Source organism: Streptomyces fuscichromogenes (assembly GCF_014645815.1).
In the GTDB taxonomy this organism is placed as follows: Bacteria; Actinomycetota; Actinomycetes; order Streptomycetales; family Streptomycetaceae; genus Streptomyces; species Streptomyces fuscichromogenes.
In genome coordinates this window covers 1-57,671 of sequence record NZ_BMML01000010.1, presented here as the reverse complement: position 1 = coordinate 57,671, position 57,671 = coordinate 1, and the positions used below count along the sequence as shown (strand labels likewise).

The 57,671-nt window shown below is 70.7% G+C and carries 53 protein-coding genes and 1 pseudogene; 46 read left to right on the top strand and 8 right to left on the bottom strand.

What is annotated here, in order from left to right; all coding sequences use genetic code 11:
• Positions 1-14: 14 nt before the first annotated feature.
• A complete protein-coding gene (locus tag IEZ11_RS22550) occupies positions 15-2,213 on the bottom strand; it encodes an elongation factor G-like protein EF-G2 (protein WP_189264658.1) in 2,199 nt (732 codons plus the stop codon).
• 222 nt (positions 2,214-2,435) lie between these two features.
• Here IEZ11_RS22550 and pgsA point away from each other — a divergent pair.
• The 14 genes and pseudogenes from pgsA to IEZ11_RS22480 all read left to right on the top strand — a co-directional run bounded on the left by pgsA (position 2,436) and on the right by IEZ11_RS22480 (position 15,365).
• Positions 2,436-3,171 (top strand): annotated as a pseudogene (gene pgsA, locus IEZ11_RS22545) (phosphatidylinositol phosphate synthase).
• Positions 3,168-4,076, top strand: a complete 909-nt coding sequence (locus IEZ11_RS22540) for a phosphatidylinositol mannoside acyltransferase (protein WP_189264656.1) — start codon at positions 3,168-3,170, stop codon at positions 4,074-4,076. The pseudogene pgsA and the gene IEZ11_RS22540 overlap by 4 nt, the downstream one beginning before the upstream one ends.
• A complete protein-coding gene (locus IEZ11_RS22535; protein ID WP_189264655.1) occupies positions 4,073-5,233 on the top strand; it encodes a glycosyltransferase family 4 protein in 1,161 nt (386 codons plus the stop codon). The genes IEZ11_RS22540 and IEZ11_RS22535 overlap by 4 nt, the downstream gene beginning before the upstream one ends.
• A 118-nt stretch (positions 5,234-5,351) precedes the next feature.
• On the top strand, positions 5,352-5,903 hold the full coding sequence (locus IEZ11_RS22530; protein WP_189264654.1) for a LemA family protein: 552 nt from the start codon (positions 5,352-5,354) through the stop codon (positions 5,901-5,903).
• Positions 5,904-6,007: 104 nt separating this feature from the next.
• Positions 6,008-6,913, top strand: coding sequence for a pyridoxal 5'-phosphate synthase lyase subunit PdxS (gene pdxS, locus IEZ11_RS22525; RefSeq protein ID WP_189264653.1), 906 nt, complete (start codon positions 6,008-6,010; stop codon positions 6,911-6,913).
• A gap of 7 nt (positions 6,914-6,920) precedes the next feature.
• Positions 6,921-7,526: a pyridoxal 5'-phosphate synthase glutaminase subunit PdxT gene (gene pdxT / locus IEZ11_RS22520; protein ID WP_189264652.1), complete on the top strand. Its 606-nt coding sequence runs from the start codon at positions 6,921-6,923 to the stop codon at positions 7,524-7,526.
• A 51-nt stretch (positions 7,527-7,577) separates the two neighbouring features.
• A complete protein-coding gene (locus tag IEZ11_RS22515; RefSeq protein ID WP_189264651.1) occupies positions 7,578-8,330 on the top strand; it encodes a YebC/PmpR family DNA-binding transcriptional regulator in 753 nt (250 codons plus the stop codon).
• Positions 8,331-8,533: 203 nt separating this feature from the next.
• The gene (ruvC, locus tag IEZ11_RS22510; protein WP_189264650.1) at positions 8,534-9,073 is read left to right on the top strand and encodes a crossover junction endodeoxyribonuclease RuvC; all 540 of its coding nucleotides are present in this window, start codon (positions 8,534-8,536) and stop codon (positions 9,071-9,073) included.
• Complete coding sequence (gene ruvA / locus IEZ11_RS22505) at positions 9,070-9,675, top strand: Holliday junction branch migration protein RuvA (protein WP_189264649.1); 606 nt, start codon at positions 9,070-9,072, stop codon at positions 9,673-9,675. The genes ruvC and ruvA overlap by 4 nt, the downstream gene beginning before the upstream one ends.
• Positions 9,676-9,702: 27 nt before the next feature.
• Positions 9,703-10,776: a Holliday junction branch migration DNA helicase RuvB gene (ruvB, locus tag IEZ11_RS22500; protein WP_189264648.1), complete on the top strand. Its 1,074-nt coding sequence runs from the start codon at positions 9,703-9,705 to the stop codon at positions 10,774-10,776.
• A gap of 456 nt (positions 10,777-11,232) precedes the next feature.
• Positions 11,233-11,760 (top strand): preprotein translocase subunit YajC, encoded by a 528-nt coding sequence (yajC, locus tag IEZ11_RS22495; protein WP_189264647.1) that lies wholly within the window; start codon positions 11,233-11,235, stop codon positions 11,758-11,760.
• 141 nt (positions 11,761-11,901) lie between these two features.
• On the top strand, positions 11,902-13,704 hold the full coding sequence (secD, locus tag IEZ11_RS22490; RefSeq protein WP_189264646.1) for a protein translocase subunit SecD: 1,803 nt from the start codon (positions 11,902-11,904) through the stop codon (positions 13,702-13,704).
• Between the two features lie 3 nt (positions 13,705-13,707).
• Positions 13,708-14,817, top strand: a complete 1,110-nt coding sequence (secF, locus tag IEZ11_RS22485) for a protein translocase subunit SecF (RefSeq protein WP_189264645.1) — start codon at positions 13,708-13,710, stop codon at positions 14,815-14,817.
• A complete protein-coding gene (locus tag IEZ11_RS22480) occupies positions 14,814-15,365 on the top strand; it encodes an adenine phosphoribosyltransferase (protein WP_189264644.1) in 552 nt (183 codons plus the stop codon). Before secF ends, IEZ11_RS22480 begins: the two co-directional genes overlap by 4 nt.
• A gap of 110 nt (positions 15,366-15,475) precedes the next feature.
• Here the strand turns inward: IEZ11_RS22480 and IEZ11_RS22475 are convergent, their stop codons facing one another.
• Positions 15,476-15,799: a hypothetical protein gene (locus tag IEZ11_RS22475; protein WP_189264643.1), complete on the bottom strand. Its 324-nt coding sequence runs from the start codon at positions 15,797-15,799 to the stop codon at positions 15,476-15,478.
• A 258-nt stretch (positions 15,800-16,057) separates the two neighbouring features.
• On the opposite strand from IEZ11_RS22475, the gene IEZ11_RS22470 reads away from it, so the two are divergent.
• On the top strand, positions 16,058-18,598 hold the full coding sequence (locus IEZ11_RS22470; protein ID WP_189264642.1) for a RelA/SpoT family protein: 2,541 nt from the start codon (positions 16,058-16,060) through the stop codon (positions 18,596-18,598).
• Positions 18,599-18,670: 72 nt separating this feature from the next.
• On the opposite strand, the gene IEZ11_RS22465 is transcribed toward IEZ11_RS22470, so the two are convergent.
• Positions 18,671-19,900: a DUF349 domain-containing protein gene (locus IEZ11_RS22465; RefSeq protein WP_189264641.1), complete on the bottom strand. Its 1,230-nt coding sequence runs from the start codon at positions 19,898-19,900 to the stop codon at positions 18,671-18,673.
• A 134-nt stretch (positions 19,901-20,034) separates the two neighbouring features.
• Positions 20,035-20,856 (bottom strand): peptidylprolyl isomerase, encoded by an 822-nt coding sequence (locus IEZ11_RS22460; protein WP_189264640.1) that lies wholly within the window; start codon positions 20,854-20,856, stop codon positions 20,035-20,037.
• A 180-nt stretch (positions 20,857-21,036) separates the two neighbouring features.
• Between IEZ11_RS22460 and IEZ11_RS22455 the strand changes: the two genes are divergently transcribed.
• Together IEZ11_RS22455 and hisS are read left to right on the top strand one after the other, a co-directional pair.
• The gene (locus IEZ11_RS22455; protein ID WP_189264639.1) at positions 21,037-21,747 is read left to right on the top strand and encodes an MBL fold metallo-hydrolase; all 711 of its coding nucleotides are present in this window, start codon (positions 21,037-21,039) and stop codon (positions 21,745-21,747) included.
• A 13-nt stretch (positions 21,748-21,760) separates the two neighbouring features.
• A complete protein-coding gene (hisS, locus tag IEZ11_RS22450) occupies positions 21,761-23,023 on the top strand; it encodes a histidine--tRNA ligase (protein ID WP_189264638.1) in 1,263 nt (420 codons plus the stop codon).
• 48 nt (positions 23,024-23,071) lie between these two features.
• Here hisS and IEZ11_RS22445 read toward each other — a convergent pair whose 3' ends face one another.
• Both IEZ11_RS22445 and IEZ11_RS22440 read right to left on the bottom strand, forming a co-directional pair.
• Positions 23,072-23,935, bottom strand: a complete 864-nt coding sequence (locus IEZ11_RS22445; protein ID WP_189264637.1) for an ABC transporter permease — start codon at positions 23,933-23,935, stop codon at positions 23,072-23,074.
• Entirely contained in the window at positions 23,932-24,798 is an 867-nt protein-coding gene (locus IEZ11_RS22440) for an ABC transporter ATP-binding protein (RefSeq protein ID WP_189264636.1), read from the bottom strand. The genes IEZ11_RS22445 and IEZ11_RS22440 overlap by 4 nt, the downstream gene beginning before the upstream one ends.
• Positions 24,799-24,944: 146 nt before the next feature.
• Between IEZ11_RS22440 and IEZ11_RS22435 the strand changes: the two genes are divergently transcribed.
• From IEZ11_RS22435 to rpsD, 3 genes are all read left to right on the top strand, one after another.
• Positions 24,945-25,601, top strand: a complete 657-nt coding sequence (locus IEZ11_RS22435; protein ID WP_189264635.1) for a vitamin K epoxide reductase family protein — start codon at positions 24,945-24,947, stop codon at positions 25,599-25,601.
• 59 nt (positions 25,602-25,660) lie between these two features.
• The gene (locus IEZ11_RS22430) at positions 25,661-27,016 is read left to right on the top strand and encodes a replication-associated recombination protein A (protein ID WP_189264634.1); all 1,356 of its coding nucleotides are present in this window, start codon (positions 25,661-25,663) and stop codon (positions 27,014-27,016) included.
• A gap of 303 nt (positions 27,017-27,319) precedes the next feature.
• Complete coding sequence (rpsD, locus tag IEZ11_RS22425) at positions 27,320-27,934, top strand: 30S ribosomal protein S4 (protein WP_089103239.1); 615 nt, start codon at positions 27,320-27,322, stop codon at positions 27,932-27,934.
• Between the two features lie 27 nt (positions 27,935-27,961).
• On the opposite strand, the gene IEZ11_RS22420 is transcribed toward rpsD, so the two are convergent.
• Positions 27,962-30,139 carry an ATP-binding protein gene (locus tag IEZ11_RS22420; RefSeq protein ID WP_189264633.1) on the bottom strand — a complete coding sequence of 726 codons (2,178 nt, stop codon included), beginning with the start codon at positions 30,137-30,139 and terminating at the stop codon, positions 27,962-27,964.
• A 151-nt stretch (positions 30,140-30,290) separates the two neighbouring features.
• Between IEZ11_RS22420 and IEZ11_RS22415 the strand changes: the two genes are divergently transcribed.
• From IEZ11_RS22415 to nusB, 13 genes are all read left to right on the top strand, one after another.
• The gene (locus tag IEZ11_RS22415; RefSeq protein WP_189264632.1) at positions 30,291-30,731 is read left to right on the top strand and encodes a DUF948 domain-containing protein; all 441 of its coding nucleotides are present in this window, start codon (positions 30,291-30,293) and stop codon (positions 30,729-30,731) included.
• Positions 30,732-30,743: 12 nt separating this feature from the next.
• The gene (locus IEZ11_RS22410; RefSeq protein WP_189264631.1) at positions 30,744-31,091 is read left to right on the top strand and encodes a hypothetical protein; all 348 of its coding nucleotides are present in this window, start codon (positions 30,744-30,746) and stop codon (positions 31,089-31,091) included.
• Positions 31,091-33,763, top strand: coding sequence for an alanine--tRNA ligase (gene alaS, locus IEZ11_RS22405; RefSeq protein WP_189264630.1), 2,673 nt, complete (start codon positions 31,091-31,093; stop codon positions 33,761-33,763). Before IEZ11_RS22410 ends, alaS begins: the two co-directional genes overlap by 1 nt.
• Before the next feature lie 14 nt (positions 33,764-33,777).
• Positions 33,778-34,242: a Holliday junction resolvase RuvX gene (ruvX, locus tag IEZ11_RS22400; protein ID WP_189264629.1), complete on the top strand. Its 465-nt coding sequence runs from the start codon at positions 33,778-33,780 to the stop codon at positions 34,240-34,242.
• Between the two features lie 123 nt (positions 34,243-34,365).
• The gene (gene mltG / locus IEZ11_RS22395) at positions 34,366-36,096 is read left to right on the top strand and encodes an endolytic transglycosylase MltG (protein WP_189264628.1); all 1,731 of its coding nucleotides are present in this window, start codon (positions 34,366-34,368) and stop codon (positions 36,094-36,096) included.
• A complete protein-coding gene (locus IEZ11_RS22390; protein WP_189264627.1) occupies positions 36,077-36,916 on the top strand; it encodes a shikimate dehydrogenase in 840 nt (279 codons plus the stop codon). The genes mltG and IEZ11_RS22390 overlap by 20 nt, the downstream gene beginning before the upstream one ends.
• A 255-nt stretch (positions 36,917-37,171) precedes the next feature.
• Positions 37,172-38,356, top strand: a complete 1,185-nt coding sequence (gene aroC / locus IEZ11_RS22385) for a chorismate synthase (protein ID WP_189264626.1) — start codon at positions 37,172-37,174, stop codon at positions 38,354-38,356.
• A 32-nt stretch (positions 38,357-38,388) separates the two neighbouring features.
• On the top strand, positions 38,389-38,871 hold the full coding sequence (locus IEZ11_RS22380) for a shikimate kinase (protein ID WP_189264905.1): 483 nt from the start codon (positions 38,389-38,391) through the stop codon (positions 38,869-38,871).
• On the top strand, positions 38,868-39,959 hold the full coding sequence (gene aroB, locus IEZ11_RS22375) for a 3-dehydroquinate synthase (protein ID WP_189264625.1): 1,092 nt from the start codon (positions 38,868-38,870) through the stop codon (positions 39,957-39,959). The genes IEZ11_RS22380 and aroB overlap by 4 nt, the downstream gene beginning before the upstream one ends.
• A gap of 142 nt (positions 39,960-40,101) precedes the next feature.
• Positions 40,102-40,920: a Pro-rich N-terminal domain-containing protein gene (locus tag IEZ11_RS22370; protein ID WP_189264624.1), complete on the top strand. Its 819-nt coding sequence runs from the start codon at positions 40,102-40,104 to the stop codon at positions 40,918-40,920.
• 290 nt (positions 40,921-41,210) lie between these two features.
• The gene (locus IEZ11_RS22365) at positions 41,211-42,317 is read left to right on the top strand and encodes an aminopeptidase P family protein (protein ID WP_189264623.1); all 1,107 of its coding nucleotides are present in this window, start codon (positions 41,211-41,213) and stop codon (positions 42,315-42,317) included.
• A gap of 52 nt (positions 42,318-42,369) precedes the next feature.
• Entirely contained in the window at positions 42,370-42,936 is a 567-nt protein-coding gene (gene efp, locus IEZ11_RS22360; RefSeq protein WP_189264622.1) for an elongation factor P, read from the top strand.
• Between the two features lie 2 nt (positions 42,937-42,938).
• Entirely contained in the window at positions 42,939-43,370 is a 432-nt protein-coding gene (nusB, locus tag IEZ11_RS22355; protein WP_189264621.1) for a transcription antitermination factor NusB, read from the top strand.
• Between the two features lie 250 nt (positions 43,371-43,620).
• On the opposite strand, the gene bldD is transcribed toward nusB, so the two are convergent.
• Positions 43,621-44,124 (bottom strand): transcriptional regulator BldD, encoded by a 504-nt coding sequence (gene bldD, locus IEZ11_RS22350; RefSeq protein ID WP_014671524.1) that lies wholly within the window; start codon positions 44,122-44,124, stop codon positions 43,621-43,623.
• 252 nt (positions 44,125-44,376) lie between these two features.
• On the opposite strand from bldD, the gene pyrR reads away from it, so the two are divergent.
• The 13 genes from pyrR to IEZ11_RS22285 all read left to right on the top strand — a co-directional run.
• The gene (gene pyrR, locus IEZ11_RS22345) at positions 44,377-44,967 is read left to right on the top strand and encodes a bifunctional pyr operon transcriptional regulator/uracil phosphoribosyltransferase PyrR (protein WP_189264620.1); all 591 of its coding nucleotides are present in this window, start codon (positions 44,377-44,379) and stop codon (positions 44,965-44,967) included.
• Between the two features lie 84 nt (positions 44,968-45,051).
• Complete coding sequence (locus tag IEZ11_RS22340) at positions 45,052-46,032, top strand: aspartate carbamoyltransferase catalytic subunit (RefSeq protein ID WP_189264619.1); 981 nt, start codon at positions 45,052-45,054, stop codon at positions 46,030-46,032.
• A 5-nt stretch (positions 46,033-46,037) separates the two neighbouring features.
• Positions 46,038-47,324, top strand: coding sequence for a dihydroorotase (locus IEZ11_RS22335; protein WP_189264618.1), 1,287 nt, complete (start codon positions 46,038-46,040; stop codon positions 47,322-47,324).
• A complete protein-coding gene (locus tag IEZ11_RS22330; RefSeq protein WP_189264617.1) occupies positions 47,321-47,890 on the top strand; it encodes a PH-like domain-containing protein in 570 nt (189 codons plus the stop codon). The genes IEZ11_RS22335 and IEZ11_RS22330 overlap by 4 nt, the downstream gene beginning before the upstream one ends.
• Positions 47,887-49,029: a glutamine-hydrolyzing carbamoyl-phosphate synthase small subunit gene (carA, locus tag IEZ11_RS22325; protein WP_189264616.1), complete on the top strand. Its 1,143-nt coding sequence runs from the start codon at positions 47,887-47,889 to the stop codon at positions 49,027-49,029. The genes IEZ11_RS22330 and carA overlap by 4 nt, the downstream gene beginning before the upstream one ends.
• A complete protein-coding gene (gene carB, locus IEZ11_RS22320; protein ID WP_189264615.1) occupies positions 49,022-52,333 on the top strand; it encodes a carbamoyl-phosphate synthase large subunit in 3,312 nt (1,103 codons plus the stop codon). The genes carA and carB overlap by 8 nt, the downstream gene beginning before the upstream one ends.
• 120 nt (positions 52,334-52,453) lie before the next feature.
• On the top strand, positions 52,454-53,560 hold the full coding sequence (locus tag IEZ11_RS22315; RefSeq protein WP_189264614.1) for a quinone-dependent dihydroorotate dehydrogenase: 1,107 nt from the start codon (positions 52,454-52,456) through the stop codon (positions 53,558-53,560).
• Positions 53,557-54,402 (top strand): orotidine-5'-phosphate decarboxylase, encoded by an 846-nt coding sequence (gene pyrF / locus IEZ11_RS22310; protein WP_189264613.1) that lies wholly within the window; start codon positions 53,557-53,559, stop codon positions 54,400-54,402. Before IEZ11_RS22315 ends, pyrF begins: the two co-directional genes overlap by 4 nt.
• A 267-nt stretch (positions 54,403-54,669) precedes the next feature.
• Positions 54,670-54,993, top strand: a complete 324-nt coding sequence (locus IEZ11_RS22305) for an integration host factor (protein WP_003977346.1) — start codon at positions 54,670-54,672, stop codon at positions 54,991-54,993.
• Positions 54,994-55,053: 60 nt separating this feature from the next.
• The gene (gmk, locus tag IEZ11_RS22300) at positions 55,054-55,647 is read left to right on the top strand and encodes a guanylate kinase (protein WP_189264612.1); all 594 of its coding nucleotides are present in this window, start codon (positions 55,054-55,056) and stop codon (positions 55,645-55,647) included.
• Between the two features lie 51 nt (positions 55,648-55,698).
• Positions 55,699-55,971 carry a DNA-directed RNA polymerase subunit omega gene (rpoZ, locus tag IEZ11_RS22295; protein ID WP_005319902.1) on the top strand — a complete coding sequence of 91 codons (273 nt, stop codon included), beginning with the start codon at positions 55,699-55,701 and terminating at the stop codon, positions 55,969-55,971.
• A 111-nt stretch (positions 55,972-56,082) separates the two neighbouring features.
• The gene (gene coaBC / locus IEZ11_RS22290; protein ID WP_189264611.1) at positions 56,083-57,288 is read left to right on the top strand and encodes a bifunctional phosphopantothenoylcysteine decarboxylase/phosphopantothenate--cysteine ligase CoaBC; all 1,206 of its coding nucleotides are present in this window, start codon (positions 56,083-56,085) and stop codon (positions 57,286-57,288) included.
• Between the two features lie 239 nt (positions 57,289-57,527).
• A partial coding sequence (locus IEZ11_RS22285; protein WP_308426488.1) for an S-adenosylmethionine synthetase N-terminal domain-containing protein occupies positions 57,528-57,671 on the top strand: 144 nt, incomplete at its 3' end.

Genomic DNA, 57,671 nt, shown 5'->3' with positions numbered 1-57,671 from the left:
TCAACCTGGATCAACTAGGAGGCTTCTTTGGCCTGTTCGCGAATCTTCTCGGCGATCTGCGGTGGCATCGGCTCGTGCCGCGCGTACGAGCGGCTGAACCGGGCCGTGCCGTGCGAGAGGGAGCGCAGGTCGACCGCGTACCGGCCGATCTCGAACTCCGGCACCTCGGCCTTGACCAGGGTGCGTCCGCCGCTGGTCTGCTCGGTGCCGAGCACCCGGCCGCGCCGCCCGGACAGGTCGCTCATCACCGCGCCCACGTAGTCGTCGCCGACCAGCACGGACACCTCGGCCACCGGTTCCAGGAGATGGATCTTCGCGTCCGCCGCGGCCTCCCGCAGGGCCAGCGCGCCCGCGGTCTGGAAGGCGGCGTCGGAGGAGTCCACGGAGTGCGCCTTGCCGTCGAGCAGGGTGACCCGCACGTCGACCAGCTGGTAGCCGGCCGCGACCCCCCTGACGGCCTGGGCCCGGATGCCCTTCTCGACGGACGGGATGAACTGCCGGGGCACCGCGCCGCCGACCACCTTGTCGACGAACTCGATGCCGGAGCCGCCCGGCAGCGGTTCCACCTCGATCTCGCAGATCGCGAACTGCCCGTGCCCGCCGGACTGCTTGACGTGCCGGCCGCGCCCGGCGGACCTGCCGGCGAACGTCTCCCGCAGGGACACCTTGTGCGGTACGACGTCGACCTGGACGCCGTAGCGGCTGCGCAGCCGCTCCAGGGCGACGTCCGCGTGCGCCTCGCCGAGGCACCACAGCACCACCTGGTGGGTGTCCGGGTTCTGTTCGAGCCGCATGGTCGGATCCTCGGCGACCAGGCGCGCCAGGCCCTGCGAGAGCTTGTCCTCGTCCGCCTTGCTGTGCGCCTCGATGGCGAGCGGCAGCAGCGGGTCGGGCATCTCCCACGGCTCCATGAGCAGCGGGTCGTCCCGGCCCGAGAGGGTGTCGCCGGTCTCCGCGCGGCCGAGCTTCGCCACGCACGCCAGGTCGCCGGCGATGACGTGGGTGACCGGCCGCTGCTGTTTGCCGAACGGCGTGGACAGCGCGCCGATCTTCTCGTCGACGTCGTGGTCCTCATGGCCGCGGTCGGCCAGGCCGTGCCCGGAGACATGGACCGTCTCGTCGGGGCGCAGGGTGCCGGAGAAGACCCGGACCAGCGAGACCCGGCCGACGTACGGGTCGGACGCGGTCTTCACGACCTCCGCGACCAGCGGGCCGCCCGTGTCGCACGGCTTGATCTCGCGCGGCCTGCCGTCGATGGTGGTGACCCCCGGCGTGGGGTGCTCGAACGGCGTCGGGAAGCCGCCGGTGACCAGCTCCAGGAGCTCGACCGTGCCGAGGCCCTGGCGGGCGCCGTCGGCGGCCGGGGCGGCGGCCAGGACGGGGAAGAAGGCCCCGCGTGCCACGGCCCGCTCCAGGTCCTCGATCAGCGTCTTGAGGTCGATCTGCTCGCCGCCCAGGTAGCGGTCCATGAGCGTCTCGTCCTCGCTCTCCGCGATGACCCCCTCGATGAGCCGGTTGCGGGCCTCCTCGATGTCCGGCAGCTGGTCGGGTTCCGGCTCGGACTCCTTGCGCTCCCCGGTGGAGTAGTCGAACAGCTTCTGCGTGAGCAGCCCGACCAGACCGGTCACGGGCGCGTGCCCGTCCGGACCCGGCGCGCCGTGCAGCGGCAGGTAGAGGGGGAGCACGGCGTCGGGGTCGTCGGCGCCGAACGCCTCGGCGCACACCCGGGTCATCTCCGTGAAGTCCGCGCGGGCGGCCTCCAGGTGCGTGATCACGATCGCCCGCGGCATCCCGACGGCGGCGCACTCCTCCCACACCATCCGGGTCGAGCCGTCCACCCCGTCCGCGGCCGAGACGACGAAGAGGGCCGCGTCCGCGGCGCGCAGACCGGCCCTCAGCTCACCGACGAAGTCGGCGTATCCCGGGGTGTCCAGGATGTTGATCTTGATTCCGTTCCATTCGACCGGTACCAGCGACAGCTGTACGGAGCGCTGCTGCCGGTGCTCGATGTCGTCGTAGTCCGAGACGGTTCCGCCGTCCTCCACCCGGCCCGCCCGGTTCACCGCTCCCGCGGTCAGCGCGAGAGCCTCCACCAGTGTGGTCTTGCCCGATCCGGAGTGGCCGACCAGCACCACATTCCGTACAGACGCGGGGTGGTCGGCCGCCCTTGCCCTGCCGGCGGCTCCGGGGTGTTCCCTGACCTTGTCGCCCATGGTCTTGCCTCCCGTGCACGGTGAGGTCTCTGTGGGCGCGGGCGAGCATGGCGGGCCGCGTGCGGTGGCGGCTCCGATGACGCCCGCGGTTATTCGAGCTTTCCACTCCGGTCACGGTGCGTCCATACGAAGGACGTGATCGTGCTCGCGGGACCCCTGCGGTCCGGCCGCCGGTCCCGACTGAGAGTGCCCAGCCGTCGCACACACGCGCGCGTGGCTACGATGGGCCAGCCGGGGTGGCCAGCAGGGGCCGCACGGCGCAACGACCGTCGGGAAGGCCATGCTGAACAAGTACGCGCGTGCATTCTTCACGCGTGTCCTCACACCGTTCGCCGCGTTTCTCATCCGCCGGGGCGTGAGCCCGGACACGGTCACGCTCCTCGGCACGGCAGGAGTGGTCGCGGGCGCGCTGGTCTTCTTCCCCCGGGGCGAGTTCTTCTGGGGCACGATCGTGATCACGCTGTTCGTGTTCTCGGACCTGGTGGACGGCAACATGGCCCGCCAGCTGGGCCGCACCAGCCGCTGGGGCGCCTTCCTGGACTCCACCCTGGACCGGGTCGCCGACGGCGCGATCTTCGGCGGCTTCGCCCTCTGGTACGCGGGCAACGGCGACAACAACGTCCTGTGCGCCGTCTCCATCTTCTGCCTGGCCAGCGGCCAGGTGGTGTCGTACACCAAGGCGCGCGGCGAGTCGATCGGGCTGCCGGTGGCCGTCAACGGCCTGGTCGAGCGCGCCGAACGCCTGGTGATCTCGCTGGTGGCGGCCGGGCTGGCCGGCTTCCACAAGTTCGGTGTCCCGGGCATCCAGATCCTGCTGCCGATCGCCCTGTGGATCGTCGCCGTGGGCAGCCTGGTCACCCTCGTGCAGCGGGTCGTCACGGTCCGCAGGGAGTCCGCCGAGGCGGAGGCCGCGGCCGAGCGGGAGAGCACCGCCCACGGGAGCGAGGCCGCGAAGTGACCGCCGCCGACCGGCTCACCGACGCTCTGTACGGTCTCGGCTGGAGCACCGTCAGGAAGCTCCCCGAGCCGGTCGCCGTGCGCCTCGGCGACTCCGTCGCCGACCTCGCGTGGAGGCAGCGCGGCAAGGGCGTCCAGCGGCTCGAGTCCAACTACGCGCGCGTGCTGCCCGACGCCGGCCCCGAGCGGCTGCGCGAGCTGTCCCGCGCGGGCATGCGCTCGTACCTGCGCTACTGGATGGAGTCCTTCCGGCTGCCCGCCTGGAGCGAGGAGCGGATCCGCAGGGGTTTCGAGCCGAAGGACGTCCACCACCTCACCGACGGCCTCGCCTCCGGCCGGGGCGTGATCATCGCCCTGCCGCACCTGGCCAACTGGGACCTGGCCGGCGCCTGGGTCACCACCGAACTGGCGACCCCGTTCACCACGGTCGCCGAACGGCTCAGGCCCGAGACGCTGTACGACCGCTTCGTCGCCTACCGCGAGGGCCTCGGCATGGAGGTCCTGCCGCACAGCGGCGGCACCGCCTTCGGCACCCTGGCCCGCAGGCTGCGCGCCGGCGGCCTGGTCTGCCTGGTCGCCGACCGCGACCTGTCCGCCTCCGGCGTGGAGGTCGACTTCTTCGGCGACACCGCGCGGATGCCCGCCGGACCCGCCCTGCTGGCCCAGCAGACCGGCGCGGTCCTGCTGCCCGTGACGCTCTGGTACGACGACACCCCGGTCATGAAGGGCCGGGTGCACGCCCCGGTCGAGGTACCCGGGTCAGGTGACAAGGCCGAGAAGACGTCTGTCATGACACAGGCGCTGGCCGACGCCTTCGCCACCGGGATCGCCGACCATCCGGAGGACTGGCACATGCTGCAGAGGCTGTGGCTCGCGGACCTCGACCCCGCGAAGGGACCGTCGTGAGGATCGGCATCGTCTGCCCCTACTCCTGGGACGTCCCGGGTGGCGTCCAGTTCCACATCCGCGACCTCGCCGACTACTTCATCCGCCTCGGCCACGACGTCTCCGTCCTCGCCCCCGCCGACGACGACACCCCGCTCCCGCCCTACGTCGTCTCCGCCGGCCGCGCGGTCCCGGTGCCCTACAACGGCTCGGTGGCCCGCCTCAACTTCGGCTTCCTGTCCGCCGCGCGGGTGCGCCGCTGGCTGCACGACGGCGCGTTCGACGTGGTCCACGTCCACGAGCCGACCTCCCCGTCCCTCGGTCTGCTGACCTGCTGGGCGGCGCAGGGCCCCATGGTGGCGACCTTCCACACCTCCAACCCGCGCTCCCGCGCGATGATCGCCGCGTACTCGATCCTCCAGGCGGCCCTGGAGAAGATCAGCGCCCGGATCGCGGTCAGCGAGTACGCCCGCCGCACGCTGGTCGAGCACCTCGGCGGGGACGCGGTCGTGATCCCCAACGGCGTCGACGTCGACTTCTTCGCCAAGGCCGAGCCGCGCCCCGAGTGGCAGGGCGACACCATCGGCTTCATCGGCCGCATCGACGAGCCCCGCAAGGGCCTCCCGGTGCTGGTGAGGGCCCTGCCGAAGATCCTCGCCGCCCGCCCGCGGACCAGGCTCCTGGTGGCCGGCCGCGGCGACGAGGAAGCCGCGGTCGAGTCCCTCCCCGCCGAGCTGCGCTCCCGTGTCGAGTTCCTCGGCATGATCAGCGACGCGGACAAGGCCCGCTTCCTGCGCAGCCTCGACCTGTACATCGCGCCCAACACGGGCGGCGAGAGCTTCGGGATAATCCTGGTCGAGGCCCTGTCCGCGGGCGCTCCCGTGCTCGCCTCCGACCTCGACGCCTTCGCCCAGGTCCTGGACCAGGGCGCGGCCGGCGAGCTCTTCGCCAACGAGGACGCCGACGCGCTGGCGGCGGCGGCCGTACGGCTCTTGGCGGACCCGGAGCGGCGGGCCGCGCTCAGCGAACGCGGCAGCGTGCACGTACGCCGGTTCGACTGGTCCACCGTGGGCGCGGACATCCTGTCCGTCTACGAGACGGTGACGGCGGGCGCGGCGGCGGTCGCGGCCGACGAACGCTCGGGGCTGCGGGCACGGTTCGGGCTGGCGCGGGACTAGGCGCTTCGCTGGGAGGGCCGGGATAGGTCGGCTGCGGCGCCGTCGTGGCTGGTCGCGCAGTTCCCCGCGCCCCTTCGGGGGGCGCGTTGTGGTGGGCGCGTCCTATAGCGTTCCGCCCGTGAGCGCTTCCCTCATCTGGACCCTCTGGATTCTCGCCGTCCTCGTGGTGGTCGGCCTGTACCTGAGCTGGACCGCAGGCCGTCTCGACCGGCTGCACTCGCGTATCGACGCCGCCCGTGCCGCCCTCGACGCCCAGTTGCTGCGGCGGGCCTCCGTGGCCCAGGAGCTGGCGACCTCGGGGGTGCTGGACCCCGCCTCCTCGATCGTGCTGTACGAGGCCGCGCACGCCGCCCGGCAGGCCGAGGAGGAGCAGCGGGAGGTCTCCGAGAGCGAGCTGAGCCAGGCGCTGCGGGCGGTCTTCGAGGACCCGCAGCAGGTCGAGGAGGTCCGTGAGGCCCCCGGCGGGGAGGCCGCCGCCGGCGAGCTGGCCGAGGCCGTACGCAGGGTCCCGATGGCCCGCCGCTTCCACAACGACGCCGTCGGCGCGGCCCGCCGGCTGCGCGAACACCGCAAGGTCCGCTGGTTCCGGCTGGCCGGGCACGCCCCCTTCCCGCTGGCCTTCGAGATGGACGACGAACCGCCCGCCGCGCTGGTCGAGCGCACCGCCTGACCGGAAAACGATCCACCGCCTACCCATTGGCCCTTGCTGTGGACTGGTCCACTCGCGTTTCCTCGGTGTCTGCAGAAGCCCTCTTTCAGCGAGTGAGGTCACCCGTGTCCACCATCGAGAACCAGACCCCCGAGACCGGCACCGCCCGCGTGAAGCGCGGCATGGCCGAGCAGCTCAAGGGCGGCGTGATCATGGACGTCGTCACGCCGGAGCAGGCGAAGATCGCCGAGGACGCGGGCGCCGTCGCCGTCATGGCCCTGGAGCGGGTCCCGGCCGACATCCGCAAGGACGGCGGAGTGGCCCGGATGTCCGACCCGGACATGATCGAGGGCATCATCGAGGCCGTCTCGATCCCGGTCATGGCCAAGTCCCGGATCGGCCACTTCGTCGAGGCCCAGGTCCTCCAGTCGCTCGGCGTCGACTACATCGACGAGTCCGAGGTCCTCACCCCGGCCGACGAGGTCAACCACTCCGACAAGTGGGCCTTCACCACACCCTTCGTCTGCGGTGCCACCAACCTCGGTGAGGCCCTGCGCCGGATCGCCGAGGGCGCGGCCATGATCCGCTCCAAGGGCGAGGCCGGCACCGGCAACGTCGTCGAGGCCGTCCGCCACCTGCGCCAGATCAAGAACGAGATCGCCCGGCTGCGCGGCTACGACAACAACGAGCTGTACGCCGCCGCCAAGGAGCTGCGCGCCCCCTACGAGCTGGTCAAGGAGGTCGCCGAGCTCGGCAAGCTCCCCGTGGTGCTGTTCTCCGCCGGCGGCGTCGCCACCCCGGCCGACGCGGCCCTGATGCGCCAGCTCGGCGCCGAGGGCGTCTTCGTCGGCTCCGGCATCTTCAAGTCCGGCGACCCGGCCAAGCGCGCCGCCGCCATCGTCAAGGCGACCACCTTCTACGACGACCCGAAGATCATCGCGGACGCGTCCCGCAACCTCGGCGAGGCCATGGTCGGCATCAACTGCGACACCCTCCCCGAGACCGAGCGCTACGCCAACCGCGGCTGGTAGGAAATCCATGACCGACGCACCTGTCATCGGCGTCCTGGCCCTCCAGGGCGACGTACGGGAGCACCTCATCGCCCTGGCTGCGGCGGACGCCGTGGCCAGGCCGGTCCGGCGCCCCGAGGAACTCGCCGAGGTGGACGGCCTCGTCATCCCCGGCGGTGAGTCCACCACCATCTCCAAGCTGGCCGTCCTGTTCGGCGTGATGGAGCCGCTCCGCGCGCGCGTGCACGCCGGAATGCCCGTCTACGGCACCTGCGCGGGCATGATCATGCTCGCCGACAAGATCCTCGACCCGCGCTCGGGCCAGGAGACCGTCGGCGGCATCGACATGATCGTCCGGCGCAACGCCTTCGGGCGGCAGAACGAGTCGTTCGAGGCGGCGGTCGACGTACGCGGCATCGACGGCCATCCTGTAGAGGGCGTCTTCATCCGTGCCCCCTGGGTCGAGTCCGTGGGCGCCGGGGCCGAGGTGCTCGCCGAGCACGGCGGCCACATCGTCGCGGTCCGCCAGGGCAACGCGCTCGCCACGTCGTTCCACCCGGAACTGACCGGAGACCACCGCGTGCACTCCCTGTTCGTCGACATGGTGCACGCGAACCGGGCGACGGAGTCCTAGTAGGATCTCTGGCGTTCGTTGTTGGATGGGTTACGCGAAGGAGACAGGCAGATGTCCGGCCACTCTAAATGGGCTACGACGAAGCACAAGAAGGCCGTGATCGATGCCAAGCGCGGCAAGCTCTTCGCGAAGCTGATCAAGAACATCGAGGTCGCGGCCCGGATGGGCGGCGTCGACATCGAGGGCAACCCGACGCTCTACGACGCCATCCAGAAGGCGAAGAAGCAGTCGGTCCCGAACAAGAACATCGACTCCGCGGTCAAGCGCGGCGGTGGTCTTGAGGCCGGCGGCGCCGACTACGAGACGATCATGTACGAGGGCTACGGTCCGAACGGCGTCGCGGTGCTCATCGAGTGCCTCACCGACAACCGCAACCGCGCGGCCTCCGACGTGCGCGTCGCCATGACCCGCAACGGCGGCAACATGGCCGACCCCGGCTCGGTGTCGTACCTCTTCAACCGCAAGGGCGTCGTCATCGTCCCCAAGGGCGAGCTGACCGAGGACGACGTCCTGGGCGCCGTCCTGGACGCGGGCGCCGAGGAGGTCAACGACCTGGGCGAGTCCTTCGAGGTGCTCAGCGAGGCCACCGACATGGTCGCCGTCCGCACCGCCCTCCAGGACGCCGGGATCGACTACGACTCCGCGGAGGCCAACTTCGTCCCGACCATGCAGGTCGAGCTGGACGAGGACGGCGCCAAGAAGATCTTCAAGCTGATCGACGCTCTCGAGGACAGCGACGACGTGCAGAACGTCTTCGCCAACTTCGACGTGAGCGACGAGGTCATGGAGAAGGTCGACGCGTAACGCCGCCGCGGGCTGAGCGGCTTCGGCGGGCCGGTGGGACACATCCCTCCGGCCCGCCGCCGTTGTCAGTGGCAGCGACTAGCCTGGCGCCATCCATGGATCACCGTCCAAGGACCGCGACCGTCGATCGAGGCACCACGACGGTGCTCGGCCAGGTCCGCGAGAGCGGCGGCGGTCCAGCCGCACAGAGGGGAGGGGGCGCGATGCGCGTACTGGGTGTGGACCCCGGGCTGACCCGGTGCGGTGTCGGTGTCGTCGAGGGCGTCGCCGGGCGGCCGCTCACCATGGTCGGTGTGGGGGTCGTACGGACGCCGCCGGACGCCGAGCTCGGTCATCGCCTCGTCGCCGTGGAGCAGGGCATCGAGCAGTGGCTGGACGAGCACCGGCCCGAGTTCGTCGCCGTGGAGCGGGTGTTCAGCCAGCACAACGTACAGACCGTGATGGGCACCGCCCAGGCCAGCGCCGTCGCCATGCTGTGCGCCGCCCGCCGTGGCATCCCCGTCGCCCTGCACACCCCCAGCGAGGTCAAGGCCGCCGTCACCGGTTCCGGACGTGCCGACAAGGCCCAGGTCGGCGCCATGGTCACCAGGCTGCTCAGACTGAGCGCCCCGCCCAAGCCCGCCGACGCCGCCGACGCCCTCGCGCTCGCCATCTGCCACATCTGGCGCGCCCCCGCGCAGAACCGACTCCAGCAGGCCGTCGCCCTGCACGCAGCCAACGCAACGAAAGGCCGTACGGCATGATCGCCTTCGTCAGCGGCCCGGTCGCCGCCCTCGCCCCGGACTCCGCGGTCGTCGAGGTGGGCGGGATCGGCATCGCCGTCCAGTGCACCCCCAACACCCTGTCCGGGCTGCGCATGGGCCAGCCGGCCAGGCTCGCCACCTCGCTCGTCGTCCGCGAGGACTCGCTCACCCTCTACGGCTTCGTCGACGACGACGAGCGCCAGGTCTTCGAACTCCTCCAGACGGCGAGCGGCGTCGGCCCGCGGCTCGCCCAGGCGATGCTCGCCGTGCACAACCCGGACGCGCTGCGCCGCGCGGTGGCCACGGGCGACGAGAAGGCGCTCATCGCCGTGCCCGGCATCGGCAAGAAGGGCGCGCAGAAGCTGCTCATCGAACTGAAGGACCGGCTCGGCGAGCCCGTCGGCGCCCCCGCGATCGGCGCCCCGGTCAGCCAGGGCTGGCGCGACCAGCTGCACGCCGCCCTGATCGGCCTCGGGTACGCGACCCGGGAGGCCGACGAGGCCGTCACCGCCGTCGCCCCGCAGGCCGAGGCCGCCGGGGGCCCGCCCCAGGTCGGCCAGCTGCTCAAGGCGGCTCTGCAGACCCTCAACCGCGCCCGCTGACCCCACCACCGCTGAGGCACATCACTTATGAACTGGGACGACCCGACCGACACCGGCGCCGACGCGGAGCGGCTGGTGGGCGCCGTCGCCGACCGTGAGGACCAGGCCGTCGAGGCCGCCCTGCGCCCCAAGGACCTCGGCGAGTTCATCGGCCAGGAGAAGGTCCGCGAGCAGCTCGACCTGGTGCTGCGCGCCGCACGCGCGCGTGGCGCCACCGCCGACCACGTGCTGCTCTCCGGCGCCCCCGGGCTGGGCAAGACCACCCTCTCCATGATCATCGCCGCCGAGATGGGCGCCCCGATCCGCATCACCTCGGGCCCCGCCATCCAGCACGCCGGCGACCTGGCCGCGATCCTCTCCTCCCTCCAGGAGGGCGAGGTCCTCTTCCTCGACGAGATCCACCGGATGTCGCGGCCCGCCGAGGAGATGCTGTACATGGCGATGGAGGACTTCCGGGTCGACGTGATCGTCGGCAAGGGGCCGGGCGCCACCGCCATCCCCCTCGAACTGCCGCCGTTCACCCTGGTCGGCGCCACCACCCGGGCGGGCCTGCTGCCGCCCCCGCTGCGCGACCGCTTCGGCTTCACCGCGCACATGGAGTTCTACGAACCGCGCGAGCTGGTGCGGGTCGTGCACCGCTCGGCGAACCTGCTGGACGTCGAGATCGAGCCGGCCGGCGCCGCCGAGATCGCCGGCCGCTCGCGCGGCACGCCCCGTATCGCCAACCGGCTGCTGCGCCGGGTCCGTGACTACGCGCAGGTCAAGGCCGACGGTCTGATCACGCGGGAGATCGCGCACGCGGCGCTCGCCGTCTACGAGGTGGACGAGCGCGGCCTGGACCGGCTGGACCGCGCCGTTCTCGAAGCCCTGCTCAAGCTGTTCGGCGGCGGCCCGGTCGGCCTGTCCACCCTCGCCGTCGCGGTGGGGGAGGAGCGCGAGACGGTCGAGGAGGTCGCCGAGCCCTTCCTGGTCCGCGAGGGCCTGCTGGCCCGCACCCCGCGCGGCCGTGTCGCCACCCCCGCCGCCTGGGCCCACCTGGGCCTGACCGCCCCCCGCGGCACGACGGGCGGAACCGGCCAGCAGGACCTGTTCGGCACCTGACACCAGGCGCCGCCGGCCCGCCCGTACCGCGGCAGGACGGCCCGGCCGCACAGCGGGGCGGACATCGGCCCCGGGGCGCGGGCGTGCGGGTCCCGGGCGGCCGGCGGCCGCAGGCCAGGTGCGCCGGTGACCGGGACGGCGCGTGTCCGGCGTCCGAACCGTCACCGTTGCCGATGAGAACGCGTCGGGCCGCCGTATCCCGGGACCGGCCTCGTATCCGGCCCTGTCCCGGCCCGGAGAGTCCGTCGCCCGCGCACCAGGCTCCGGCCGCAGACGTGATCGCTTCGTGACGGCGGGGCATTGGCGGGCCCAGGAACCCAGGTGCCATGCTGAACGTTGTTCCATGCGCGCGGACTCGCTTAGACTCCGCCGATGCCGCCTTCGCGGGCGGCGCCGACCACACCCCCATCATCCAGGCCGCTCACCGCCGCGGCTGCGCGAAGGAAATTCCGTCCCGTGAATAGCTTGCCTCTTCTCGTGTTCATCGTCCTCATCGCGGCCATGTTCCTGATGACGCGTTCCACCAGGAAGCGCCAGCAGCAGGCCACGCAGATGCGGAACGAGATCCAGCCCGGCAACGGGGTCCGCACCATCGGGGGCATGTACGCGACGGTCAAGGAAGTCAACGAGGACACGGTCCTCCTCGACGCCGGCCCCGGCGTGGACCTCCTCTTCGCGAAGAACGCGATCGGCGCCATCCTCACGGACGACGAGTACAACCGCATCGTGCACGGCGTCGAGCACGACCTGAAGTCCGACGCCGACGTCGTCCCGGACGACGCCTCCTCCCTCACCGAGACCGACGACGAGTCCGCCGACGCTGCCGCCGCCTCCGACGACAAGGCCGTCGACCTCGGTAAGAAGGACGCCGCCCAGGACGAGACCGGGGACAAGGCGGAAGACGAGACGGAGGAGGCCGCGACCGTCGACGCGAAGGCCGACGAAGAGCCGAAGAAGACCGACGGCGACTCCGACGCGAAGTAGCCGTGACCCGGGAAGCGGCGCGCGCACCAGACGCGCATTCCGCATCCCGGGCGCGTCTGTTTCCCGTACGGGATCACGACACCATGTCACGGCCGACCGCGCTGACCAGGCGCGCGGCGGCCCGAGAGGGAGTACGAGAAGGTGGCAGCACCTAAGAGGGGCCGGAGCGCGAGCGCCCAGAGCAAGCCAGGGCGCTCGCTGGCCCTCATCCTGATCGCCATCGTGGCGCTCACCGGAGGAATGTTCGCCTCCGGAAACACCACTCCGCGTCTCGGTATCGACCTGGCCGGTGGTACGAGCATCACGCTTCAGGCGAAGGCCGACCAAGGGTCCGCGATCAACAAGACCAACATGAACACCGCGGTCGAGATCATGAACCGCCGTGTCAACGGTCTCGGCGTGTCCGAAACGGAGGTCCAGACCCAGGGCACCAGCAACATCATCGTCAACATCCCCAAGGGCACCAACTCCGCAGAGGCCCGCCAGCAGGTCGGCACCACCGCCAAGCTGTACTTCCGCCCGGTCCTGGCCCAGGAGGCCAGCGTCGGCGCCGCGGCGAGCGCCTCCCCGAGCGCGTCCGCCAGCGGCAGCTCCAGCGCCTCCCCGAGCACCTCCCCGTCGAGCAGCGCTTCGTCGTCCCAGAAGGCGACCGGGACGTCCTCCGCCTCGCCGTCGTCCTCCGCCACCTCTCAGGGCCGCCCGGTCACCGACGCCCTGAAGGCCGGCTCCACGCCGTCGTCCTCGGCGTCCGCCTCCTCGTCCGCGAGCCCCTCCGCCACCTCGTCGGCCGACGCGAGCGCCTCTGCCAGCGCCTCCGCCGCGGCCTCGAAGCTGGAGGCCCAGTACACCGCTCTGGACTGCTCCAAGGCCACCCAGCGCGCCACCGCCGGCAAGAACGCCAAGCCGACCGACGCCACCGTGGCCTGCGGCAAGATCTCCGGTGTCTGGTACAAGTACGTGCTCGGCCCGGCCCGTGTCGACGGCACCGACGTCAAGAAGGCCCAGGCCGTCTACGACACGCAGAGCGCCGCCGGCTGGCAGGTCCAGATGACCTTCACCTCCGGCGGAGCCAAGAAGTTCGCGGACGTCACCGGTGAGCTCGCCAAGAACGCCTCGCAGCCGACCAACGAGTTCGGCATCGTCCTCGACGGCGAGGTCGTCTCCAGCCCGACCGTGAGCCAGTCCATCACCGGCGGCTCGGCGGAGATCTCCGGCAGCTTCACCCAGGAGGAGGCCCAGAGCCTCGCCAACGTGCTGTCGTACGGCGCGCTTCCGCTCTCCTTCCGGACGGAGAGCGTCACCACCGTCACCGCCGCCCTCGGCGGTGAGCAGCTGCACGCCGGTCTGCTGGCCGGTGCCATCGGTCTCGCGCTGGTCATCATCTACCTGGTGGCCTTCTACCGCGGTCTGTCGCTCGTCGCGATCCCCTCGCTGCTGGTGTCCGCGGCCCTCACCTACGCGATCATGTCGCTGCTCGGTCCCACGATCCACTTCGCGCTGAACCTGCCCGCCGTCTGCGGTGCGATCGTCGCGATCGGTATCACGGCGGACTCGTTCATCGTGTTCTTCGAACGCATCCGGGACGAGATCCGCGAGGGCCGCACGCTGCGCCCCGCCGTCGAGCGGGCCTGGCCGCGTGCCCGGCGCACCATCCTGGTCTCCGACTTCGTGTCGTTCCTGGCCGCCGCCGTGCTGTTCATCGTGACCGTCGGCAAGGTCCAGGGCTTCGCGTTCACCCTCGGTCTGACCACCGTGCTCGACGTGGTCGTCGTCTTCTTCTTCACCAAGCCGCTGATGACGCTCCTCGCTCGGCGTACGTTCTTCGCGAGCGGCCACAAGTGGTCGGGCCTCGACCCGAAGGGCCTGGGCGCCAAGGCCCCGCTGCGCCGCACCCGCCGTCCCGCCGGCCCTGCCGCCGGCCCTGTCGACCCGAAGGAAGCGTGAGCGATGTCGAAACTCGGCAACCTCGGCGCCCGACTCCACCGCGGCGAGATCAGCTACGACTTCGTCGGCAAGCGCAAGATCTGGTACGGCGTCTCCATCCTGATCACCATCACGGCCATCGTCGGCCTGGCGGTGCGCGGCCTGAACATGGGCATCGACTTCCAGGGCGGCGCCGTCTTCACCACCTCGAAGACCAGTGTCTCGGTGGCCCAGGCGGAGACCTTCGCCAAGGAGGCCTCCGGCCACGAGGCGGTCGTGCAGAAGCTCGGCACGGGCGGTCTGCGCATCCAGATCGCCGGCATGGACACCGCGAAGTCGGACACGACCAAGGTCAAGCTGGCCAAGGACATGAAGGTGGACCCCGAGTCCATCAACTCCGACCTGGTCGGCCCCAGCTGGGGTGACGAGATCGCCAACAAGGCCTGGGAAGGCCTCGGCATCTTCATGGTCCTCGTGGTGATCTACCTGGCGATCGCCTTCGAGTGGCGGATGGCGGTCGCGGCCCTGGTCGCGCTGATCCACGACATCACCATCACGACCGGTATCTACGCGCTGGTCGGCTTCGAGGTCACGCCCGGCACGATCATCGGTCTGCTGACGATCCTCGGTTACTCGCTCTACGACACGGTCGTCGTCTTCGACAGCCTCAAGGAGCAGACGAAGGACATCACCAAGCAGACCCGCTTCACCTACAGCGACATCGCCAACCACTCGATCAACGGCACCCTGGTCCGTTCGATCAACACCACGGTCGTCGCGCTGCTGCCGGTCGCGGGTCTGCTGTTCATCGGTGGCGGCTTCCTCGGCGCGGGCACGCTCAACGACATCTCGCTGTCGCTGTTCGTGGGTCTGGCCGCCGGTGCCTACTCCTCGATCTTCATCGCCACGCCGCTCGTCGCCGACCTCAAGGAGGCCGAGCCGCAGATGAAGGCGCTGAAGAAGCGCGTCCTCGCCAAGCGCGCCCAGGCCGCCGCCGAGGAGGAGATGGCCGAGGCCCGGGTCGGCGGTTCCGAGGACCCCGAGGACGCCGCTCCGGCCGTCGTCGGCCCGCGCAACCAGCCGGCGTCCCGTAACCGCGGCGGTCGCGGCAAGCCCTCCGGGAAGCGCCGATGACGGAGCTCGCGGGCAACATCACGGAGCTGCTGCTCAGCCGTATCCGGGACGTCGAGGACTACCCGGAGCAGGGGGTGATGTTCAAGGACATCACCCCGCTGCTGGCGGACCCGGAGGCGTTCACGGCCCTCGTCGACGCGCTGGCCGGCATCGCGGTCAGCAGCGGCGCCACGAAGATCGTCGGACTGGAGGCCCGCGGCTTCATCCTCGGCGCCCCGGTCGCCGTGCGGGCCGGGCTCGGCTTCATCCCCGTGCGCAAGGCGGGCAAGCTCCCCGGAGCCACCCTCCGCCAGGCGTACGAGCTGGAGTACGGCTCCGCCGAGATCGAGGTGCACGCCGAGGACCTGTCCGCGGGCGACCGCGTCATGGTCGTCGACGACGTCCTCGCGACCGGCGGTACCGCGGAGGCCTCCCTCCAGCTCATCCGCCGGGCGGGCGCCGAGGTGGCGGGTCTCGCCGTCCTGATGGAGCTGGGGTTCCTGGGCGGCCGTGCCCGCCTGGAACCGGCGCTCAGGGGCGCCCCCCTGGAGGCGGTGCTCACCGTCTGAGCGGAGTCCCGGAAACGAAATGACACAGCCCCGAGTGCGACTTCATTGCGCACTCGGGGCCGTGTCGTTTTTGTTCGGCGCTTATTTATGCCATCCGGCCGACCGCGAAATCAGCAGTTCTCGATGTCCTGGGATTCGATGGTGCCGGGCTCCTTGAGGTGACCCTTCGCATCGCCCGCGGCGGTGATGCGGTGCAGGTTGTTCTCCTGGCCGTCCTTCCACCAGACACACAGGTGCTGGGTCGTGCTGCACGTGTTGTGGTAGTAGATGGCGGTCGTGCTGGTCCCGTCGGCCCAGGACCAGTTGAAGCAGGTCACGCTGCCTCGGTGCGTCGACATCGGGGTCACGGTGGCCGCCTGGGCGGGCAGCGCGACCGCCGCACTCAGGCCCACCGTCAGGGCCGCGGCCGCCACTGCCTTTCCGAATATCCTCATGCTGTCTCCCGTTTTTGTTTTTCGAAGCGGGAAAACGGTCAATTCCCCCGCTTCTGGTCGAAGTTGATCTTAGGCGGCGCGCGATGTTCGAGTCAACGGAATTAATACCACCGGCTTTTCCGCACCGTTCAATTGGTGACTTTCTGGGCAAAGGGCGGCGTCGTCCGGACGGGCTCCGCACGTTCGTCGGCGGCCGGATCGCTACCATGGTTGTCCGGGGCCTGACTGGGGGACCCGGATCGCGCACGAGGAGTCCTCTTGCCAGACGAGGCCCAGCACCTGACCGCCGCCAAGCCCGAGTCCGCCTCGGCGGCCGCGGCCAAGCCCGCGCCGAGCACGCCGCACGCGAAGAACGACGCCCGCGGGCCGGTGGAGCACGCCCAGTCCGCGCCCGCCGACAAGTCGGCCGAGCAGTCGCGTCCCAAGCCGGCCCCGCCCGAGCGCACCGCGACGCCGCCCGCGGTCCGTCCGAACGCCGGCCAGCCCGCCCGCTCCGGCTCCTCCAACCGCGTCCGCGCCCGCCTCGCCCGCCTCGGCGTGCAGCGCGCGAACCCGTACAACCCGGTGCTGGAGCCGCTGCTGCGCATAGTCCGCAGCAACGACCCCAAGATCGAGAACGCCACCCTGCGCCAGATCGAGCGCGCCTATCAGGTCGCCGAGCGCTGGCACCGCGGCCAGAAGCGCAAGAGCGGCGACCCGTACATCACGCACCCGCTCGCGGTCACCACCATCCTCGCCGAGCTGGGCATGGACCCGGCCACCCTGATGGCGGGCCTGCTGCACGACACCGTCGAGGACACCGAGTACGGCCTGGAGGACCTGCGCCGCGACTTCGGCGACGTCGTGACGCTGCTCGTCGACGGCGTGACCAAGCTGGACAAGGTCAAGTTCGGCGAGGCGGCGCAGGCCGAGACCGTGCGCAAGATGGTCGTCGCCATGGCCAAGGACCCGCGCGTCCTGGTCATCAAGCTCGCCGACCGCCTGCACAACATGCGCACCATGCGCTACCTCAAGCGCGAGAAGCAGGAGAAGAAGGCGCGCGAGACCCTGGAGATCTACGCGCCGCTCGCCCACCGGCTGGGCATGAACACCATCAAGTGGGAGCTGGAGGACCTCGCGTTCGCGATCCTCTACCCCAAGATGTACGACGAAATCGTCCGGCTGGTGGCCGAGCGCGCCCCGAAGCGCGACGAGTACCTGGCCATAGTGACCGACGAGGTCCAGTCCGACCTGCGCGCCGCCCGTATCAAGGCGACCGTCACCGGCAGACCGAAGCACTACTACAGCGTCTACCAGAAGATGATCGTCCGCGGCCGGGACTTCGCGGAGATCTACGACCTGGTGGGCATCCGCGTCCTGGTGGACACCGTCCGCGACTGCTACGCGGCCCTGGGCACCGTCCACGCGCGCTGGAACCCGGTTCCGGGGCGATTCAAGGACTACATCGCGATGCCCAAGTTCAACATGTACCAGTCGCTGCACACGACGGTCATCGGCCCCAACGGCAAGCCGGTCGAACTCCAGATCCGCACCTTCGACATGCACCGCCGCGCCGAGTACGGCATCGCCGCGCACTGGAAGTACAAGCAGGAGGCCGTCGCCGGCGCTTCCAAGGTCCGTACCGACGTGCCGAAGTCGGCCGGCAAGGGCAAGGACGACCACCTCAACGACATGGCGTGGCTGCGCCAGTTGCTGGACTGGCAGAAGGAGACCGAGGACCCCAGCGAGTTCCTGGAGTCCCTGCGCTTCGACCTGTCCCGCAACGAGGTCTTCGTCTTCACGCCCAAGGGCGACGTCATAGCGCTCCCGGCCGGGGCCACCCCGGTCGACTTCGCGTACGCGGTCCACACCGAGGTCGGCCACCGCACGATAGGCGCGCGCGTCAACGGCCGTCTGGTGCCGCTGGAGTCGACGCTGGACAACGGCGACCTGGTCGAGGTCTTCACCTCCAAGGCGACCGGAGCCGGACCGTCCCGCGACTGGCTCGGCTTCGTCAAGTCCCCGCGCGCCCGCAACAAGATCCGCGGCTGGTTCTCCAAGGAGCGCCGGGACGAGGCGATCGAGCAGGGCAAGGACGCCATCGTCCGCGCGATGCGCAAGCAGAACCTGCCGATCCAGCGCATCCTCACCGGCGACTCGCTGGTCACGCTGGCGCACGAGATGCGCTACCCGGACATCTCCTCGCTGTACGCGGCGATCGGCGAGGGCCATGTGGCCGCGCAGAACGTCGTGCAGAAGCTGGTGCAGGCGCTCGGCGGCGAGGAGGCGGCCACCGAGGAGATCGACGAGGCGGTCCCGCCGACCCGCGGCCGCCGCAGCAAGCGGCGCAGCAACCAGGACCCCGGTGTGGTCGTCAAGGGCGTCGACGACGTCTGGGTCAAGCTGGCCCGCTGCTGTACGCCGGTGCCCGGCGACCCGATCATCGGCTTCGTCACGCGCGGCAGCGGTGTGTCGGTGCACCGCAGCGACTGCGTCAACGTGGAGTCGCTCTCCCGGGAGCCCGAGCGCATCCTCGACGTCGAGTGGGCGCCCACCCAGTCCTCGGTCTTCCTGGTCGCCATCCAGGTCGAGGCGCTGGACCGCTCCCGGCTGCTCTCGGACGTCACCCGGGTCCTGTCCGACCAGCACGTCAACATCCTCTCCGCGGCCGTCCAGACCTCCCGCGACCGGGTGGCCACCTCCCGCTTCACCTTCGAGATGGGCGACCCCAAGCACCTGGGCCACGTCCTGAAGGCCGTACGGGGCGTGGAGGGCGTGTACGACGTCTACCGGGTCACCTCGGCGCGCAACCGGTCCTAGCGAGGCGGCGGGACACGACGAGAGGGGCCCCGTACGCCGTGTACGGGGCCCCTCTCGGTGTCAGGGGGAATCTCAGCCGCCGAACTCCTGGAGGCCCTTCAGGGCCTGGTCCAGGAGCGCCTGGCGGCCCTCCAGCTCACGCTCCAGCTTCTCCGCCTTCGACGTGTTGCCCTGGCCGCGGGCCTGCTCGATCTGCGCCCCCAGCTTGTCCACGGCCGCCTGGAGCTGGCCGGTCAGACCCGCGGCACGCGCGCGTGCCTCCGGGTTGGTCCGGCGCCACTCGGCCTCCTCGGCCTCCTGGATGGCCCGGTCGACCGTGTGCATCCGGCCCTCGACCTTGGGACGCGCGTCGCGCGGCACATGGCCGATGGCCTCCCACCGCTCGTTGATCGAGCGGAAGGCGGACCGCGCGGCCTTCAGGTCGGTGATCGGCAGGAGCTTCTCGGCCTCCCCGGCCAGCTCCTCCTTCAGCTTCAGGTTCTCCGTCTGCTCCGCGTCCCGCTCGGCGAAGGCGGACCCGCGCGCCGCGAAGAACACGTCCTGGGCGCCGCGGAAGCGGTTCCACAGGTCGTCCTCGTGCTCACGCTGGGCGCGGCCGGCGGCCTTCCAGTCGGCCATCAGCTCGCGGTAGCGCGCGGCCGTCGGACCCCAGTCCGTCGAGTCCGACAGCGCCTCGGCCTCGGCGACCAGCTTCTCCTTGGCCTTGCGGGCGTCCTCGCGCTGTGCGTCGAGCTGGGCGAAGTGCGCCTTGCGGCGCTTGGAGAACGCCGACCGGGCGTGCGAGAAGCGGTGCCACAGCTCGTCGTCGGACTTGCGGTCCAGGCGCGGCAGACCCTTCCAGGTGTCCACCAGGGACCGCAGCCGCTCACCGGCGGCCCGCCACTGGTCGGACTGGGCCAGCTGCTCGGCCTCGACGACCAGGTCCTCCTTGGCCTGACGGGCCTCGTCGGACTGCTTGGCACGCTGTGCCCGACGCTCCTCGCGACGCGAGTCGACGGTCTTCACCAGCTCGCCGAGCCGGGTCCGCAGCGCCTCCAGATCACCGACCGCGTGGTGTGCCTCCACCTGCTCGCGCAGGTGGTCGATGGCGACCTGGGCGTCCTTCGCGGACAGGTCGGTGGTCTGTACTCGCTTCTCGAGGAGGCCGATCTCGACAACCAGGCCCTCGTACTTGCGCTCGAAGTAGGCCAACGCCTCCTCGGGGGAGCCCGCCTGCCAGGAACCGACGACCTGCTCGCCCTCGGCCGTACGCACGTACACGGTCCCCGTCTCGTCGACGCGGCCCCACGGGTCGCTGCTCACAGCGCCTCCTCCACATGATGCCCGCGAGGGGCCTCAGCGCCCCCGGGCATCGTCCACATTTCGTCACGGCCAACATAGGCGACCGGCGGGTTGCCTGTCCGCATCCCGCGCGACCGAAATTACGCAGTTGGTGGTCAGGATTTGGTGACCGTGGCCTTGTTGATCACGACCGTCGCGTTCGGCGCTCCGTCACCCTGACCCGTGCTCTCACCCGCCGCGGCGATTTTCTTCAGGACCTTCAGTCCGGCCGCGTCGACGGTGCCGAACGGGGTGTAGCTGGCCGGCAACTGGCTGTCCTGGTAGACGAGGAAGAACTGGCTGCCACCGGTGTGCTTCTGGCCCGTGTTGGCCATCGCGACCGTACCCGCCGGATAGACGCCGCCCTTCAGGCTTTTGTCCTTCAGGTTCTCGTCCGGGATCGTGTACCCGGGACCGCCGCTGCCGGTACCCGTCGGGTCGCCGCACTGGAGCACGTAGATGCCGTTGGTGGTGAGCCGGTGGCACTTGGTGTGGTCGAAGAAGCCCTTCGACGCGAGGAAGTCGAACGAGTTGGCGGTGTGCGGGGCCGCCGCCGTCTTCAGCGCGACGTCGATGTCGCCGCACGTCGTCGCCAGCTTCAAGGTGTAGTCGGCGGACGTGTCGATCGTCATCGCCGGCTCCTTCTTCCAGCTCAGCTTCTTCACCTTGCCGGCCGCGGCCTTCTCGCACGGGTCCGGCGCCTTGCTGGCACTGGGCGTGGCACTGGGCGTCGTCTGCGAGCTGGCGTTCGCCTTGTCGTCGTTCTTCAGCACGCCGGTCGTGTACAGCGCGACGCTGCCGATCACGATCACGCCGAGCACGGACGCGATCACGGAGTTGCGCATGCGTGCCTTGCGGCGTGCGCTGGTACGCCGCTGCTGCTGCCGCAAGAACTTCTCCCGGGCGAGCTGACGCCGCCGCTGCTCCTGGGTGACCACCGGGTTCTCTCCTCATGCGTGTCGTATATGTCGACCGGTACGCGTGCGTCCTGTGCGCTGTGTGAGCCGACCAGTGCGTGTAGCCCCGTACCGTATATGGGTTCGCTGAGGAAACGGCAGCGCCGGTAGGCTCTGGACCACAGCTTGTAGCCACCCGAACCGACACAACGAAGGACGATCGTGCTCATTGCCGGGTTCCCCGCCGGGGCCTGGGGGACGAACTGTTATCTCGTCGCCCCCGCCGCCGGCGCGGAGTGCGTGATCATCGACCCCGGCCACCAGGCCGCCGAAGGCGTCGAGGAAGCACTGAAGAAGCATCGGCTCAAGCCCGTCGCCGTCGTCCTCACCCATGGCCACATCGACCACGTGGCCTCGGTCGTCCCCGTCTGCGGAGCACACGACGTACCGGCCTGGATCCACCCCGAGGACCGGTACATGATGAGCGACCCCGAGAAGGCGCTCGGCCGGTCCATCGGCATGCCGCTGATGGGCGAGCTGACGGTGGGGGAGCCGGACGAGGTCAGGGAGCTGACCGACGGCGTGAAACTGTCGCTCGCCGGGCTGGAGTTCTCCGTCGCGCACGCGCCGGGCCATACCAGGGGGTCGGTGACCTTCCAGATGCCGGAGACGGCCGAGATCCCCTCGGTCTTCTTCTCGGGCGATCTGCTCTTCGCCGGCTCCATCGGACGCACGGACCTGCCGGGCGGCTCCATGGACGACATGCTGGTCTCGCTGGCCCGCGTGTGCCTGCCGCTCGACGACTCCACCGTGGTGCTGTCCGGCCACGGCCCCCAGACGACCATCGGCCAGGAGCGCGCCACCAACCCCTATCTGCGGCAGGTGGCCGCCGAAGGCCAGGGAGCGCCCAAGGCTCCCCGACGAGGAATGTGACGAGAGACCTTCCGTGAGCACTTTTCAGGCCCCCAAGGGTACGTACGACCTGATCCCGCCGGAGAGCGCCAAGTACCTGGCCGTCCGCGAGGCGATCGCCGCGCCGCTGCGCAACTCCGGCTACGGCTACATCGAGACCCCGGGCTTCGAGAGCGTCGAGCTCTTCGCGCGCGGTGTCGGCGAGTCCACCGACATCGTGACCAAGGAGATGTACGCGTTCGAGACGAAGGGCGGCGACAAGCTGGCCCTGCGCCCCGAAGGCACGGCCTCCGTGCTGCGCGCCGCCCTGGAGGCCAACCTCCACAAGGCCGGAAACCTCCCCGTCAAGCTCTGGTACTCCGGCTCGTACTACCGCTACGAGCGCCCGCAGAAGGGCCGTTACCGCCACTTCTCGCAGGTCGGTGCCGAGGCGATCGGTGCCGAGGACCCGGCCCTGGACGCCGAGCTGATCATCCTGGCCGACCAGGCGTACCGCTCGCTGGGCCTGAGCAACTTCCGCATCCTGCTCAACAGCCTGGGCGACAAGGAGTGCCGCCCGGTGTACCGCGCGGCCCTCCAGGACTTCCTGCGCGGCCTCGACCTGGACGAGGACACCCTGCGCCGGGCCGAGATCAACCCTCTGCGCGTCCTGGACGACAAGCGCGAGTCGGTCCAGAAGCAGCTGGGCGACGCGCCTCTCCTGCGCGACTACCTCTGCGACGCCTGCAAGGCGTACCACGAGGAGGTCCGCGAGCTGATCACGGCCGCGGGCGTCGCCTTCGAGGACGACCCGAAGCTGGTCCGGGGCCTCGACTACTACACCCGCACCACCTTCGAGTTCGTCCACGACGGCCTGGGCTCCCAGTCCGCGGTGGGCGGCGGCGGCCGCTACGACGGCCTGTCGGAGATGATCGGCGGCCCCGCGCTGCCCTCCGTCGGCTGGGCCCTCGGCGTCGACCGCACGGTCCTCGCCCTGGAGGCCGAGGGTGTCGAACTCGACATCCCGTCCGCCACCAGCGTCTTCGCGGTGCCGCTCGGCGAGGAGGCGCGGCGCGTGCTCTTCGCGAAGGTCACGGAGCTGCGCCGGGTCGGCATCGCGGCGGACTTCTCCTACGGTGCCAAGGGGCTCAAGGGCGCCATGAAGAACGCCAACCGCAGCGGCGCCCGCTACACGATCGTCGCCGGCGAGCGCGACCTCGCCGAGGGCGTCGTCCAGCTGAAGGACATGGAGTCCGGCGAGCAGTCGGCGATCGGCGTCAACGAGATCGTGGCGGAACTGGAGTCCCGACTGGGCTGACCGCCCGGGGGCGGTGGGAGTTCACCGCCCCCCGCCGCCCCCCGCCGGTCATCCGTCGCGCCGGGTCTTCCAGCGGAAGGTCAGCAGGCACAGCGCCAGTCCTCCGACGCACCAGGCGGCCAGCACCAGGGCGATCCGTCCGAACTCCCAGTCGCCCGCCTGCTCCAGGACCTTCGCCGAGTCGGGCAGGAACACCCCGCGCAGCCCCTGGCACAGCCACTTCAGCGGAAACAGGGCGCCCAGGTCCAGCATCCAGCCCGGGACGCTGTCGACCGAGATGTACACCCCGGAGATGAACTGGAGGACCAGGAAGGGGAGTACGACCACCGAGCTGGCGCTCTTCGCCGACCTGGGCACCGAGCTGATCGCGATGCCGAGCAGCGCGCACCCGGTCAGCCCCAGCACGAAGATCCATGCGAAGTCCAGCCAGCGGGCCGCGGAGGTGGGCAGCGGGACGTCGTACAGCGTCGTGCCCACGGCGAGCAGGATCGCCGTCTCCAGCACGCCCGTGAAGAGAACCAGCCAGATCTTGCCGAGGAAGTACGCGGCCGCCGGCATCGGCGTCCCGCGCAGCCGGCGCAGGGCCTTCTCGTCGCGTTCGACCGCGATCGAGATGCCCAGCGACTGGAAGCTGGTGGACATGATCCCGGAGGCCATCATGGCGGGCACGTAGAGCTGGGAGGCCGTGACACCGCTGCCCTGGACGTCGTCGTGGAAGATCGACGCGAACAGGAAGAGGAAGACGACCGGGAAGGAGAAGGTGAAGACCACCTGGTCGCGCTGGCGGAAGAACTGCCTGATCTCCAGGGCGCCCCTGCGCAGGCCCAGGGCCCAGGCGCCGGGCAGGCGTCCGTCGCCGCCGCGGGCCCGTACGGACACGGTGGTCGTCGTGGTCGTCGCCCGGTCTGTCATCGCACGGTCTCCTGTCCGGTCAGGCGGAGGTAGACGTCCTCCAGGGTGGGGCGGCTCACCCGCAGCCCGGGGATCTCGCCGTCGAAGCGGCGCATCAGCCCGGCGACCGTCCTGGTCGGGGTCTCGGTGTGCTCCGTGCGCGCCGTGCCGTCGGGCTCGGTCCACTCGACGGCGGCGCCGGTGCCGAAACGGTCCCGCAGCGCCTGCGGCTCGCCCTCGGCGACCACCCGGCCGCCGGCGAGGATCGCCAGCCGGTCGGCGAGCGCCTCCGCCTCCTCCAGGTAGTGGGTGGTCAGCAGGATCGTCGTGCCCTCGTCCGCGAGCAGCCGGATCAGGTCCCAGAACCGGCGCCGGGCCGCCGGGTCGAAACCGGTCGTCGGCTCGTCCAGCAGCAGGAGCTCCGGGTCGCCGATCACGCCGAGCGCCACGTCCAGGCGGCGGCGCTGGCCGCCCGACAGGGACTTGATCCGGCTGTCCGCCTTGGCCTCCAGACCGACCAGGCCGATCACCTGCTCCGGGTCGCGCGGCCGCGGGTAGTAGTGCGCGAAATGCCGTACCGTCTCGCGGACCGTCAACTCGGCGGGCGCCGATTCGTCCTGCCAGACGATTCCCACCCGGGACCGCCACGCGCGCGTGCCCGTCGCCGGGTCCGCGCCCAGGACCGACACCTCGCCCGCGTCCCGGCTCCGGTTGCCCTGGAGGATCTCCACCGTCGTGCTCTTGCCCGCCCCGTTGGGTCCGAGCAGGCCGAACACCTCGCCCCGCCGGATGCCCAGGTCGATGCCGTCCACCGCGGTCACGTCGCCGTACCGCTTGCGCAGTCCGCGGACGTCCACCGCGAGTTCGTACCCGTGTGCTGTCATGACCCCGATCATCGGCCGGAACCGGGCTCTCCGGGACGGCCGTGCGTACTTCCTTATGTCCACCGAACGGTGGACGGGGCGCCTCGTGCGGCACAATGGCCCCTGCCCGAAGAAGTTCCAACTCTCAAACAGACGGAATCGGCGTGATGAGCAAGACGACAGTCAAGGACGTCTCCACCGAGCCCGAGCCCGAGCACGCCTCCGCGGCACCGCGCACCGAGGGCGGCAGTCTCGCCTTCTCGCTGCTGCTGATCATCACCGGCGCCGCCGGACTGCTGGCCGCGTGGGTCATCACGATCGACAAGTTCAAGCTGCTGGAAGCCAAGATCGCGGGCAAGACGTTCACCCCCGGCTGCAGCCTCAACCCGGTGGTCTCCTGCGGCAGCGTCATGCAGTCCAAGCAGGCCGCCGCCTTCGGCTTCCCGAACCCGATGCTCGGCCTGGTCTGCTACGGCATCGTCATCTGCGTCGGCATGAGCCTGCTGACCCGCGCCCGCTTCCCGCGCTGGTACTGGCTGACCTTCAACTTCGGCACGCTCTTCGGCGTCGGCTTCTGCACCTGGCTGCAGTTCCAGTCCCTGTACCGGATCAACGCGCTGTGCCTGTGGTGCTCGCTGGCCTGGGTCGCCACGATCACCATGTTCTGGTACGTGACCTCCTTCAACATCCGCAAGAGCTTCCTGCCCGCCCCGAACTGGCTGAAGTCCTTCTTCGGCGAGTTCACCTGGGTGCTCCCGGTGCTGCACATCGGCATCATCGGCATGCTGATCATGACCCGCTGGTGGGACTTCTGGACCAGCTGACGACCGGGGCCGCCGACCGCCCGGACGGGATTGTCAGTGCCGTGACTTAGGGTTTCAGCGTGGAACCCGACCTGTTCACCGCCGCCGCAGAAGAACGCCAGGAGAAGGACCCGACCGGCAGTCCCCTGGCGGTGCGGATGCGCCCGCGCACCATCGACGAGGTGGTGGGCCAGCAGCATCTGCTGAAGCCTGGGTCGCCGCTGCGCAGACTGGTCGGCGCGGGTTCCGGCGGCCCGGCGGGACCGTCGTCCGTGATCCTCTGGGGGCCGCCCGGCACCGGCAAGACGACCCTCGCGTACGTCGTCTCCAAGGCGACCGACAAGCGGTTCGTGGAGCTCTCCGCGATCACCGCCGGCGTCAAGGAGGTCCGCGCGGTCATCGACGGCGCCCGCCGCGCCACCGGGGGCTACGGCAAGGAGACCGTCCTCTTCCTCGACGAGATCCACCGTTTCAGCAAGGCCCAGCAGGACTCCCTGCTCCCGGCCGTCGAGAACCGCTGGGTCACCCTGGTCGCCGCGACCACCGAGAACCCGTACTTCTCGGTGATCTCCCCGCTCCTGTCCCGCTCCCTGCTCCTCACCCTCGAACCGCTCACCGACGACGACGTCCGGGGCCTCCTCAAGCGGGCCCTGACCGACGAGCGCGGCCTCAGGAGCGCCGTCGCCCTCCCCGAGGACACCGAGGAGCACCTGCTGCGCATCGCCGGCGGCGACGCCCGGCGCGCGCTGACCGCCCTGGAGGCCGCCGCCGGGGCCGCCCTCGACAAGGGCGAGTCGGAGATCGGCCTGCAGACGCTGGAAGAGGTCGTCGACCGGGCCGCGGTGAAGTACGACCGCGACGGCGACCAGCACTACGACGTCGCCAGCGCCCTCATCAAGTCCATCCGGGGCTCCGACGTCGACGCGGCGCTGCACTACCTGGCCCGCATGATCGAGGCCGGCGAGGACCCCCGCTTCATCGCCCGCCGCCTGATGATCTCGGCGAGCGAGGACATCGGCCTCGCCGATCCGAACGCCCTGCCCATAGCCGTGGCCGCCGCCCAGGCCGTCGCCATGATCGGCTTCCCCGAGGCCGCCCTCACCCTCAGCCACGCCACCATCGCCCTGGCCCTGGCCCCCAAGTCCAACTCCGCGACCACCGCGATCGGCGCCGCCCTGGAGGACGTCCGGGGGGGACTGGCCGGCCAGGTGCCCCCGCACCTGCGCGACGGCCACTACAAGGGCGCCGCCAAGCTCGGCCACGCCCAGGGGTACGTGTACCCGCACGACCTGCCCGAGGGCATCGCCGAGCAGCAGTACGCCCCGGACACCGTCAGGGACCGCGAGTACTACGCCCCGACCCGGCACGGCGCCGAGGCGCGCTACGCCGACGCCGTCGAGTGGACCAGGAAGCACCTCGGTCGCAGGCGGTCCTGAGCAGCCTGTAGAATCCCCCGAAGTGCCGAGTCCCGCGCTGTCAGAGCGGGACAGTCGGCCGGAACCCCCGCGAGGGGGATCCAGGAGCGTCGCGCACCGTCGAACGGTGTCGCGGGCAGCCCACCACCATCCGCCGCACGGCGGGACCGGTCGGTGGGCCACTCGCGTGCTGCACGTATGTGCCCAGACCAGGGGAGCGGCTGCCCACCAGGCCCGGCAACGGGTTCCGGCGGGTTTCCCCGGCTGCGGATTGCGACCTCCCTCAACCCTGACAAGCCGAATATCAGAAGGAAGAAAGAGACAGTGGCGAACCAGTCCCGCCCCAAGGTCAAGAAGTCGCGTGCCCTCGGCATCGCGCTGACCCCGAAGGCCGTCAAGTACTTCGAGGCCCGCCCCTACCCGCCGGGTGAGCACGGCCGCGGCCGCAAGCAGAACTCGGACTACAAGGTCCGTCTGCTGGAGAAGCAGCGTCTGCGCGCGCAGTACGACGTGTCCGAGCGCCAGCTCGTCCGCGCCTACGAGCGTGCCTCCAAGGTGCAGGGCAAGACCGGTGAGGCCCTGATCATCGAGCTGGAGCGCCGCCTCGACGCGCTGGTCCTGCGTTCGGGCATCGCCCGCACGATCTACCAGGCCCGCCAGATGGTCGTCCACGGCCACATCCAGGTCAACGGCCAGAAGGTCGACAAGCCGTCCTACCGCGTGCGTCCGGACGACGTCATCCAGGTCCGTGACCGCTCGAAGGACAAGACGCTCTTCCAGATCGCCCGCGAGGGTGGCTTCGCCCCCGACGGCGAGACCCCGCGCTACCTTCAGGTGAACCTCCGCGCCCTGGCCTTCCGCCTGGACCGCGAGCCGAACCGCAAGGAAGTTCCGGTCATCTGCGACGAGCAGCTCGTCGTCGAGTACTACGCCCGCTGATCACCGGCCGGGTGTAGCACCTCAGCGTCAGCCCGTCGTCTCCCCGCCCTTCCGGGTGGGCGAGGCGGCGGGCTTCCGCATGTCCGCGCCGCCCTCCGCGCCGTCCCGGTGCCGGCCCACCGGCTCGCGCGGCACGGGCAGTGCCTCCAGCGGCCGTACCCCGAAGTACTCCAGCGCCCGGGTCACCGCGGCCTCCCGGTCCAGCAGCTCCCCCTGCCGTACGCATTCGGCGTACCGCTCGTCGCCCAGTGCCCGCCGGGCCGTCGCCTCGCACAGCTCGTGCGGGGCGTTGTAGTACGCCGAGCCGAACAGCGGCAGCCCCACCGACGGCCACATCCGCCCGGCCGCGCCCTGCAGCACCGCCGCCTCCGCCGGATCGCCCTGCGCCACCGTCACCAGGGCGAGCAACTCGATCGACAGAACCGAGCCGAGCAGGTCCCGGAAGCCGTGCGCATGGCCCAGGCAGTCGGCCAGCAGCTCCCGGGCCGCCGCGTGATCGCCGTCCTGCCAGGCCGCGTAGGCCAGCACGTACAGCGCGTACGAGCGGGCCCAGCGCTCGCCGTGGTCCTCGCACACCCGGCGCACGTCCTCGCACAGCCGCACCGCGTCCGCCGGATCACCGAGGAACGCCCTGGCCATCGCCAGCTCGACCTGGGCCATCAGGACGTTGCTGTTGAGCTCGCCGATCTCCTGGTAGCGGTCGAGGGCGGAGCGCAGCAGCGTTTCTGCACGTGCCATGTCATCCGTGACCAGGGCCAGACAGCCGGTCCGGTGCTCCGCGTACGCCACCGCCGTCGGGTCGCCCAGCAGCTCGGCCTCCTCCCGGCACTCCTGGAGCGCGGCCAGCGCGGGCACCGCGTCGCCCTGGAGGATCGCCACATACCCGAGCACCCACAAGGCCTTCAGCCGGGACTGCGGATACTCCGAGTCCAGCTCCAGGCTCCGCTCCAGCCAGCGCCTCCCTTCCGAGAGCCGCCCGCAGCCCGCCCAGCAGAACCACAGCGAACCCGCCAGGCACTGGCCCAGATGCGCCTCGTCCGGCTCGGTCAGGCAGTGCTCCAGCGCCGCCCGCAGATTCGGCAGTTCGGCCTCGACCCGGGCGGCCACCCCGGCCTGCCGCGGCGAGAACCACTCCAGCTCGCACCAGGTCGCCAGCCCCATGTACCAGTCCCGGTGCCGGCGCCGCAGCCGCCCCGCGTCGCCCGTCGCCGCCAGCCAGTGCGCGCCGTACGCCCGCACGGTGTCGAGCATCCGGTAGCGCACCCCCGACCGCGTCTCCTCCCGGGACACCACCGACTGGGCGAGCAGCTCCGCCAGCACGTCCAGGACTTCCTCGGCGGCCAGCCCGTCCCCGCTGCACACGTACTCGGCGGCCTCCAGGTCGAAGGCCTGCGCGAACACCGACAGCCGCGCCCACAGCAACCGCTCGGCGGGCGTGCACAGTTCATGGCTCCAGCCGATCGCCGTGCGCAGCGCCCGGTGGCGGGGGAGCGCGTCCTGTCCGCCACCGGTCAGCAGCCGGAACCGGTCGTCGAGCCGCTCCAGCAACTGCCCCGGCGACAGCGCCCGCAGCCGCCCCGCCGCCAGCTCGACCGCCAGCGGGATCCCCTCCAGGCGCCGGCACAGCTCCCGCACCTCCGGGCAGTCCCGCACGTCCAGCCCCTGCCGTCCGGCACGCTCGGCGAACAGCCGCACCGCCTCGTCCTCGCCGAGCGGCGCCAGCGGGAACAGCCGCTCCCCGGCCACCCCGAGCGGCCGCCGGCCCACCCCCAGCACGGTCAGGTCCGGCAGCCGGCGCAACAGCTCGACCACCAGCCCGGCGCACGCGTCGACCAGATGCTCGAACCCGTCCAGGACCAGGAGGATCCGGCGGCCGGCCAGCTGATCGAGGAGCGTCTCGCGCGGCAGCCGGGTGGTGTGGTCGGTCAGACCGAGCGCCTCCACGACCGCGTGGTCCACGAACTCCGGATCCCGCACCGGCGCCAGTTCCACCCGCCACACCCCGTCCCGGGGCGCCGCGCCGGCCGCCGCCCGGGCCGCCAGCCGGGACTTGCCGACCCCGCCGGCCCCGGTCACCGTCACCAGCCGGCCCGACTCCAGGGCCCGGGACAGTTCGCCGAGTTCGGCCGAGCGACCCACGAAGACGGTCAGTTCCAGGGGCAGATTGCCGTCCGCCGAAGGGCCGGGGCGCTGAGGACCTCGCATGGGACACGGAGCGTACTCAACCGTGTTCGGTCCGTACAATCGCTTCCCGCGACCCGGCCCTGTGCGCGCGGTAATCCGGTACGGAGTCCGGTCCCCGGCGCGATAGGCTCGGGGCAGACTTTTCGATGTTCAGGCACGTTTCAGGGAGCGGGTGCGCACGGTGTCCGGTGGAGAGGTGGCCGGGATCCTGGTGGCCGTCTTCTGGGCGATCCTGGTCTCCTTCCTCGCGGTGGCTCTCGTGAGGCTGGCCCAGACGCTCAGGGCGACCACCAAGCTCGTGGCGGACGTGACCGACCAGGCCGTCCCGCTGCTCGCCGACGCCTCCGCGGCCGTACGCTCCGCGCAGACCCAGATCGACCGCGTCGACGCGATCGCGTCCGACGTCCAGGAAGTCACGTCCAACGCCTCCGCGCTCTCCTCCACCGTCGCCTCCACCTTCGGCGGCCCGCTGGTCAAGGTCGCTGCCTTCGGCTACGGCGTGCGCCGGGCGCTGGCCGGCCGCAAGGCGGACGTGCCCGTGAAGGAGCCCAGGCGTACGGTGATCGTGGGCCGGACGGTCCCGGCCGCGCGGCGGAAGAACCGGGGAAAGTAGGAGCCAGGCCACATGTTCCGCCGTACCTTCTGGTTCACCACCGGTGTCGCCGCCGGTGTCTGGGCCACCACCAAGGTCAACCGCAAGCTGAAGCAGCTGACTCCCGAGAGCCTCGCCGCGACCGCCGCGACCAAGGCGCTGGAGACGGGCCACCGGATCAAGGACCGGGCGGTCGGCTTCGCGCTCGACGTCCGCGACAACATGGCCCAGCGGGAGGAAGAGCTGGGTGACGCGCTGGGCATCAACACGGACCCCGAACTCCCCGCGCCCCGGCGGCTCGCCGCCATCGAGAACCGCAGCACCCCGAAGTACGCCGATGACAGGACGACGTACTCGTACAACCGGAATGAGGACCACTGATGGAGTCGGCTGAGATCCGCCGCCGCTGGCTGAGCTTCTACGAGGAGCGCGGTCACACCGTCGTCCCTTCGGCGTCGCTCATCGCGGACGATCCGACTCTGCTCCTCGTCCCGGCCGGCATGGTGCCCTTCAAGCCCTACTTCCTCGGCGAGGTCAAGCCGCCGTGGGCGCGCGCCACCAGCGTGCAGAAGTGCGTGCGCACCCCCGACATCGAAGAGGTCGGCAAGACCACCCGCCACGGCACCTTCTTCCAGATGTGCGGCAACTTCTCGTTCGGCGACTACTTCAAGGAAGGCGCCATCAAGTACGCCTGGGAGCTGCTCACCAGCCCCCAGGACAAGGGCGGTTACGGCCTGGAGCCGGAGAAGCTCTGGATCACCGTCTACCAGGACGACGACGAGGCCGAGCGCATCTGGCACGACGTCATCGGTGTGCCGAAGGAGCGCATCCAGCGCCTCGGCATGAAGGACAACTACTGGTCCATGGGCGTCCCCGGCCCCTGCGGCCCGTGTTCCGAGATCAACTACGACCGCGGCCCCGAGTTCGGCGTCGAGGGCGGCCCCGCCGTCAACGACGAGCGGTACGTGGAGATCTGGAACCTCGTCTTCATGCAGTACGAGCGGGGCGAGGGCATCGGCAAGGACAACTTCGAGATCCTCGGCGAGCTGCCCAGCAAGAACATCGACACGGGCCTCGGCCTGGAACGCCTCGCCATGATTCTGCAGGGCGTGCAGAACATGTACGAGATCGACACCTCGATGGCCGTCATCAAGAAGGCCACCGAGCTGACCGGGGTCCACTACGGCGAGGCCCACGCCTCGGACGTCTCGCTGCGGGTCGTCACCGACCACATGCGCACCTCGGTGATGCTCATCGGCGACGGCGTCACCCCCGGCAACGAGGGCCGTGGCTACGTCCTGCGCCGCATCATGCGCCGCGCCATCCGCAACATGCGCCTGCTCGGCGCCACCGGCCCGGTCGTCCTCGACCTGATCGACACGGTCATCGCGATGATGGGCCAGCAGTACCCCGAGCTGGTCACCGACCGCGAGCGGATCGAGAAGGTCGCCGTCGCCGAGGAGAACGCCTTCCTCAAGACGCTGAAGGCCGGCACCAACATCCTCGACACCGCCGTCACCGAGACCAAGGACGCCGGTGGCTCGGTCCTCGCCGGCGACAAGGCGTTCCTGCTCCACGACACCTGGGGCTTCCCGATCGACCTCACCCTCGAAATGGCCTCCGAGCAGGGCCTTTCCGTGGACGAGGAGGGCTTCCGCCGCCTGATGAAGGAGCAGCGGGAGCGCGCCAAGGCCGACGCCCAGGCCAAGAAGACCGGCCACGCCGGTGCCGGCGCCTACCGCGAGATCGCCGACAGGACCGGCGAGACGGACTTCATCGGCTACTCGGACACCGAGGGCGAGACCACGATCGTCGGCATCCTCGTCGACGGCGCCTCCTCCCCGGCCGCCACCGAGGGCGACGAGGTCGAGATCGTCCTGGACCGCACCCCCTTCTACGCCGAGGGCGGCGGCCAGATCGGCGACACCGGCCGGATCAGGGTCGACACCGGTGCCGTGATCGAGATCCGCGACACCCAGAAGCCGGTCCCGGGCGTCTACGTGCACAAGGGCGTCGTCCAGGTCGGCGAGGTGACGGTCGGCGCCAAGGCGCACGCCTCGATCGACCAGCGCCGCCGGACCGCCATCGCCCGTGCCCACTCGGCCACCCACCTCACCCACCAGGCGCTGCGCGACGCCCTCGGCCCGACGGCCGCCCAGGCCGGTTCCGAGAACCAGCCCGGCCGCTTCCGCTTCGACTTCGGCTCGCCGTCCGCCGTGCCGACGGCCGTGATGACCGACGTCGAGCAGAAGATCAACGAGGTGCTCGCCCGCGACCTCGACGTGCGCGCCGACGTCATGGGCATCGACGAGGCCAAGAAGCAGGGCGCGATCGCCGAGTTCGGCGAGAAGTACGGCGAGCGGGTCCGCGTGGTGACCATCGGCGACTTCTCCAAGGAGCTGTGCGGCGGCACCCACGTCCACAACACCTCCCAGCTGGGCCTGGTGAAGCTGCTCGGCGAGTCCTCGATCGGCTCGGGCGTGCGCCGTATCGAGGCCCTCGTCGGGGTCGACGCCTACAACTTCCTGGCCCGTGAGCACACGGTCGTCGCCCAGCTCCAGGAGCTGATCAAGGGCCGTCCGGAGGAGCTCCCGGAGAAGGTCTCCGCCATGCTCGGCAAGCTGAAGGACGCCGAGAAGGAGATCGAGAAGTTCCGCGCGGAGAAGGTGCTGCAGGCCGCCGGCGGTCTGGTCGAGTCCGCCAAGGACGTCCGCGGGATCGCCGTGGTCACCGGGCAGGTCCCGGACGGCACCACCCCGGACGACCTGCGCAGGCTGGTCCTCGACGTGCGCGGCCGGATCCAGGGCGGACGGGCCGCCGTGGTCGCCCTGTTCACGGTCAACAACGGCAAGCCGCTCACGGTCATCGCCACCAACGACGCCGCCCGCGACCGCGGCCTCAAGGCCGGTGACCTGGTCCGCACCGCCGCCAAGACGCTCGGCGGCGGCGGTGGCGGCAAGCCGGACGTCGCCCAGGGCGGTGGCCAGAACCCGGCCGCGGTCGGCGAGGCCATCGACGCGGTCGAGCGCCTCGTCGACGAGTCGGCCAAGTAAGGAAACGGTCGGAGATGCGCAGAGGACGTCGGCTCGCGATCGACGTCGGGGACGCCCGGATCGGGGTCGCCTCGTGCGATCCCGACGGGATCCTCGCCACCCCGGTCGAGACCGTTCCCGGCCGGGACATCCCGGCGGCCCACCGCCGGCTGCGGCAACTGGTCGAGGAGTACGAACCGATCGAGGTCGTCGTCGGGCTCCCGCGCTCCCTCAAGGGGGGCGAGGGCCCGGCCGCCGTCAAGGTGCGGGCCTTCGCTCAGGAGATCGCCAAGGGCATCAAGCCGGTGCCGGTCCGGCTGGTCGACGAGCGGATGACGACCGTGACGGCCAGCCAGGGACTGCGCGCCTCGGGGGTGAAGTCCAAGAAGGGCCGCTCGGTCATCGACCAGGCCGCCGCTGTGATCATCCTCCAGCAGGCGCTGGAATCCGAACGGGTGTCAGGTAAACCACCCGGCGAGGGCGTCGAAGTAGTCATCTGATCGCGATACGGTAACGTTCCGCGCGATGCGATGGTTTTCGAACAGCCACCGCACAGTAAGAGGCGGAACGGTCAACCGGCCCACCAGCCGCGTGACGCGCCGTCTCGCGGCTCTAGGGGATCGATGACTGAGTATGGCCGGGGCCCAGGCTCCGAACCGTGGCATCCGGAGGACCCGTTGTACGGGGACGACGGATGGGGCGGTCAGCAGGCCCAGGTGGGCCAGCAGTCCTCCTACGGCGGTCAGCCGCAGCACTACCCGCAGCAGTCGCAGCAGCAGTACGGCGACTGGGGCCAGCACCCGCAGGCCGGGTACGACCAGCAGCAGTACGCGTACTACGACGAGCAGGGCCAACTCCAGTACGCCGAAGGGTACGGTCAGCAGCAGTACGACCAGCAGTACGACCAGCAGCAGTACGTCGGGCATGCTCCGCAGCAGTACCACCAGGGCACCTGGGACGCGGCCGGCACCCACGGCGAGGTGCCCTACGCCGCCGACCCGGGTGACCCCTACGGCCAGCAACCCGTCGCCTACGGTGGCGAGCAGCCCGACTTCTACGGCACCGAGGACGCCTACCCGCCGCCGGAGCCGCCCGGCCGCAGGCGTGACCCCGAGCCGGAGCCGCAGCCGGAGCCCGCCGTCGAGGAGGAGGAAGAGCAGCACCCCTTCTTCACGGGCGCGGACGACGGCGACGACGACGCGGACGACGACGATCCGAAAGGACGCCGCGGTGGTGGCCGCGGCAAGGACGCCAAGGGCGGCAAGGGGGCCAAGAAGCGCCGCAACGGCTGCGCCTGCCTGGTGGTCTGCCTGGTCTTCGGCGGTGGCGCGGCCACCGTCGGCTACTACGGCTGGCACTTCTACCAAAATCGTTTCGGCACGGCCCCGGACTACGCGGGTAGTGGCAACAGCGAGACCGTGACCGTCCAGATCCCCAAGGGTGCGGGGGGATACGAGATCGGGCGGCGGCTGAAGGAGGCCGGTGTCGTCAAGAGCGTCGACGCGTTCGTCCACGCGCAGACGCAGAACTCGAAGGGCGACACGATCCAGGCGGGTGCCTACACCCTCAAGAAGGAGATGTCCGCCGCGAGTTGCGTCCTGCTGATGCTCGACCCGAGCAGCCAGGCCAACGTCATCGTCACCCCGGGCGAGCGCGCCGCAGCGGTCTATGTGGCACTCGACAAGAAACTCGGCCTTTCCGCAGGCACCACCCGGAAGGTCGCCAAGGCCCAGTACAAGAGCCTGGGCCTGCCGAGCTACGCGAACACCAACAGCAAGATCATGGACCCGCTCGAGGGCTTCCTCTACCCGGGTAACTATCCCGCGGCCAAGGGGATGAAGCCCGATGCGATCCTGAAACAGATGGTCGCCGCGGCCAAGGAGGAGTACGCCACCTACGACCTCGTGGCACAGGCGAAGAAGTATGACCTGGACAACCCGCTGCAGGTCATCACGGTCGCCAGTCTCGTCCAGGCCGAAGGGAAGACGCACGACGACTTCCGCAAGATGGCGGAAGTGGTCTACAACCGTCTCAAGACCACGAACACCGAGACGAACCAGTTGCTGCAATTCGACTCGACCTTCAACTACCTGAAGGGCACCAGCAACATCCATATCAGTGAGTCGGAGATCAACAGCAACAGGGACCCGTACAACACGTACACGCAGAAGGGTCTTCCGCCCGGTCCGATCGGTAACCCCGGCGAGGACGCACTGAAGGCGGCACTGAATCCGACCGACGACGGCTGGATGTATTTCGTGGCCACCGACGGCGTCAATAATACCGAATTCGCCAAGACTAACGCCGAATTCGAAAAGCTCAAGGAAAAATTCAATGCCAGCTCGGGCCACTGACGCCCGCCGGGCCGCCGTGCTCGGTAAGCCCATCGCACACTCCCTCTCCCCGGTGCTGCACCGGGCCGCGTACGACGAACTCGGCCTCGCCGACTGGTCGTACGAGCGCTTCGAGATCGACGAGGCCCGGCTGCCCGGCTTCCTCGGGACGCTGGGACCGGAGTGGGCGGGGCTGTCGCTGACCATGCCGCTGAAGCGGGCGGTCATCCCGCTGGTCGACGAGATCAGCGAGACGGCCGCCTCCGTCGACGCGGTCAACACCGTCGTCTTCACCGAGGACGGACGCCGGCTCGGCGACAACACCGACATCCCGGGCATGGTCGCCGCGCTCCGTGAGCACGGCATCGAACAGGTCGACTCCGCCGCCGTCCTCGGCGCCGGCGCCACCGCCTCCTCCGCGCTGGCCGCCCTCGCCCGGATCTGCACCGGCGAGGTCGTCGCCTACGTCCGCAGCGAGGAGCGCGCCGCCGAGATGCGGCACTGGGGCGAGCGGCTCGACGTCGAGGTCCGCACCGCCGACTGGGCCGACGCCGAGCAGGCCCTGCACGCCCCCCTGGTGATCGCCACCACTCCGGCCGGCACCACCGACGCCCTCGCCGGCGCCGTACCGGAGCGCCCCACCACCCTCTTCGACGTCCTCTACCACCCCTGGCCCACCGCCCTGGCCGCTCGCTGGTCCATGTTCGGGGGCGCCGTGGTCAGCGGCCTCGACCTGCTCGTGCACCAGGCCGTGCTCCAGGTCGAGCAGATGACCGGTCGCGCCCCGGCCCCGTTGGACGCCATGCGCCGGGCCGGGGAGAAGGCGCTCGCCGAGCGCTGAGGGCTCCGCTGAAGAGCCGGCGCCGGACCCGTTCGCCCGCGGCGGCGGCCGCACATCGGCGCAGACCTCTGCCCCTCGCCGGGGCGCCGAACAGGCAGGTCGGCGTCCGACTGCTGGACCGGCGGCCGGGTCCAGCGCCCGGACGTGGGAGGATCGGAGTGGCGGACCGGGGCCGCGCACCCGGTCGGGCCGTCGCCGTACGCGAGGACACGCGTACCCAGGGCAGTACCAGGGCGCGAGCACTGAGGAGCATCGTTGAGCAGGCTGCGTTGGCTGACCGCGGGGGAGTCCCACGGTCCCGCACTTGTCGCGACGCTGGAGGGCCTTCCCGCCGGCGTGCCGATCACGACCGAGATGGTCGCCGACCACCTGGCGCGGCGGCGGCTCGGCTATGGCCGCGGTGCGCGCATGAAGTTCGAGCGTGACGAGGTCACCTTCCTCGGCGGCGTCCGGCACGGTCTGACCCTCGGCTCCCCGGTCGCGATCATGGTGGGCAACTCCGAGTGGCCCAAGTGGGAACAGGTCATGGCGGCCGACCCGGTCGACCCAGAGATCCTCGCCGGACTCGCCCGCAACGCCCCGCTCACCCGGCCCCGTCCCGGCCACGCCGACCTCGCCGGCATGCAGAAGTACGGCTTCGACGAGGCCCGGCCGATCCTGGAGCGCGCCTCCGCCCGGGAGACCGCGGCCCGGGTGGCGCTCGGCGCCGTCGCCCGGTCGTACCTGAAGGAGACGGCCGGCATCGAGATCGTCTCGCACGTCGTCGAGCTCTGCTCCGTCAAGGCCCCGGCCGGCGTGTACCCCGTCCCGGCCGACGTCGAGAAGCTGGACGCCGACCCGCTGCGCTGCCTGGACGCCGACACGTCCAAGGCGATGGTCGCGGAGGTCGACCAGGCCCACAAGGACGGCGACACCCTCGGCGGTGTGGTCGAGGTGGTCGCGTACGGCGTCCCGGTCGGCCTCGGCTCCCACGTGCACTGGGACCGCAAGCTGGACGCCCGGCTCGCCGGGGCCCTGATGGGCATCCAGGCCATCAAGGGCGTCGAGATCGGCGACGGCTTCGAGCTGGCCCGGGTGCCCGGCTCCAAGGCCCACGACGAGATCGTGAACACGCCCGAGGGCCTCCGCCGCGTCTCCGGCCGCGCCGGCGGCACCGAGGGCGGTCTGTCCACCGGCGAGCTGCTGCGGGTCCGGGCCGCGATGAAGCCGATCGCGACCGTGCCGCGTGCCCTGCAGACCGTCGACGTCAGCACCGGCGAGGCCACCCAGGCCCACCACCAGCGCTCCGACGTCTCCGCCGTGCCGGCCGCCGGCATCGTCGCCGAGGCCATGGTCGCGCTCGTCCTCGCGGACGCGGTCGCGGAGAAGTTCGGCGGCGACTCGGTCGCCGAGACCAGCCGGAACGTGCGGTCGTACCTCGACCACCTGGCGATCCGGTGACCGGCACACCGAGGGTGGTGCTGGTCGGACCGATGGGCGTCGGAAAGTCCACGGTCGGGCAGCTGCTCGCCGAGCGGCTCGGCGTCGGCTACCGGGACACCGACGAGGACATCGTCACCGCCGAGGGCCGCGCCATCGCGGACATCTTCGTGGCCGAGGGCGAGCCGGTGTTCCGGGCGATCGAGAAGCGGGCGGTGCGGGTGGCGCTGGCCGAGCACGAGGGGGTCCTCGCGCTCGGCGGGGGCGCGATCCTCGACGCGGAGACCCGCGGCCTGCTCGCCGGCCGACAGGTGGTCTACCTCTCGATGGACGTCGAGGAGGCCGTCAGGCGCACCGGGCTGAACGCGGCCCGGCCGCTGCTCGCCATCAACCCGCGCAAGCAGTGGCGCGAGCTGATGGAAGCCCGGCGGCACCTGTACGAGGAGGTCGCCACCGCCGTGGTCGCGACCGACGACCGTACGCCCGAAGAGGTCACCCAAGCAGCCCTGGACGCACTGGAGTTGAAGGAAGCATGAGCGAGGCAGTCACCCGGATCCAGGTCGGCGGCACGGCAGGCACCGAGCCGTACGAGGTCCTGGTGGGCCGCCAACTCCTCGGCGAACTGGGCGGATTGATCGGCGAGAAGGCCAAGCGGGTCGCCGTCGTGCACCCCGAGGCGCTCGCCGAGACCGGGGACGCGCTCCGCGCCGACCTGGCCGGGCAGGGCTACGAGGCCGTCGCCATCCAGGTGCCGAACGCGGAGGAGGCCAAGACCGCCGAGGTCGCCGCCTACTGCTGGAAGGCGCTTGGCCAGTCCGGCTTCACCCGCTCCGACGTCGTCGTCGGTGTGGGCGGCGGGGCGACGACGGACCTGGCCGGTTTCGTGGCCGCCACCTGGCTGCGGGGCGTTCGCTGGATCGCCGTCCCCACCACCGTCCTCGCCATGGTGGACGCGGCGGTCGGCGGCAAGACCGGCATCAACACGGCCGAGGGCAAGAACCTGGTCGGCGCCTTCCACCCGCCGGCCGGCGTCCTGTGCGACCTGGCCGCCCTCGACTCGCTCCCGGTCAACGACTACGTCTCCGGGCTCGCCGAGATCATCAAGGCCGGCTTCATCGCCGACCCGGTGATCCTGGACCTCATCGAGTCCGACCCCGAGGCCGCGCGCACCCCGGCGGGCCCGCACACGGCCGAACTGATCGAGCGCTCCATCCGGGTGAAGGCGGAGGTCGTCTCCAGCGACCTCAAGGAATCGGGCCTGCGCGAGATCCTGAACTACGGCCACACGCTCGGCCACGCCATCGAGAAGAACGAGCGCTACAAGTGGCGGCACGGCGCCGCGGTCGCCGTCGGCATGCACTTCGCCGCCGAGCTGGGCCGGCTGGCCGGCCGCCTGGACGACGCGACGGCCGACCGCCACCGCACGATCCTCGAATCCGTCGGCCTCCCCCTCCACTACCGCTACGACCAGTGGCCCAAGCTGGTCGAGACGATGAAGGTCGACAAGAAGTCCCGCGGCGACCTCCTCCGCTTCATCGTCCTGGACGGCCTCGCCAAGCCGACCGTCCTGGAGGGCCCCGACCCGGCCGTGCTGCTCGCCGCGTACGGCGAGGTCGGGCAGTAGGTCCGCCGCTGCTCCCGCCGCCCGATTCACCTCGTGGGACGGGCACTTCGGACCGCCCCCGGCCGTTTCACCAAACGACGGCCGGGGGCGGTACCGTTCGGTAGCGAGCGCGGACGAACATGACGAGACGGAGTGGCACCGGATGCAGCACGCAGTGGGATCTCCGCTGCCGCCGCCCCATCGACCGGGGCAGGGACCGACCGGCTGGCAGCCGGCCGCACACCATCCGGGAGCACCCCAGGGGCCCGCACCCGTGCCGCCCCCACCGGCCGCACCGCCGCAGCCGTCAGGCCCGCCGAGCCCCCCGCCGCCCGACACCACGGGCCACGTCCCGCTGCCGCCGGGCGCCCCGGTGGGCATTCCGACCGCGCCCCCGGCCGCCACCATGGCGCCCGACCCGACCACCACCACCCTGGCCGTCCTCCTCATCGGCCCGGCCGGCGCGGGCAAGACCAGCGTGGCCAAGTACTGGGCCGACCACCGCCGGGTGCCCACCGCCCACATCAGCCTCGACGACGTCCGCGAGTGGGTCCGCTCGGGCTTCGCCGACCCCCAGTCCGGCTGGAACGACCACTCCGAGGCCCAGTACCGCCTGGCCCGCCGCACCTGCGGCTTCGCCGCGCGCAACTTCCTGGCCAACGGCATCTCGTGCATCCTCGACGACGCGGTCTTCCCGGACCGCCCGGTCGTCGGCCTCGGCGGCTGGAAGCGGCACGTCGGCCCCGGCCTGCTCCCCGTCGTCCTCCTCCCCGGCCTCGACATCGTCCTGGAGCGCAACGCGGAACGCACCGGCAACCGCCGTCTCACCGACGAGGAGGTGGCCCGCATCCACGGCCGCATGGCGGGCTGGTACGGCTCGGGCCTCCCGATCGTCGACAACTCCCAACTGGACGTCCCCACCACAGCCCGAGTCCTCGACGACGTCCTCGCCAGAGCGATAGCCAGCCCCCCGAACTGGTAGACCGCCCTACAGCTGACGGCCAGCCGGTCTCTCCCCTAGGAGCGCGGGGAACTGCGCGAGCATCCCCCCACCACCCCGCACCCGAAGGCCGGCCGGTCTCCCCCGAGGGGCGCGGGGAACTACGCGAGTAACCCCCATCGCCCCGCACCCGAAGGCCGGCCGATCTCCCCCCTAGGGGCGCGGGGAACTGCGCAGAAAACCCACGGTCCCGCACCCGACAACGGCGCCCCGCCACCCCACTCGGCCCCCTCCAACCGGCACAAAACGCCCACCCCTCCTACGCTCGACTCATGTCAGACGTGTACGCGGCCCGCCGAACCAGGCTGAGGGAACGCTGCCACGCGGCCGGCAGCCAGTCCGCCGTCATCTCGCACCCGGCCAACGTGCGATACCTCGCCGGCGCCGCCCCCACCGGCTCCGTCCTGCTCCTCGGCAAGCGCGAGGATCTCCTCGTCTGCCCCGGCCCGCCCGACGACCGCCCCACCGAGGCCCGCCCCGACGAGTCCCTGCGGCCGCACCTCCTCAAGGGCCCCGGCGGTGACCCCGCCGTGGCCGCCGCCGACCTCGCCGCCGCCCAGGACACCGACGCCCTCGCCGTCGAGGAGCACCACCTCACCGTGGCCCGGCACCGCGCCCTCGCCTCAGTCGCCCCCGGCCTCCGCCTGGCCGACCTGGGCAGCGCCGTCGAGCAGCTCAGGGTCGTCAAGGACGAGGAGGAGATCTCCTGCCTCCGCATCGGCGCCGAGATCGCCGACCAGGCCCTCGGCGAGCTGCTGGAGTCGATCCTCGTCGGCCGTACCGAACGCCACCTCGCCCTGGAACTGGAGCGCCGCCTGGTCGACCACGGTGCCGACGGCCCGGCCTTCCCCACCTCCGTGGCGACCGGCCCGAACTCCGGCCGCCGCGGCCACCGCCCCACCGACCGCAGGGTCGAGGAGGGCGACTTCCTCTCCGTCTGCCTCGGCGCCACCTACCGCGGCTACCGCTGCGAGATCGGCCGTACCTTCGTCATCGGCACCTCGCCCGCCGACTGGCAGATCGAGCTCTACGACCTCGTCTTCGCCGCCCAGCGGGCCGGCCGGGAGAGCCTGGTACCCGGCGCCGCCTACCGCGACGTCGACCGCGCCGCCCGCCAGGTACTGGACTCCGCGGGCTATGCGGAAGGCCTCCAGCCCCTCACCGGACACGGTGTCGGACTCGAAATCGACGAGGACCCGCAGCTCGCCCCTTCAGCCATGGGTAAACTGGACGCTTGCGTGCCGGTCACCGTCGAACCGGGGGTCCACCTCCCGGGCCGGGGCGGCGTCCGGATCGATGACACGCTCGTCGTGCGCCCCGAGGCGGACGGCGGACCCGAGCTACTCACCATCACGACCAAGGAGCTGCTCGCACTCTAGGCAAAGTGCGTGCCCCGGGGTCGTCCACGTCAGTCCAGGAGATTCCGCAACCGTGGCTTCCACGAACGACCTCAAGAACGGCCTGGTGCTCAAGCTCGAAGGCGGCCAGCTCTGGTCCGTCGTCGAGTTCCAGCACGTCAAGCCCGGCAAGGGCCCCGCATTCGTGCGCACCAAGCTCAAGAACGTGCTGTCCGGCAAGGTGGTCGACAAGACCTTCAACGCCGGCGTCAAGGTCGAGACGGCCACTGTCGACAAGCGCGACATGCAGTTCTCGTACATGGACGGCGAGTACTTCGTCTTCATGGACATGGAGACCTACGACCAGCTGCACATCGACCGGAAGGCCGTCGGCGACGCCGCGAACTTCCTGATCGAGGGCTTCACCGCCACCGTCGCGCAGCACGAGGGCGAGGTGCTCTTCGTCGAGCTGCCGGCCGCCGTCGAGCTGGTCATCGCCGAGACCGAGCCCGGTGTCCAGGGCGACCGCTCCACCGGTGGCACCAAGCCGGCCACCCTGGAGACCGGCCACCAGATCCAGGTCCCGCTCTTCATCACCACCGGTGAGAAGATCAAGGTCGACACCCGCACGAGCGACTACCTCGGCCGGGTGAACAGCTAACCGTGGCTGCCCGCAACACGGCCCGCAAGCGTGCCTTCCAGATCCTCTTCGAGGGCGACCAGCGCGGGGCCGATGTCCTGACCGTGCTCGCGGACTGGATCCGGCTGTCCCGGGACGACACCCGGCAGCCGCCGGTGAGCGAGTACACCATGCAGCTGGTCGAGGGCTACGCCGTGCACGCGAAGCGGATCGACGAGCTGATCGCCCAGTACGCGGTGGGCTGGACGCTGGACCGGATGCCGGTCGTCGACCGCAACATCCTGCGTCTGGGCGCGTACGAGCTGATCTGGGTCGACGAGACGCCGGACGCCGTCGTCCTCGATGAGATGGTGCAGCTCGCCAAGGAGTTCTCGACGGACGAGTCGCCCTCGTTCGTGAACGGGCTCCTTGGGCGTCTGAAGGAGTTGAAGCCGTCGCTGCGCCGGGAGGCGTGAGCCGACAGAACGCCCGGAGGGCCCGCAGCGTGCCTCGCTGCGGGCCCTCCGGCGTTCGTGTGCCCAATGGGTGGGGTGGTGCGGCTGTAGGGCGGCTGCGGGCCGTGTGGGGCTTGTCGCGCTTCCCCGCGCCCCTTGGGGGTGGCGGACACGCCGCTCAGGACGTGAGCGCCGGAAAACCGCAGGGGTGGCCGGAACCGTCAAGTTCCGGCCACCCCGGCGGCACGTTTCTGCTCAGTCGTTGCAGGGCTCAGGCCTCTTCGTGGGTGGCCACCGCACGGCGGGCGTCCGCGTCCAGGACGCCCCAGCTGATCAGCTGCTCGGTCAGGACCGAGGGGGACTGGTCGTAGATGACGGCCAGTGTGCGCAGGTCGTCCTGGCGGATCGACAGCACCTTGCCGTTGTAGTCACCGCGCTGGGACTGGATGGTCGCCGCGTAGCGCTGCAGCGGGCCCGCCTTCTCGGCCGGCACGGTGGCCAGCCGCTCCAGGTCGAGGACCAGCTTCGGCGGGGGCTCGGCGGCACCGCCCGGGGTCGTGCCCGGCAGCAGCTCCTGCACCGGAACCCCGTAGAAATCCGCCAACTCTGCAAGGCGCTGTACGGTCACGGCACGGTCGCCGCGCTCGTACGAACCGACCACCACGGCCTTCCAGCGACCCTGGGACTTCTCCTCGACACCGTGGAGGGAAAGGCCCTGCTGGGTGCGGATGGCCCGGAGCTTGGCCCCGAGCTGTTTGGCGTATTCGCTGGACATATAGCTCCCCGGACACTGTGTCGACGCGGCCGGCCTTGGTCCTGCCGCGCGGCTGGTAACTCACTGTGAGGTTACGCAGCGTTACTCTGCTGCGTCAAGCCGAATGGTCCGCACCGACTCTTCCGTGGTGACGATGACCGATTACGCCAGGGGGGTGATCAGGGGCCTCTTCGCCACCTGCTACCGTTGATGGCGCAAATCCGACGTCCTTTAAAGTCCGTCCCGTGAGGCGGAGAAGGGGGTCCGTTTCGTATGGACAAGCAGAACCAGCAGGAAAAGCCCGACACCGCGGTGCAGGCTTCCGATGCCCGGCCCGTTCTCGAAGGCCCCGACATCGCGCGGGTGCTGACCCGCATCGCCCACGAGATCGTCGAGCGCGCCAAGGGCGCCGACGACGTGGTCCTCCTCGGCATCCCGACCCGCGGTGTCTTCCTCGCCCAGCGGCTCGCCGCCAAGCTGGCGGAGATCACCGACCGCAAGACGCCCGTCGGTTCGCTCGACATCACCATGTACCGCGACGACCTGCGCATGCACCCGCCGCGGGCGCTGGCCCGCACCGAGATCCCCGGTGACGGCATCGACGGCAGACTGGTCGTCCTCGTCGACGACGTGCTCTTCTCCGGCCGCACCATCCGCGCCGCCCTCGACGCCCTGAACGACATCGGGCGGCCCCGCGCGGTCCAGCTCGCGGTGCTCGTCGACCGCGGCCACCGCGAACTGCCCATCCGCGCCGACTACGTCGGCAAGAACCTCCCCACGTCGTTGCGGGAGACGGTCAAGGTCCTGCTCGCCGAGGAGGACGGTCGCGACACCGTGCTGCTCGGCGTGAAGCCGACCTCGTAGCAGGCCGAGGGGCCGCACCACCCCGGTGCGCCCATGCCTGCCCGCAATCTCCCGATATGTGAACTGCCTTACGGAGCCTGACAGATGCAGCGTCATCTCATCTCGGCCGCCGACCTCACCCGCGACGACGCCGTCCTGATCCTCGACACCGCCGAGGAGATGGCCCGGGTCGCCGACCGGCCGATCAAGAAGCTGCCGACCCTGCGCGGCCGCACCGTCGTCAACCTCTTCTTCGAGGACTCGACCCGGACCCGGATCTCCTTCGAAGCCGCCGAGAAGCGCCTCTCCGCCGACGTCATCAACTTCACCGCCAAGGGGTCCAGCGTCTCCAAGGGCGAGTCCCTGAAGGACACCGCCCAGACCCTGGAGGCGATGGGCGTGGACGCCGTCGTCATCCGGCACGGCGCCTCCGGAGCCCCCTACCGCCTCGCCAACTCCGGCTGGATCGACGCGGCCGTCATCAACGCCGGCGACGGCACCCACCAGCACCCCACCCAGGCCCTCCTGGACGCCTTCACCATGCGCCGCCGCCTGGTCGGCCGCGACGCCGGGATAGGGCAGGACCTGGCCGGCAAGCGCATCACGATCGTCGGCGACGTCCTGCACAGCCGCGTCGCCCGATCCAACGTCGACCTGCTGCACACCCTCGGCGCCGAGGTCACCCTGGTCGCCCCGCCCACCCTGGTGCCGGTCGGCGTCGAGCGGTGGCCCTGCGAGGTGTCCTACGACCTCGACGCGGTACTGCCCAAGTCCGACGCGGTGATGATGCTCCGCGTGCAGCGCGAGCGCATGAACGCGGCGTTCTTCCCGACCGAGCGTGAGTACTCGCGGCGCTACGGCCTCGACGGCGAGCGCATGGCGAAGATGCCCGAGCACGCCATCGTGATGCACCCCGGCCCGATGGTCCGCGGCATGGAGATCACCGCCGAGGTCGCCGACTCCGAGCGCTGCACCGTCGTCGAGCAGGTCGCAAACGGAGTCTCCATCCGGATGGCCGTTCTGTACCTCCTGCTCGGCGGCAACGAACCCGCCGTCAGCCACGCCCGCACCACCGAGGAGAAGTAAGACCCATGAGCAAGATCCTGATCCGTGGTGCGAGGGTGCTCGGCGGCGAGCCGCAGGACGTCCTGATCGACGGCGAGACCATCGAGGCGGTCGGCTCCGGTCTGTCCGCCGACGGGGCCGAGGTCGTCGAGGCCGGCGGCAAGGTGCTGCTGCCGGGCCTCGTGGACCTGCACACACATCTGCGCGAGCCCGGCCGCGAGGACTCCGAGACCGTCCTCACCGGCACCCGCGCGGCCGCGAGCGGCGGCTACACGGCCGTCTTCGCCATGGCCAACACCTTCCCGGTCGCCGACACCGCCGGCGTCGTCGAGCAGGTCTACCGGCTCGGCCAGGAGCACGGCTACTGCGACGTCCAGCCCATCGGCGCGGTCACCGTCGGCCTGGAGGGCAGGAAGCTCGCCGAGCTGGGCGCCATGCACGAGTCGGCCGCCGGGGTCACCGTCTTCTCCGACGACGGCAAGTGCGTCGACGACGCCGTGATCATGCGCCGCGCGCTGGAGTACGTGAAGGCCTTCGGCGGGGTCGTCGCCCAGCACGCCCAGGAGCCCCGGCTGACCGAGGGCGCCCAGATGAACGAGGGCGTCGTCTCGGCGGAGCTGGGGCTCGGGGGCTGGCCCGCGGTCGCCGAGGAGTCGGTCATCGCCCGGGACGTCCTGCTCGCCGAGCACGTCGGCTCCCGCGTCCACATCTGCCACCTCTCCACCGCCGGCTCCGTCGAGATCGTGCGCTGGGCCAAGTCCCGGGGCATCGACGTCACCGCCGAGGTCACCCCGCACCACCTGCTCCTCACCGACGAGCTGGTGCGGTCGTACAACCCGGTCTACAAGGTCAACCCGCCGCTGCGCACCGAGCGGGACGTGCTGGCGCTGCGCGAGGCACTCGCCGACGGCACCATCGACATCGTCGCCACCGACCACGCCCCGCACCCGCACGAGGACAAGGACTGCGAGTGGGCCGCGGCCGCCATGGGGATGGTGGGCCTGGAGACCGCGCTGTCGGTGGTCCAGGAGACCATGGTGGACACGGGCCTGCTGACCTGGGCCGGAGTCGCGGACCGGATGTCCGTGAAGCCGGCGCGGATCGGCCGGGCCGCCGGTCATGGCCGTCCCGTCTCGGCAGGTGAGCCCGCCAACCTCACGCTCGTCGACACCGAATACCGTGGCCAGGTGGACCCCGCGGGCTTCGCCTCGCGCAGCCGCAACACCCCGTACGAGGGACGCGAGCTGCCGGGCCGTGTCACCCACACGTGGCTGCGGGGCAAGGCGACGCTCGTGGACGGGAAGCTGACGTGACACCTCTGATCCTGCTGGCCGACGAGAAGAAGTCGGCCGCGGTCACCGACTGGTCCGCCCGCGTCGGCTGGCTCGTCGGCCTCGCCCTCTTCGTCGCGCTCGTCTACTGGCTGATGCGCGAGGGCTGGAAGTGGCGCGGCACCCTCCAGGGCGACCTGCCCGAGCTCCCCACCGCGCCGGACGACCCCGGCGAGGCGAAACTGACGATGAGCGGCCGCTACCACGGCTCCACCACCGCCGGGCAGTGGCTGGACCGCATCGTGGCACGCGGCCTCGGCTCCCGCAGCCGGGCCGAGCTCACCCTGACCGACGCGGGCCTGGACGTCGTACGTCCCGGCGCGACCGACTTCTTCATCCCCGCCGACGCGCTCCGCGAGGCCCTGCTCGGCAAGGGCATCGCGGGCAAGGTCCTCACCGAGGGCGGACTCCTCGTGGTGACCTGGCAGCACGGCGACCGGCTGATCGACTCCGGATTCCGCTCGGACCACGCGGCCGAGCAGACCGAATGGGTCGAGGCCATCAACTCCATGATCAAGACACCCAGCACGGAAGGCGCCGAACGATGACGACCTCCACCAGGGGAGCCACCAGGGTTCCCGCCGTACTCGTCCTGGAGGACGGCCGGATCTTCCGCGGCCGCGCCTACGGGGCCGTGGGGGAGACCTTCGGCGAGGCCGTGTTCTCCACCGGCATGACCGGCTACCAGGAGACCCTGACCGACCCGTCGTACGACCGCCAGATCGTGGTCGCCACCGCCCCCCAGATCGGCAACACGGGGTGGAACGACGAGGACGACGAGTCCAGCCGCATCTGGGTCTCCGGCTACGTCGTGCGCGACCCCTCGCGCGTGCCCTCCAACTGGCGCGCCAAGCGTTCGCTCGACGCGGAACTGGTGGCGCAGGGCGTGGTCGGCATCTCCGGGATCGACACCCGCGCCCTCACCCGGCACCTGCGCGAGCGCGGCTCGATGCGCGCCGGCGTGTTCTCCGGCGAGGCGATCGCCACCGACGCCGAACTCCTCGCGCGCGTGCAGGCCCAGCCGCACATGAAGGGCGCCTCGCTCTACGAGGAGGTCGCGACCAAGGAGGCGTACGTCGTCCCGGCGGTCGGGGAGAAGCGGTTCACCGTCGCCGCCATAGACCTCGGCATCAAGGGCATGACCCCGCAGCGCATGGCCGAGCGCGGCATCGAGGTGCACGTGCTGCCCGCGACCGCCACCGAGGACGACGTGTACGCCGTCTCCCCGGACGGCGTGTTCTTCTCCAACGGCCCCGGCGACCCGGCCACGGCCGACGGCCCGGTGGCCCTGATGACCGCAGTCCTGGCGCGGAGGACCCCGCTCTTCGGCATCTGCTTCGGCAACCAGATCCTCGGCCGCGCGCTCGGCTTCGGCACCTACAAGCTGAAGTACGGCCACCGGGGCATCAACCAGCCGGTCCAGGACCGTACGACCGGCAAGGTCGAGGTCACCGCGCACAACCACGGCTTCGCCGTGGACGCGCCGCTCGACCAGGTCAGCGAGACGAGGTTCGGCCGCGCCGAGGTCTCGCACGTCTGCCTCAACGACGACGTCGTGGAGGGGCTGCAGCTGCTCGACCAGCCTGCCTTCTCCGTCCAGTACCACCCCGAAGCGGCAGCGGGCCCGCACGACGCCGCCTACCTGTTCGACCGCTTCGTTTCCCTGATGGAGGGCCAGCGTGCCTAAGCGCACCGATATCCAGTCCGTCCTGGTCATCGGCTCCGGCCCGATCGTCATCGGCCAGGCCGCCGAGTTCGACTACTCCGGCACCCAGGCCTGCCGCGTGCTGCGCGCCGAGGGCCTCAGGGTCGTCCTCGTCAACTCCAACCCGGCGACGATCATGACCGACCCGGAGATCGCCGACGCCACGTACGTCGAGCCGATCACCCCCGAGTTCGTCGAGAAGATCATCGCCAAGGAGCGTCCCGACGCCCTGCTGCCCACCCTGGGCGGCCAGACGGCCCTGAACACCGCGATCTCGCTCGACAAGAACGGCGTCCTCGCCAAGTACGGCGTCGAGCTGATCGGCGCCAACGTCGAGGCCATCAACAAGGGCGAGGACCGCGACCTCTTCAAGGACGTCGTGGAGGAGGTCCGCCGCAAGATCGGCCACGGCGAGTCCGCGCGCTCCGTCATCTGCCACACCATGGACGAGGTCATCGCGGGCGTCGAGGAGCTCGGCGGCGGCTACCCGGTCGTGGTCCGCCCCTCCTTCACCATGGGCGGCGCCGGCTCCGGCTTCGCGCACGACGAGGAGGAGCTGCGCCGGATCGCCGGTCAGGGCCTCACGCTCTCCCCGACCACCGAGGTGCTCCTGGAGGAGTCCATCCTGGGCTGGAAGGAGTACGAGCTGGAGCTGATGCGCGACAAGCACGACAACGTCGTGGTCGTCTGCTCCATCGAGAACTTCGACCCCATGGGCGTGCACACCGGCGACTCGATCACGGTGGCGCCCGCGATGACGCTGACCGACCGCGAGTACCAGATCCTCCGCGACATCGGCATCGCAGTGATCCGCGAGGTCGGCGTGGACACGGGTGGCTGCAACATCCAGTTCGCGGTCAACCCCGAGGACGGCCGGGTCATCGTCATCGAGATGAACCCGCGCGTGTCGCGGTCCTCGGCGCTCGCCTCCAAGGCGACCGGATTCCCGATCGCGAAGATCGCGGCGAAGCTTGCCGTCGGTTACACCCTGGATGAAATCCCCAACGACATCACGCAGGAGACCCCGGCCTCCTTCGAGCCCACGCTCGACTACGTGGTCGTCAAGGCCCCGCGCTTCGCGTTCGAGAAGTTCCCGCAGGCCGACTCCACGCTGACCACCACCATGAAGTCGGTCGGTGAGGCGATGGCGATCGGCCGGAACTTCCCCGAGGCCTTCCAGAAGGCGCTGCGTTCGCTGGAGAAGAAGGGCAGCCAGTTCACCTTCGTCGGCGAGCCCGGCGACAAGGACGACCTGCTGCGCGAGTCGGTACGGCCCACCGACGGCCGGATCAACACCGTCATGCAGGCCATCCGCGCGGGCGCCACGCCCGAGGAGGTCTTCGAGTACACGAAGATCGACCCGTGGTTCGTGGACCAGCTCTTCCTGATCAAGGAGATCGCGGACGAGCTGGCCGAGGCGCCGGAGCTGAGCGCTGAGCTGCTCGCCGACGCCAAGCGGCACGGCTTCTCCGACCAGCAGATCGGCGAGATCCGCGGGCTGCGCGAGGACGTCGTCCGCGAGGTCCGGCACGCGCTCGGCGTACGCCCGATCTACAAGACGGTCGACACCTGCGCCGCCGAGTTCGCCGCGAAGACGCCGTACTTCTACTCCTCCTACGACGAGGAGACCGAGGTCGCGCCGCGCGAGAAGCCGGCCGTCATCATCCTGGGCTCCGGTCCCAACCGCATCGGCCAGGGCATCGAGTTCGACTACTCGTGCGTGCACGCGTCCTTCGCGCTGAGCGACGCGGGCTACGAGACGGTGATGGTCAACTGCAACCCGGAGACCGTCTCCACCGACTACGACACCTCCGACCGGCTGTACTTCGAGCCGCTGACGCTGGAGGACGTGCTGGAGATCGTGCACGCCGAACAGCAGGCTGGTCCGGTCGCCGGTGTGGTGGTCCAGCTGGGCGGCCAGACCCCGCTGGGCCTGTCCCAGGCGCTGAAGGACAACGGCGTACCGATCGTCGGCACCTCCCCGGAAGCCATCCACGCGGCCGAGGACCGGGGTGCCTTCGGACGGGTCCTCGCCGAGGCGGGCCTGCCGGCCCCCAAGCACGGCACCGCGACCACCTTCGCCGAGGCCAAGGCCATCGCCGACGAGATCGGCTACCCGGTGCTCGTCCGGCCGTCGTACGTGCTCGGCGGGCGTGGCATGGAGATCGTCTACGAGGAGTCGCGCCTCGCCACCTACATCGCCGAGTCGACCGAGATCAGCCCCTCCCGGCCGGTGCTCGTCGACCGGTTCCTGGACGACGCGATCGAGATCGACGTCGACGCGTTGTACGACGGCCAGGAGCTGTACCTCGGCGGGGTCATGGAGCACATCGAGGAAGCCGGTATCCACTCCGGCGACTCGGCCTGCGCCCTGCCCCCGATCACGCTGGGCGGCTTCGACATCAAGCGGCTGCGGGCCTCGACCGAGGCCATCGCGAAGGGCGTCGGCGTCCGCGGCCTGATCAACATCCAGTTCGCCATGGCCGGGGACATCCTCTACGTCCTCGAAGCCAACCCGCGCGCGTCCCGTACGGTCCCCTTCACCTCGAAGGCGACCGCGGTACCGCTGGCCAAGGCCGCCGCCCGGATCTCGCTGGGCGCGACCGTCGCCGAGCTGCGTGCCGAGGGGCTGCTGCCGGCCCACGGTGACGGCGGCGAGCTGCCCTTCGACGCGCCGATCTCCGTCAAGGAGGCGGTCATGCCGTGGTCGCGGTTCCGCGACATCCAGGGGCGCGGGGTGGACACCGTCCTCGGCCCGGAGATGCGCTCCACCGGCGAGGTCATGGGCATCGACTCCGTCTTCGGCACGGCGTACGCCAAGTCGCAGGCCGGGGCGTACGGGCCGCTGCCCACCAAGGGCCGCGCGTTCATCTCCGTCGCCAACCGCGACAAGCGCTCCATGATCTTCCCGGCCCGCGAGCTGGTCGCCCACGGCTTCGAGCTGCTGGCCACCTCGGGCACGGCCGAGGTGCTCAAGCGCAACGGCATCAACGCGACCGTCGTCCGCAAGCAGTCGGAGGGGGTCGGCCCCAACGGCGAGAAGACGATCGTGCAGCTCGTCCACGACGGCGAGGTGGACCTCATCGTCAACACGCCGTACGGCACCGGGGGTCGCCTGGACGGGTACGAGATCCGGACGGCCGCGGTGGCCCGGTCGGTGCCGTGCCTGACGACCGTGCAGGCGCTGGCGGCGGCCGTGCAGGGGATCGACGCGCTGAATCACGGCGGCGTGGGGGTGCGGTCGCTGCAGGAGCATGCGGAGAGGTTGACGGCCGCGCGGGACTGACAGGCCGTGGTTCGGCTGCGGGCCGGTGGGGGCCGGTCGCGCAGTTCCCCGCGCCCCTTGAGGGCGCTCGGCTGAGGGGGGACTCCGGAAACGGCGTCCCCCCTTCGTGTGAGGACACCGATGTACAAGATCTTTTTCCAGCTCGTCTTCCGGCGGATGGATCCCGAGGCCGCTCACCATCTCGCCTTCCGGTGGATCCGGCTCGCCGCCCGCATTCCCGTGCTGCGCACCTTCGTCGCGGCCGCGCTCGCGCCCCGCTACAAGGAGCTGCGCACCGAGGCCTTCGGGCTGCGGATGCACGGGCCCTTCGGGCTGGCCGCCGGCTTCGACAAGAACGCCGTCGCGATCGACGGGATGTCCATGCTCGGCTTCGACCACGTCGAGATCGGCACGGTCACCGGGGAGGCGCAGCCCGGCAACCCCAGGAAGCGGATGTTCCGGCTCGTCGCGGACCGGGCGCTGATCAACCGCATGGGCTTCAACAACGACGGTTCGCTGGCCGTCGCCGCGCGGCTGGCGACCCGGGAGGCCGTCTTCAGGACCGTCGTGGGCGTGAACATCGGCAAGACCAAGGTCGTACCGGAGGCCGAGGCCGTCGGCGACTACGTGAAGTCCGCCGAGCGGCTCGCGCCGTACGCCGACTACCTGGTCGTGAACGTGTCGTCCCCGAACACGCCGGGCCTGCGCAGCCTCCAGGCGGTCGACCAGCTGCGGCCGCTGCTGACGGCCGTGCGCGAGGCCGCCGACCGGGTGGCGGCGAACCGCCGGGTGCCGCTGCTGGTGAAGATCGCGCCGGACCTCGCCGACGAGGACGTCGACGCCGTCGCCGACCTGGCCGTGGAGCTGGGTCTGGACGGGATCATCGCGACCAACACCACCATCGCGCGGGACGAGTTGGGGCTGCGCTCCGATCCCGCGCTGGTGCAGGAGACCGGCGGGCTCTCCGGGGCGCCGCTCAAGGCGCGCTCCCTGGAGGTGCTGCGGCGGCTGTACGCGCGCGTGGGCGACCGGATCACCCTGGTGGGCGTCGGCGGCATCGAGAACGCCGAGGACGCCTGGCAGCGCATCCTGGCCGGTGCCACGCTGGTCCAGGGCTACAGCGCCTTCGTCTACGAGGGGCCGTTCTACGCTCGCGCCCTCCACAAGGGCCTCGCGGCGCGCCTGCGCACCAGCCCGTACGCCACCCTCGCCGACGCGGTCGGCGCCGACGTGAGGAAGACCGTATGAGCCCCTTGGAGCCCTTCGGCGCGCGGCTGCGCCGCGTGATGGACGAGCGCGGTCCGCTGTGCGTCGGTATCGACCCGCACGCCTCCCTGCTCTCCGAGTGGGGTCTGAACGACGACGTGGTGGGCCTGGAGCGGTTCAGCCGTACCGTCGTCGAGGCGGTGGCCGACCGGGTCGCCGTGATGAAGCCGCAGAGCGCGTTCTTCGAGCGGTTCGGGGCGCGCGGGGTCGCCGTGCTGGAGCGGGTGGTCGAGGAGGCGCGGGCGGCCGGGGCGCTGGTCGTGATGGACGCCAAGCGCGGCGACATCGGCTCGACCATGGCCGGGTACGCGGAGGCCTATCTGCGCAAGGACGCCCCGCTGTTCTCGGACGCCCTGACCGTCTCGCCGTACCTCGGCTACGGCTCGCTCAGCCCGGCCGTCGCGCTGGCCCGGGAGACCGGGGCCGGCCTGTTCGTGCTGGCGCTCACCTCCAATCCGGAGGGTCCCGAGGTACAGCACGCGGTGCGCGCCGACGGCCGGACGGTCGGTGCCACCGTACTGGCGCACCTGGCCGCCGAGAACGCGGGGGAGGAGCCGCTGGGTTCCTTCGGCGCCGTCGTCGGTGCCACGGTCGGCGACCTGTCGTCGTACGACCTCGACATCAACGGCCCGATCCTCGCGCCGGGCGTGGGTGCGCAGGGGGCGACGGCGGCCGATCTCCCCACGGTCTTCGGGGCCGCGGTGCGCAACGTGGTTCCAAACGTGAGCCGAGGTGTTTTGCGTCACGGTCCCGATGTCGGGGCCCTGCGGGCGGCCGCGGACCGGTTCGCGGGTGAGATCCGGGACGTCGTCGCAGGTCGGTGAGGACTGCGCGGCGCGCCGCGACGGGCACTTCGGGGTCTGCCCGAACGTGAATACATCCTCAAATCCCGGGCAGTATGTCTGAAATGTCTGTCCTCACGGAGGCTGACCAGGACTTTTCCGCTGTTCTCGCTGACTCCGGCGGACTTGCCCGCTAGTCTCCGAGCAGAGTCAACGGGCAAGCGTGTTGCTCGTAGCTCCCCAGGTGTGGGGCGACTAGGTTCCTCACCGGTCCGTATCCGACAGTTCGACATCCGAGGTGACGTAGGCGTGGCTCTTCCGCCCCTTACCCCTGAACAGCGCGCAGCCGCGCTCGAAAAGGCCGCCGCGGCTCGCCGGGAGCGGGCCGAGGTCAAGAATCGACTCAAGCACTCCGGCGCCTCTCTTCACGAGGTCATCAAGCAGGGCCAGGAGAACGACGTCATCGGCAAGATGAAGGTCTCCGCCCTGCTCGAGTCCCTGCCGGGCGTGGGCAAGGTCCGCGCCAAGCAGATCATGGAGCGTCTCGGGATCTCCGAGAGCCGTCGAGTCCGTGGCCTCGGGTCCAACCAGATCGCCTCCCTGGAGCGCGAGTTCGGCAGCACCGGCTCCTGATCATCGGGCCGTCCGGGACAGCCGTCCCGGGCAGCCTGCGATTGCTGGAATAATCGCTGCATGGCTGCAACATTCCGGGGGACGACCCCCGAGCCCCCGGACGTACGTCCGCGGCTGACCGTGCTCTCCGGCCCCTCCGGGGTCGGCAAGAGCACGGTCGTCGCTCATATGCGCAAAGAACACCCCGAGGTCTGGCTCTCGGTGTCGGCGACCACCCGCAGGCCCCGGCCGGGCGAGAAGCACGGCGTCCACTACTTCTTCGTCTCCGACGAGGAGATGGACAAGCTGATCGCCAACGGCGAGCTCCTGGAGTGGGCCGAATTCGCCGGCAACCGCTACGGCACCCCGCGCGCCGCCGTGCTGGAGCACCTCGAAGCCGGTGTGCCGGTCCTGCTGGAGATCGACCTCCAGGGTGCCCGGCAGGTCCGCGAGACCATGCCGGAGGGCCGGCTGGTGTTCCTGGCCCCGCCCTCCTGGGAGGAGCTGGTGCGCAGGCTCACCGGACGCGGCACCGAGGCGCCCGAGGTGATCGAGCGGCGGCTGGACGCGGCCAAGATCGAACTCGCGGCCGAGCCGGAGTTCGACGAGACACTGGTCAACACCTCCGTCGAGGACGTGGCGCGCGAGCTGCTAGCCTTGATGGACGTTGTGTGATCGTTGCTGATCATTCAGACTGAATCTTTCCCATCCATCGGAAGGCAGAGCGTGTCCTCTTCCATCACCGCGCCCGAGGGCATCATCAACCCTCCGATCGACGAGCTCCTCGAGGCCACCGACTCGAAGTACAGCCTCGTGATCTACGCGGCCAAGCGTGCCCGCCAGATCAACGCGTACTACTCGCAGCTCGGCGAGGGCCTCCTCGAGTACGTCGGTCCGCTCGTCGACACCCACGTCCACGAGAAGCCGCTCTCCATCGCCCTGCGCGAGATCAACGCGGGTCTGCTGACCTCCGAGGCCATCGAAGGCCCGGCGCAGTAGTACCTTCAGATTGCGGTTGACTTATCCACAGGCCCGGCAGTCACGCTGCCGGGCCTGTGGTGTGTGATGGAGTCGTCGATCCGACGAGGCGATTCAACGAGTGGAGGCCCGGTGGACAAGCCGAAGGTCGTGCTGGGGGTCAGTGGCGGCATCGCCGCGTACAAGGCCTGTGAGCTGCTGCGAAGGTTCAGCGAGTCGGGCCATGACGTGCGGGTCGTGCCCACCGCCTCCGCGCTGCACTTCGTCGGCGCCGCCACCTGGTCCGCCCTCTCCGGCAACCCCGTCTCCACCGAGGTCTGGGACCACGTCGAAGAGGTCCCGCACGTCCGCATCGGCCAGCACGCCGACCTGGTCGTCGTCGCCCCCGCCACCGCCGACATGCTCGCCAAGGCCGCCCACGGCCTCGCCGACGACCTGCTCACCAACACCCTCCTCACGGCCCGCTGTCCGGTCGTCTTCGCCCCCGCGATGCACACCGAGATGTGGGAGCACCCGGCCACCCAGGAGAACGTGGCCACGCTGCGCCGGCGCGGTGCCCTCGTGATCGAACCGGCGGTCGGCCGCCTCACCGGCGTCGACACCGGCAAGGGGCGGCTGCCCGACCCGGCGGAGATCTTCGAGGTCTGCCGCCGCGTCCTCGCGCGAGGGGTGCGGGAACCGGACCTGGCCGGCCGTCATGTCGTCGTCTCGGCCGGCGGCACCCGCGAGCCCCTCGACCCCGTCCGCTTCCTCGGCAACCGCTCCTCCGGCAAGCAGGGCTACGCCCTCGCCCGCACGGCCGCCGCCCGGGGTGCCCGGGTGACGCTGGTCGCCGCGAACGCCACCGGCCTGCCCGACCCGGCCGGCGTGGACGTCGTCCCGGTCGGTACGGCCGTGCAGCTGCGCGAGGCGGTGCTGAAGGCGGCCGCCGACGCCGACGCCGTGGTGATGGCGGCGGCCGTCGCCGACTTCCGCCCCGCCGTCTACGCGGCCGGGAAGATCAAGAAGAAGGACGGCCAGGAACCCGAGCCGATCGTCCTGGTGCGGAATCCGGACATCCTCGCGGAGATCTCCGCCGACCGGGCGCGGTCCGGACAGGTGATCGTCGGCTTCGCCGCGGAGACCGACGACGTCCTCGCCAACGGCCGGACCAAGCTGGCCCGCAAGGGCTGCGATCTGCTCGTGGTCAACGAGGTGGGGGAGCGGAAGACGTTCGGTTCCGAGGAGAACGAGGCCCTGGTGCTCGGCGCCGACGGCAGCGAGACGCCTGTGCCGCACGGGCCGAAGGAGGCTCTCGCCGACACCGTCTGGGATCTGGTCGCGGCCCGTTTGGGTTAACTTATTTCAGCCATATGTCAACTTTCCCGGGTACGACATAAGGGCGTGGTGGCTCTGGCCAAGGCCGCCGGGCATTGGGCAGAATGCCCGTGCCGCAGGTCACAGCACTCCCGAGTGTCGAGACAGGTGGGCCGGCGGACGAGTGCGACCGATAAACTGTTCTCGGACGGTGCCCGGGTGCAGCCCCCGTGTCGTCCGCCAATGATCAGCCAGCAGCCGCTGCAACCCCAGGGAGCGTTGTGTCCCGTCGCCTGTTCACCTCGGAGTCCGTGACCGAGGGTCACCCCGACAAGATCGCTGACCAGATCAGCGACACCATTCTCGACGCGCTGCTGCGCGAGGACCGCACCTCCCGGGTCGCCGTCGAGACGTTGATCACCACC

What these genes read in the sequence shown, in the direction of transcription:
- IEZ11_RS22550 (WP_189264658.1), bottom strand. Translation starts at nt 2,213, where the DNA reads ATGGGCGACAAGGTCAGGGAACACCCCGGAGCCGCCGGCAGGGCAAGG.
- pdxT (WP_189264652.1), top strand. Translation starts at nt 6,921, where the DNA reads ATGACCGACGCACCTGTCATCGGCGTCCTGGCCCTCCAGGGCGACGTA.
- IEZ11_RS22515 (WP_189264651.1), top strand. Translation starts at nt 7,578, where the DNA reads ATGTCCGGCCACTCTAAATGGGCTACGACGAAGCACAAGAAGGCCGTG.
- ruvC (WP_189264650.1), top strand. Translation starts at nt 8,534, where the DNA reads ATGCGCGTACTGGGTGTGGACCCCGGGCTGACCCGGTGCGGTGTCGGT.
- ruvA (WP_189264649.1), top strand. Translation starts at nt 9,070, where the DNA reads ATGATCGCCTTCGTCAGCGGCCCGGTCGCCGCCCTCGCCCCGGACTCC.
- ruvB (WP_189264648.1), top strand. Translation starts at nt 9,703, where the DNA reads ATGAACTGGGACGACCCGACCGACACCGGCGCCGACGCGGAGCGGCTG.
- secF (WP_189264645.1), top strand. Translation starts at nt 13,708, where the DNA reads ATGTCGAAACTCGGCAACCTCGGCGCCCGACTCCACCGCGGCGAGATC.
- IEZ11_RS22480 (WP_189264644.1), top strand. Translation starts at nt 14,814, where the DNA reads ATGACGGAGCTCGCGGGCAACATCACGGAGCTGCTGCTCAGCCGTATC.
- IEZ11_RS22475 (WP_189264643.1), bottom strand. Translation starts at nt 15,799, where the DNA reads ATGAGGATATTCGGAAAGGCAGTGGCGGCCGCGGCCCTGACGGTGGGC.
- IEZ11_RS22445 (WP_189264637.1), bottom strand. Translation starts at nt 23,935, where the DNA reads ATGACAGACCGGGCGACGACCACGACGACCACCGTGTCCGTACGGGCC.
- IEZ11_RS22440 (WP_189264636.1), bottom strand. Translation starts at nt 24,798, where the DNA reads ATGACAGCACACGGGTACGAACTCGCGGTGGACGTCCGCGGACTGCGC.
- IEZ11_RS22435 (WP_189264635.1), top strand. Translation starts at nt 24,945, where the DNA reads ATGAGCAAGACGACAGTCAAGGACGTCTCCACCGAGCCCGAGCCCGAG.
- IEZ11_RS22420 (WP_189264633.1), bottom strand. Translation starts at nt 30,139, where the DNA reads ATGCGAGGTCCTCAGCGCCCCGGCCCTTCGGCGGACGGCAATCTGCCC.
- IEZ11_RS22410 (WP_189264631.1), top strand. Translation starts at nt 30,744, where the DNA reads ATGTTCCGCCGTACCTTCTGGTTCACCACCGGTGTCGCCGCCGGTGTC.
- alaS (WP_189264630.1), top strand. Translation starts at nt 31,091, where the DNA reads ATGGAGTCGGCTGAGATCCGCCGCCGCTGGCTGAGCTTCTACGAGGAG.
- ruvX (WP_189264629.1), top strand. Translation starts at nt 33,778, where the DNA reads ATGCGCAGAGGACGTCGGCTCGCGATCGACGTCGGGGACGCCCGGATC.
- mltG (WP_189264628.1), top strand. Translation starts at nt 34,366, where the DNA reads ATGACTGAGTATGGCCGGGGCCCAGGCTCCGAACCGTGGCATCCGGAG.
- IEZ11_RS22390 (WP_189264627.1), top strand. Translation starts at nt 36,077, where the DNA reads ATGCCAGCTCGGGCCACTGACGCCCGCCGGGCCGCCGTGCTCGGTAAG.
- IEZ11_RS22380 (WP_189264905.1), top strand. Translation starts at nt 38,389, where the DNA reads ATGGGCGTCGGAAAGTCCACGGTCGGGCAGCTGCTCGCCGAGCGGCTC.
- aroB (WP_189264625.1), top strand. Translation starts at nt 38,868, where the DNA reads ATGAGCGAGGCAGTCACCCGGATCCAGGTCGGCGGCACGGCAGGCACC.
- IEZ11_RS22370 (WP_189264624.1), top strand. Translation starts at nt 40,102, where the DNA reads ATGCAGCACGCAGTGGGATCTCCGCTGCCGCCGCCCCATCGACCGGGG.
- IEZ11_RS22365 (WP_189264623.1), top strand. Translation starts at nt 41,211, where the DNA reads ATGTCAGACGTGTACGCGGCCCGCCGAACCAGGCTGAGGGAACGCTGC.
- bldD (WP_014671524.1), bottom strand. Translation starts at nt 44,124, where the DNA reads ATGTCCAGCGAATACGCCAAACAGCTCGGGGCCAAGCTCCGGGCCATC.
- pyrR (WP_189264620.1), top strand. Translation starts at nt 44,377, where the DNA reads ATGGACAAGCAGAACCAGCAGGAAAAGCCCGACACCGCGGTGCAGGCT.
- IEZ11_RS22340 (WP_189264619.1), top strand. Translation starts at nt 45,052, where the DNA reads ATGCAGCGTCATCTCATCTCGGCCGCCGACCTCACCCGCGACGACGCC.
- IEZ11_RS22335 (WP_189264618.1), top strand. Translation starts at nt 46,038, where the DNA reads ATGAGCAAGATCCTGATCCGTGGTGCGAGGGTGCTCGGCGGCGAGCCG.
- carA (WP_189264616.1), top strand. Translation starts at nt 47,887, where the DNA reads ATGACGACCTCCACCAGGGGAGCCACCAGGGTTCCCGCCGTACTCGTC.
- IEZ11_RS22315 (WP_189264614.1), top strand. Translation starts at nt 52,454, where the DNA reads ATGTACAAGATCTTTTTCCAGCTCGTCTTCCGGCGGATGGATCCCGAG.
- pyrF (WP_189264613.1), top strand. Translation starts at nt 53,557, where the DNA reads ATGAGCCCCTTGGAGCCCTTCGGCGCGCGGCTGCGCCGCGTGATGGAC.
- gmk (WP_189264612.1), top strand. Translation starts at nt 55,054, where the DNA reads ATGGCTGCAACATTCCGGGGGACGACCCCCGAGCCCCCGGACGTACGT.